We start from the raw sequence: 41,885 nt of genomic DNA, 5'->3' as shown, positions 1-41,885 counted from the left end.
TTCATCACATTGATGGAAACCACGACAATTGGAAGCCTAAGAACCTAATGGCCGTACACCAGAGTTGTCACCAACTCATCCACGGGAGCAAGCTTAAAAGCTAGGATATCTAGGAGCCGTGTGAGGCCAAAGTTTCATGCACGGATTTGAAGGAGAGGTGCCCTAGGGTAATACCTAGGCATCGACTCTAACCTATTAATGATGCAGGTTGGTATCAGTTTCGGAAATGGATGGAGAATTTTGGTACTAAACTAGGCAAGGTCACTGTTGCAGTAAACCCAGCCTATACTAGCCAAAACTGCTCTGATTGCGGCGAGGTCGTCAAAAAATCATTATCAACTCGAACTCACACTTGTAAATGTGGGTGTCAACTAGATCGCGATCACAACGCTGCAATCAATATCCTTAACAGAGCCTTGGGTACGGTGGGGCACACCGGAACCTGGATCATTGATCCGAACGCTGGGGGAGATTTGTCCTCTGCTCTTCCTGATTCCGGTCAGGCTGAGTAAGACGAGTCGTTGATCCAAGAATCCCCGCGCCTTTAGGCCGGGGAGTGTCAATAGCCAATATTCATGGTGGTTCAGAAAATGCGATCAAAGCTAATGGAGATAGACACAGTCTTATAGAAAAAATTGATAATTCTGACTTTGTAGTCCTTGATGATATGATTGACAGCGAACCTAGAATTTAAATTCTGGCAACATCGATTTCTGTTGTGCTTAAAGAGGCGATCTGAGTCAAGTTCAGACCGCACTCTATCAAGTTTGGTTCAATAGAAACTAAACGAAATTAAATACAGAATCGTTCAAATCCAGACCTATGGGGGAGTTTTCTATCAAACCAATCAAATCATTTGAACCGGAACTTTCTTGGATAGCGTAAATTCCTAGTCCCTGAATCACATCTCCAGAATCAAGGATGACGGTTTCTTCTTGCAATTCATAGCGAGCAGGATTTCCGTTGAGTTGAATACTATCCTCAAACAGATTCAAATCTGTGATGATAGCAAAATCACTCTCGCCTAGATGGTCATAGTAAGCTTGATTAGCATCACCAAGCACAAATAGATCTCCTCCAGAACCACCAGTTAGGGAGTCAATCTCATCAAAACCGGGTGTTATTGCCAAGGGATTAACACCAACGAGAGTATCATTGCCATCACCCCCAAGCAGAGTATCATTACCTATGCCACCCTCAAGAGAGTCATCGTCATTGCCACCATCGAGGAAGTCATTACCAGCATCGCCAAACAGTTCGTCAGTGCCGCCACCTCCCCAAAGGGTGTCATTTCCGGGGATAATAATTATAGGCTGCTCTCCTGGAGCATTGCGATCGCCAAATAGCCGATCGTATCCACCTCCACCACGCAGTTGATCATCATCACCCAAACCAAAGATTCTGTCGCTGTTGTTTGTGCCAGGTAGCACATTAGGATTGCTATTACCAAAAATATCTGCCATTCATGTTTGCTGTTTCATTAGCTGATAGCTGACAGCTGTTCGCGCAGCGTGCGCGTAGCGCAGATGCTTACCTAAAAGCTAGAACTTGGTAGAAATATTCCCGGTACAAATTGCAGCGAGAACATAGTTACCCTGTCGCTCTACCAACCCCATACTGTGTAGTTTGTAAATCTCTATGGGATTTAGTTCCACTGGCTCGGATGACGTGACAACTTTCTTGAGGGCCTGAAGCAACTCTGGTGATTGTTGCAGTGTTTCTAAATGTCGCCGCAAATGGTTGCTATAAATACCTGCTTCTGTTGGTGCATCTTGCCACAACTGCTGGAATGTTACCTTGCCAGAGCCAATTTCATACATCGCTAACCTTACCAGATAGGGATGACCAGATACCATTGTCATTAATTTCTCTATCTGGGCATTCTCCCAATTTAGTCCATGGAGCTGAGCCAAATTTTTTACCTGCTGTTGGTCAAACTCTCGCAACTCTACTGGAATCCCAGCGTTAAAGGAAGATTGATTTAAGTCCAAGGGAATATAAACTTCTGTAGAATGTGCTATCACTAGCCGCAGTTGCTTCCAGATATCTGAAATCTTGGCTTTCTCATGCCAGCTGCGCAGCATCCCTAAAAAGTCTTCTATTACTTCGGGGTAGGGAAAAACTCGATCGACTTCATCCAATGCTAAGACCAGGGGACAATCTATTTCTGCCAGTAAATACTCTTCAAAATAGACTGTGCAGTTATCGTTACTACCCAAAATCTCTGTATCCCAATAATCATTTAATTGATTGTCTAACTTTAACTGCCGACCAACTTTCAAACAGAGCCAGCGTAGGAATTTATCTAAATCCGTTAAAATGGCTCGGTCTACACTATTCAAATCTAAATACACCGTTTGAAAATCCTGGGATTGAGCATGAGCTAGAATCCTCATCATTAAGGAGGTTTTTCCCATTAGCTTTGGTGCTTTAATCTGAATCAGGGAACCAGGCATAATAACGGTATCGTAACCGAGAGATTCGATGCTGTCTCGCTCCACATAAAGAGGTGAATCCAGCGCCACCCAACCCGACGGAAATGGTAGCGTTGTTAGCGGCTCAGATGCTTGCTGCTCTCCATTGGTGCCCACTGATTTACCTTGACACTTTTTCCATGCTCTTTTCAGTGCTTGTTTGAAACTCTTTTTGGTAACCCTTTCTCCTAAGGCTTCTGAGAGCTTATTCCATAATTTGTTGCCGATATCTTTGTTAAGATACTCAGCACTGTAGCCATACCTATTGGCGATTTGCTCATAGGTTTTCCCTTCCCAGGAACCCTGAAGTACTTTCGTTTCAATGTCACTGAGATGTTTGCCTGTATTTTTGAAGACAACTTGATCAGCATACTCTTTTGCTTGTATCCAAGCTAACTCTGATTCTGAGTCTACTCCAGAGACTACACTCAGAACTGGACGGGAGGGGTAAAACTCATCAAATTCTTGAGCAATCATGTCAGTAAAAATGTTTTGGGAATATTAGGGCAAGGCAAGAGGCAAACGTTGAGGTAGGGTGGGCAGTGGCTAGCAAAGCGATTGTCAGCTTTTCAATTGGTCTTATCCACTGCCCACCCTACGGCTCACTACGGCTCACTCTATGCTATGAGGTACAAATAGATCCCCCTAAATCCCCCTTATCAAGGGGGACTTTGAGGTTTAGAAGCGTACCTCATAAATCCTATAAACGCTATAGTACTTATCACCCTGTTGTTGGCTATTTATGCAAGACTTCAATATTTGAATTTATTTTAAATAATTTTTATTTTTGTTAACTAAACAACTATCAAAAGTTATCAAAAAGTCAGAAGCGTTGAACGTTTAAAACATTCAACGCTTCTATGCTAAACTGACTAGGGATTAAGTAACTAACGCAAATTCTTTCTCATTTGTAACGTTTGCTAATTGATTAATCAGGTTTGTTTAAGGAAAAGCTGAAAATCCCTCAATAAAACTTATATCTCAGCTGATAAATCAAAATTAGCTTTTCCCTGACTTGGGGCATAATTTTGAGAGTTACTCACCATGGTACGAGACAACCGCAGTGCTTCTAAACGACTAACTTCTAGGTTTTGGGGTGGAATCTGCTGCCAGATATCCAAGCTTTGTAAGCGCTTTCTGGTTTTGCCTGTTGCCCCTACAATAAATACTTCACGACCTTTATCTAAGGCTTCTTGAATAGCATTTTCCAATGCTAGGGTAGCGGTAACACCTAAAATAGGTACATCACTGAAATCGAGAATCAGCACATCAAAACCTTCAATGGCATTGTGTTGACGGGAAATTGCCTTGGCAACCCCAAAAATCATCGGTCCACTGAGATGAAAGAGTACAATACGACCGTCACCTTGGTCCAATAGTACTTTTTCTTCCTGGGAAAGCTGAATTTCTTCATCGTCATAGGTAATCGCTTTAACACTGTCTGCTCTATGAGCACTAAGACGCTCAATGGTGAGGATATTGGCAATAAATACTCCTACTCCCACGGCCACAATCAAGTCAACAAAAACAGTGAGTAAAATCACCCCGTACATAATCAGGGATGCTTTCCAAGAAATTTTATGGGCACGCTTGAGGAAACCCCAGTCAATAATATCAATACCTACCTTGAGGGCGATACCAGCCAAAACAGCAAGGGGAATCGTTTTGGTGAGGGGAGCCGCCCAAAGCACAACTACTAGTAACGCTAAAGCACGGGCAATACCAGAAAGGGCACTCCTACCCCCGGCTTGGATATTAACCACAGTTCCCATGGTTGCGCCAGCGCCAGGAATACCGCCAAATAAACCGGATACTAAATTACCTAAACCCTGACCCATCAACTCTTTATTAGAATCATGTTCGGTGCGGGTTAAACTATCAGCCACCAGGGACGTTAGTAATGCATCAATGCAGCCCAGTGTAGCTAGCACCAAAGCATCAACCACCATTAACTGTAACTGTTCAGTGGTAAACACCGGCAGACGCAAACTAGGCAAACCAACAGAAATTTCTCCAATACGGCGAATATCTACCCCAGAGAAAAATACCAAAGACAAAACTGTTCCCAGAATTAAGGCTACCAACTGGGGTGGTAAGATGCGTTTCCATTTGCGGGGCATCAAAACAAGAATTGCTACCGTCAAAACCGCTAAAACAGTTTCAATCGGGTTGATGTTTGCTATCAGTGTGGGCAAACTAGTAACTGTGCCAACTACACCACCCTTAGGGCTACCTTGACCCAAGAAAGGAGCAGTTTGCAAAATAATTAGTATGATGCCAATACCCGACATAAAACCGGAAATGACGGTGTAGGGCATCAACGTAATGTATTTGCCTAGGCGCAGAAAGCCAAACAGAATTTGAAAAATTCCGGCTAACATGACCACGGTAAATGCCATAGCCAAGCCGTTGTCTGGATTAGCAGCGGTGAGGTTAGCAATTACCGCTGTCATCACCACGGTCATGGGGCCAGTGGGTTCAGAAATTAGCGTGGGAGTACCCCCAAATACCGCAGCAAAAAAGCCGATTAATACAGCACCCCACAAACCAGCTTCTGCCCCAGCACCGGAGGCGACACCGAAGGTAAGAGCCATGGGGAGGGCGATAACGGCGGCGGTTAGGCCACCAAAAATATCCCCCCTAATGTTACGAAAGTGAATTTGGTTAGTTAGTTGCATTGTTAAATTACATTTAGGTAATTGTTACATTACATGTAGGTAACTACTTTTTACTGTACTGCAAATACATCCATTAGATTTATTTAATGATCTTACTAAAATCATTTACTTAAGTCTATGGTCAAGGCACAACCCCCAGAAACATAAGCCTTTAACTTAATATTAATAATTTATTAATAAATACATTAACTTTAAAAAAACTCATGGCAATTATCGATTTGCTTTATAGGCAGGGGAGATAGGGAGATGGGGAGATAGGGAGATAGGGAGATAGGGAGATGGGGAGATGGGGAGATGCGGAGATAGGGAGATGGGGAGATGGGGATAGAGATGTAGGGTGGGCAGTGCGAACCAACAGGATTGTGAGGTTTTGAATTGGTATTAGGCACTGCCCACCAGAGGAGTAATCTTATCAAAAATATAGATGTAGGGTGGGCAGTGCGAACCAACAGGATTGTGAGGTTTTGAATTGGTATTAGGCACTGCCCACCAGATCAGTATATGTAGATGTAGGGTGGGCAGTGCGTACCAACAGGATTGTGAGGTTTTGAATTGGTATTAGGCACTGCCCACCAGATCAGTATATGTAGATGTAGGGTGGGCAGTGCGTACCAACAGGATTGTGAGGTTTTGAATTGTTATTAGGCACTGCCCACCAGAGGAGTAATCTTATCAAAAATATAGATGTAGGGTGGGCAGTGCGAACCAACACAATTGTGAGGTTTTGAATTGGTATTAGGCACTGCCCACCAGATCAGTATATGTAGATGTAGGGTGGGCAGTGGATACCAACAGGATTTTCAGGTTTTGAATTGTTATTAGGCACTGCCCACCAGACCTATATATGTAGATGTAGGGTGGGCAGTGCGAACCAACAGGATTGTGAGGTTTTGAATTGGTATTAGGCACTGCCCACCAGACCAGTAATTTTATTAAAAATCTAGACAAAAAACTCCTATTTTATAGTTAATTTGATGTCGGTATGCCGGGGAGCATGTCACTTTTGAAATTAGGTACATAGATCCCCCCTAACCCCCCTTAAAAAAGGGGGGAATTAGATTCAAAACTCCCAATTCCCGATTCCCGATTCCCGATTCCCGATTCCCGATTCCCGATTCCCGATTTCCTAATAAAAAAAAATTTCTAAAACCCCTTGACAATATATTTATTTATTGATAAATTAATAATGTAAACAAACTCAAGAGATAATTTCAGATGAGTAACAATTTTCCTCCTTCCGACAACCAAGGTGCCTTACCCAAGAAAGCCAAGCTCCTTTTGATCGGTTCTCCTGAAAAGGTTCGCAAAACAATTAATGCCATTTATTCCCTTAAGTATGCGGAGCCGGAGGAGTGGAGCACTCCGGAGCCTATGGGAAAGCCTGGTGAGGTTATGACATTTTTGATTCGATACTTTTACGTAGATTAAGATAGGAGTTTGCCAGGGTTGCCCCCTGGCAAATCAGGAATGGTGAAGGATGTTTGGTGAAGGAGGATGAAGCAACATGAAGCAAAATGAGTTGGGATGTTATTGCTTTTCAGCAGTTGCTGACTAACTCGGTAATCATGGCATAATTGAGATCTGAAATTATCGATTTTAAGCTGTACTTGTGGAACGTTAAAGTACAGAATTCGGTCAAGGATTGGGGTTAACCCAAACTTGACCGATTTTTTTTTAGGGAGTCGGGAGTCGGGAGTCGGGAGTCGGGAATCGGGAGTCGGGAGTCGGGAAAAAATCCTTTGTACCTAATTAATATGAGAAACGCTGTAATTATCCTATGTATCAGTTATTTCCCGGATTGGTCAAACCGCTGTCTGATATTGGCCCGAATATCTTCCCAATCGTCAGCTGTCATTGGTGTTGGCTCTGGGCTACTTAGTCCTTTGAGAATTTCCATTTCTAGGGCGTATCTAGTTTTCTGCTTTTGGTCAGCTCGAATTAGCTCTCGAATGTACTCGCTAGTGCTGCTATAACCCCCTAAGGCTACCTGAGCTTGAATAAACTCTTTCATCTGAGAGGGCAGGGCAATGTTCATTGTCTCCATTGGGATACTTAGTTGCTTACTACTTGTTTATAGCTATATTGTCAATAATTGCCAATTGCTTGTCAATGTAGAGACTGGCCCCGCACTCAACCCAATTGCAAGGCTGATGTTAACGGTTGTTACTACTTAGCCTGCGCCCTACAATAAAAAGCGGGAACAAAAAAATGTGAGCCAGCTGCAATTACCCCTAGATCAGCTATCAGCTAATGCGCTACGTCACAGCGTCGTTCGCACAGCGTGGCCAAACGCGCCCCGCGTGGCCTAAAGGCCAAGGCCAAAGCCTGTGCCACGTTACTTGAGGTGCTATCAGCTGATGCCCTTGGCTGACGGCTGACCGCTGACGGCTGACCGCTGACGGCTGACCGCTGAATGCTTACAGTCAAGCTTTTCGAGCTTAGTAGTACAAATCTATAAAATAAAATATATAAGTTGGAAGAACAATTAAGTTTAATTGTAAGAATTCAGGTGAGGGGGGTTGACAAAACTGAAAAAATCGGTAACCTAACAGCATGAGCAGAAAACTCGCACTGAACAAGCTAGAGCCAAAAGCCCTCAAACAACTGGCAAGGGAGCAGTTGGTATGGCTGATATTGGAGCAGCAAAAGTACATCAAGCAACAGACGACACTTCAAAAAAGTCATTCCCTAGTTCCCTATTCCCTATTTCCATTAATCCACAACTTGTGTACCTCACCTATTTAAGAAATGCTATATACCGATTTCAGCTTTTGACTTATAAGGAGAAACGGGATGTTAAGGGTCTTGGTGGGTAAGTCCTGTGGGAGATCAACCTGGTATTGAAAGTTTCCTGCATAACTTTTGGTGGTTAGCCGGATAAGTCTATAGATACTGAAAAATCAGCTATCAGCTATCAGCTATCAGCGATCAGCTTATGCCCTTGGCTGACGGCTGACGGCTGACGGCTGACGGCTGACGGCTGACTGCTTACAGTCAAGCTTTTCGAGCTTAGTAGTACAAATCTATAAAATCAACTATATAAGCTGCAAGAACAATTAAGTTTATTAAGTTTAATTTTTACATCTTTGACCCACAAAGTAAATGAATACTCCTCCCTTAGATGAGGCTCTCAAGACTTACGAAATAGCCCTTGATAACCTGGAAGATTCAGCATCACCGATGTCTGAAGAGCAAATTATTGCAGTTTTAAATGCTAGGGATTTTGTTCACGCTACTGGTCAGGCAAAAGTTTACCCTTCTTATCACCAACAAAAAACCCTTGTTGCCTTGGATGTGCGCCTCAAACAAAATGCTTGGCAGATCAGCAAGGTTATTGATTTTTCTAGCTGGCGAACTAGTTTGGAACCCCCAGACACAGCTTGGTGGTGGCATTTAGAAACAGAAACGGAGCTTGCCCGCTGGCAATGGTGGGATTGGTTATGGCGAGGATTGAGCATTGCTGGCTGGACGGCGAATCTTGGCTTGTTAATCGACCTTCTGCCTCGTTTTCTGATAGCAGGCACTGGATTTGCGGGAGCAGTAGCAATTGCTTTTCCCAGTCTTTTGACCTTATTACAAGCGATAAGCGAACTAACGGAAACCGGAAAAGAAGGATTTGATAAATTATTAATCCGACTGGGTATTCCCAAGCATTTTCATGGGGAAGCCCAGCTCGGGGCGACGGAGTTATTACTGCTAATCTTACTAGGTTTTCACTTTTATCTGCCCAATTTTTCTAATTTTTCTAATAGAAGAGGTTTTGAAAACTATAACAAGGGTCAACTCGCCAGTGCTGAAGCCCACTATCAGCAAGCCTTAGCCCTTAATCCTGATAATGTCAAAGCTCACTACAACTTAGCTGTAGTATACGAAAATTTACAACAGTTTGACAAAGCCAGAACTCAATACCAATTCGCCGTAAAAGGCGGTTTTGTTAAAGCTTATAACAACTTAGGTCGCTTGCATATTCTTAACAACAAACCCTCCTTAGCTATCCCCTTACTCTTCAAAGGTTTAGCCGGGGCTGGGCAAGCAAGCATCAAAGTTCGATACGACCTGATGAAAAACTTGGGTTGGGCTTTACTCAAGCAAGGGCGAGAGGAGCAAGCAGAACCAATTCTCCGGAGCGCGGTCTCTTTAGGCAGTAGTCCAGAAGGTATTGAAAAAATCAGCAATCGCGGTTCAGCCCACTGCTTATTAGCTCAGGTTTATCAAGGACAAAACCAGAAAACCAAAGCCCTTACCCAGTGGCAAAAATGTTGTCAATTGGGGTCAAGTGCTAATCCTGATGAGGATCTGTGGCTGGGCTTAGCTCATCAAAAATTAAAGGAGGAAAATCAATCATGTGGTCAAAACAATGGAAAACCTTAATTGCCTTTGCATTGGGGCTAGGTGTGGCAGTCCCTTTCGTCAAACCTGCCCTGCCTCAAATACGAAGCTTTAATCTAATTATCGCCTTGGCTCCTCCAGGTCAAGTCAAATTCCAGAAGCCCAATTGGTCAAATTTTCAACCAGCTTCTATTGGTAATGTACTCAGGGGGGAAGATAGGCTGTTGGTAGGCTCAAATGCTACCGTTGAAGTGCTGTGTTCCAACTGGACAACCTGGAAACCTGAACCGGGAAAAACATCCATCGTTAATGAAGGCTGTCCTACCACCGGAGATAGTAGAATAATTCATTCAGAGGATTATACCGCTCCTACTAGGGCAGCAAATAATCAAAACGCTCCTACTAGGGCAGCAAATAATCAAAACATTCCTTACCTATTAAGTCCGAGGAACACATCCTTACTCGACAACCGACCCACCCTACGCTGGCATCAGGTTGAAGGTGCAGAACGTTACTCTGTTAGGATTCGTGGACAAGCATCAGATCTAGACTGGAAAACCTACACTAGGGAGACAGAAATTCTTTATTCAGGGGAACAACCTCTAGCACCTGGTTATTATTCGTTAATTGTTGAAACTGACAAAGGTAAACGTTCTATAGAGGAAGGGGAATTGGGTTTTTGGATACTTGATGAAAAGAAAGCTACCACCCTATTAAAAGAAGTAGAGGAACTCCAGCAAAAACAGTTAAGTGAAGAAGCAAATTCCTTAGCCCTAGCCCATTTTTACATCAGCGAAAATATGAAATATGATGCTATTGATATACTCGAACAAAGCATCAAAGATGGTAATACTTTGGTAGCCACCTATCAACTGCTAGGGGATACCTACACAGAAGTGGGATTAAATCGACTGGCAAAGGAGCGTTACCTCAAAGGTTTAGAACTCGCTCAAGCAGCATCAGATTTAAACAGTCAAGCGGAAATACAAAAGCGCTTAGTAATTATTAGCCTAACTCTTGACAGTAAAGATGAAGCTTTACAGTGGTTGGAAAAAGCCCAAGTCAGTTATCGGGCTTTAGGGGATGAATCAAAGGTGCGTCAATTAGAACAGCAGAAAAGTCAAATTTTAGAGGCGGCTCTGGATTTGAATTAGGGGGTATCGGTATGGTTTAAACTTATCAATCAAATAGCTTACAGGTCAAAATCATCGGGATTTATCCCTTTTGCTTTTAATTGCTCTAGCAATGCTTTCATACGAATTCGTTCAAGCTCTAAAGCTTGCTCCGCTTGTTCTGCCCGTTGGCGTTCTTGTTCTTTTTCGAGCCTTTCGAGCTCTGCCTCTTGTTGAGCCATATCTCTTTGCTCACTAATTTCTAAATAGCTAGCAAAAGGCTCACCATTGGGATAATACAGCACCAATTCCGATGCTACTAACTCAAAGGTAATTCCTAAACGGGGACTCACCCAACCAAGCATCTGAGGGATGGGTTCTAGTTTTTCTGATGAACGCAACCAACCTTTTAGTTTTGCTCTATTTGGATCATAGAGATAGTACTCTTCTACTCCATGGGTCTGGTAAAACTTGAGTTTATCCTCTTCTAATTCTTTGATGGTGTTGGTTTCGGAGGCTATTTCAAAGGTGACTTGGGGATTAAGATTATCTTCAACCCAGGTTTTATAAGAACGTCGATGCCCTTTGGGTCTACCGATCACTACCATCACATCGGGGGCTTGGTTGATTTTGGGTTGTCCTTGTATTGGATACCACAACAAATCCCCGGCAACGAATACATTGGGGTCATCTTTGAAGTGGACTTCCAGGCCATACTTAATGGTGGTAATTAGTTCAAATTGAAGGGTATTGTCGGCCATTGGTTTGCCGTCACTTTCGGGATATAAGATGTCATCGGTGGTGGGCTGAATCTGCTGAATCATAGGAAAAATTTTCACCAAATACTGGAAGCCTATTCTATCTTATCACACCCTATAAAAAAATACCATTTTAACAGATTTTTTTTATGAATCAAACGTGTTATGATTTAATTGGTGATTGATCTTAGATTCAAAAACTAAGGGATGTGTAATGTTTAATTATAGCAATCTCCCCAAGATTTTCCCTTCAATCTCTTGGAAACTATCTTTGGTACCGGTCTCTTCTGTTTTCTTGCTCCTTGGTGCTTGTCAGACTAGTCAAACAATCAACCAAACAGTTAATCGAGGTTTAGAAATTCGCTTTCTGGCAGGGAGTGACTTAAAAGATTTTTGCGATCGCGTAGCGTGACCTTCGGTCAATCGCGCTGCCACCAAACTCAATAACTCCCAGCCTAAACTAGAGGATGGTACTCCCTTTTATCTAACCTGCGATACTAAAGGAAGTGGGGATGTGGTGGAGGAAGTTCTTAATCTTACTAAACAATTGCAATCTGGTGCGATCGCTCCTGAAGATTCCCAATTTCCTACTTTAATTTCTGTCGATGGAGAAATTTACCAGAGTCAGCTGATATTCCAGATTAATAAAATTTTTCCAGGACAGAACTATATCCCAGATTTAACTGAATCACCTCTGCTTGCTTACAGTCCGATGGTTTTTATGACCCAAGCTGATTTAGCCGGAAGTTTAGCAGCAGTGGACGATCTCTATGTTTCCTTGGTAGAGGCGAAAAATCACCAGGATCTAGACCCCAAGGCGGCTGCTTTACCAATAACCTACGTTCACACCGCCCCAACCCGTTCCAATTCTGGCTTGCAAACCCTAGTGGCTCAATTTGCTTCGGTTTCCGGTAAGCGTCCTGAAGAACTCACCATAGCTGATGTAAAAAAATACCAAGATCGGGTTCAGAAAATCCAAAACAAAATCACCCGTTACGGCAAATCTACGGGGTCTTTAGCGAAATCGATGGTGAACAACGGTCCCTTTTGGGCTTCTGTGGGCTCTGTCTACGAATCCTTAGTGATTTCTGCCAACAGTCAAGGTAATAATACGGTTAACTATCAAGCGGTTTATCCTTCTGCTACCTTTAGTTCCAACATTCGCGCCATCCTCCCCAATGCCCCATGGGTGAGTGACAAAGAAAAAGCAGCAGGGGAAAAAGTTATTGAATTCCTACGGCAACCAGAAACCCAAAAAATTGCGGTAGACTTGGGCTTACGTCCAGGGATTCCAGGGGTGCCCCTTGGCAGTAAGTTTTCCTCTGAATTTGGGGTACAAGCCAATCCTCAATACGATTCCTACCGTCCTCCTAAACCGGAAGTGGTAGAAGCGATGTTGCAAAGTTGGCAAAGCTACGCCAAAAAACCTTCCCAAGTTGCTTTAGTCGTAGATGTTTCCGGTTCTATGAGAGGTGAGAAACTCTCGGCTGTGCAGAATACGTTACTGAACTACGTGCAGAATATCGGTTCAAGGGAAAAGATAGCGATTATTCCTTTCAGTAATGAGATTAAGCAGCCCTTTATGGTGGAAGGCACACCCCAAGGAAAAGCTGAGGGGATAAAATTTATTGGTAGTCTGAAAGCTGGGGGAGGAACTCGATTATATGATAGTGCTCTTTTTGCTCGGAACTGGTTAAAACAAAATTTTAAAACAAACGCGATTAATGCGGTGTTGATTTTGACCGATGGTGATGATTCTGGCTCGGAAATTACTCTCGATAACCTCTCCAAACAATTACAAAGCAGTAACTTTGAAGCGGATGAAAGTATTGCTTTTTTCACCGTCGGTTACGGCAAACAAGGAGAATTTAGTCCTAAAGTATTGCAAACAATTGCTGAACTAAATGGGGGCTATTATCGTCAGGGCAATCCCGAAACGATTTCTAAGTTGATCGGAGATTTACAAGTTGAGTTTTAAGTCAATTATAGCAGTTATCAATTGGATGAAGTACAAATTACTTGGTTTTAGGGAGCAGGGAGCATGGAGCAGGGAGCAGGAAAAAAAATTACATGTACCTCATTAGAAGAGTTAACGCTATACAGTTTAAGTAAATTATCAGTCGCTGATTACCCATGAGGCAACCCATGTTAACGTTTGCAAATCCTCTTCATTATCCCCTAGCGGTCTTAGCAGGAGGTGTAGTCCTAGCGATCGCAGTACGAGTTGCTCGACTTCCTAGCCCCATTGCTATACCCCTAGCAGGAGTGGTCACGGTGGCTGGTGCCACTGTTCTTAAGCAAAAAGACAGTCAACGACCCCCGACCCTACAAAACCCTGCTTTGGAAAGGGAATTACAACAGGTACGACAACAGGCTCAACTGATTGCTCAGAAAGCAGAAAGCCTGCGCTCAGAATCGGAAAAACTTGCCCTTGCTACCACCGAAATGGAGCTACTTTCTACTATTCAATTTGCATGCGATCGCGTAGCGTGACCTTCGGTCAATCGCGCTTTGGAATTACCCAGCAAAATTGACCAATTCTCCCAACGTCTCCATGGTACCGACTCCCTGCTTTCGGTAACCGAGTTACAGCAGCAGTTGCAAGAGGTAGAGGCGAAAAAAACTAAGAGTTCTGGAGTCGCCAGACAACAATTACAGCAATTAGCCACCAGCTTGCAGCACAACATTACCCTGGCCAGACAAGGGGAAGATGCCAGACAAGCCCAGGTGATTGCTCTAGCTACTTTGATTACTGATACTGCGGGAGTTTTACAACAGTTGCAGAATCGCCTGCGCACAAGCAATTTAGAAGATATCCAAACCTTGGAAGAATTGCGCTCCCTCAGTACCGAATTGGCAGGTTTTCAAGACAATATGGCTCTTTTCCTATCTTAACTTGATAGTAAGCATTCAGCTATCAGCTATCAGCTGTCAGCTATCAGCTATAGCGGTTTTCAATACCCAATTGCAAACTGCTGTAAATAACTTAAGTTTAATACCAACTGATCTATTCCCTGTTCCCTGTTCCCTGTTCCCTGTTCCCTATTCCCTCTTCTCTCTTCCCTGTTCCCTGTTCCCTGTTCCCTGTTCCCTAAAAAATCAGAAAACTCAATAAAGTCGCAAACCGCTAGAGTAAATGGATAATAAAACCACTAAAACAATTACATCCCTGGGGATTATCGCTGTTTCCCTAGGCATTGCCTACGCTCCTTTCCCAGGGTTACAACAAACCCTTTATGTCGTCACTGGAACAGAATTGCAAGAACCCCTCGCTGTTCTCGAAAAACGTTTTGAAGAAACCCATTCTAATATTAACATCGAATTTAAATTCCAAGGCTCCCAGGAATTAGTCAATCGCTATCTCGATGAAAAGAATGATTTTAAACCCACAATTTTAATTCCCGCTAATGGGGTTTTGTTGAATGAGTTAAGCGTCCGCTGGCAAGCCCAAAACCCTAGTGAACCCTTTTATGATAACCCCCAACCCATTGCCAAAACCCTATTAGTAGGTATTGCTTGGCCAGAACGGGGACAAGTTCTGTTTCCCGATGGTCGTTTTCAATGGTTAAGACTGGAAAATGCCATGAAAAAGCGCAATTGGCAGGAGATTGGAGGCAATCCTAACTGGGGTAGTTTTGACTTTGTCACTACCGATCCTAATCGTTCCAATAGCGGACAACTGACCTTAAGTCTTTGGACACAGAGTAATTCTGGGGGCGCAACCTTATCCCCAACTAATTTTAATAGCCCGGAAACCCAGTCTCTGTTCGGTTTAGTCAAGCGGTCTGTCTATCAACCGCCACGCTCAACGGACACTCTATTGCAAGAGTTTATTACCCGTGGCCCCAATGAGGCAGATGTTGCTACTGTATATGAAAGCATTGCCCTCTACCGTTGGGAACAAGCAGCCCAGACTCAAAGCAAGCCCTATCAGATTTATTATTTTAATCCCACCATTGAAACGGTTTCGACAGCAGCCATTGTCCGTAGAGATGTGAACTCGCAACAGGTAAAAGCAGCACGGAAATTCCTCCAATTCCTAACTGCTCCAGAACAACAAAAAACCTTTGTGCAATACGGTTTTCGTCCTGTAGTTGGAGGTATTAATTTGCAATCGGTGTCCGGCAGTCCTTGGACAAAACGTATTCCCGGTGCAAAAACTGACCCTAATTTAAAAACCTTGGCACCACCAAATTCTGAGGTGATTGGGGAAATTCAACGGATGTGGAATCGGGTGGAATAGGGAGTAGGGAGTAGGGAGAAGAGTGTGGGGAGAAGAGGGAAACTCCCTGATTAAGGCGCTGGATTGCTATTCTCTGTTCCCGACAACTGCCGCGAAGTCTATGGCCTTTTCTATATCTTCTCGGCTACATAAAGTACTTAGACGTAAGAAACCTTCGCCACTCGGACCAAATAAGCTACCAGGTACGCCAACAATTCCTGCTTTAAACAACAGTTGGTTAAAGACGTCCCAAGAACTCATTCCCTCCGCTCCTTTGACCCATATATAGGGATTATTAGTGCCACCAAAACAGGTCAGTCCAAAAGCTTCTAAACCTTCCTTGAGAATTCTCGCATTTTCCAGGTAATAGTTAACAATTTCTTGGCATTCTTGTTGGCACTGCTCGGACAAAGCCGCAATGCCCCCTTGTTGTGCTATATTAGAAGCACCCCAAAACCGGATAGATTGACCAATTCTAAACATTTCATTCAACTCTCCTGGCACAGTGCTTTCAAGGGTTAGGGCAACCGGAAGCACAGACCAACCTAATCTTAATCCAGAGAATCCAGCCGTTTTGGAAAAACTACCAACTTCGATGGCACATTCAGTTGCACCTTCTATTTCATAAATACTTTTAGGAATGTTAGGGTCGGTAATAAAAGCACTATAAACAGCATCAAAAATAATCACAGACTTGTGACTTCTGGCATAGTCAACAAAAGCTTTGAGTTGTTCTTTAGTGGCAACTCCTCCTGTAGGATTATTAGGGAAACATAGGTAAATTATATCTACCTTGGATGTAGGAATATCTGGAACAAAATTATTATTATCATTGCACTCTAGGTAGATAATATTACTTCTACCTGCCAACAGATTTGCTTCTAAATATGGGGGATAAATCGGATCTTGTAGGGCAATAGCATTATCTATACCAAAGAGATCCTGAAGACCAAAAGTAACTGACTGTGCCCCATCACTAACAAAAATCTCCTCTGGTTTTAGGTCAATTCCACGAGGCTTGTAGTAGTTGTTGCAGATCGCCTCTCTCAGCTTAATATTTCCGTCAAATTCCCCATATCCTGTATAGGTTGACCGATCTCCTAGCTTAGTGGCAGCATCCACTAAAGCGTCAACCACTGTTGGTGGTAAGGGCTGAGTTGTGTCACCCCAGGCCATAATGTATAGTTCTTTTTGGGGATTGGATGCTTGATGAGCTTCCATCTTCTTCATTAGCTTGTTTTTGATCATATCGGCGAAGGTATCAGAAACAAATAATTTCCTCAAATTCGGATTTGTTGTAGTCATATTTAGAGTTTTAGTTATGTTTTCAATACTTATAATTTATGAAGCTGAAAATCTGGAACTATTGATTACGGAACTCAAGGCAAGTATACCAGAGCTTGATGTCCATATCTGGCCAGAAGTTGAGAACCCAGAGAAAATAGAAGCCATATTAACATGGAAGCCTCCTCTAGGAATAATGGAAAAATTTCCCAAGCTTAAGGGAATTATTTCCTTCGGGGCTGGAGTCGAAGAGATTTTACGAGACCCCAATCTTCCCCACAATGTGCCAATTGTTCGTATTGTTGAAGCTTGTGTGACATCAAGAATGAGTGAATACATCTTGTTAGCTGTTCTTCGTTTTCACAGACAAGCATTTACATATCAAACATTTCAAAAAACGCGACATTGGGAACCTTTACCTCTACCAGAAACCAGCTCCTGTACTATAGGAATCTTAGGTCTTGGTGTTCTTGGAACAGATGCTGCTGGGAAACTCAAGACTCTTGGTTTCCCGATTCGGGGTTGGAGTCGGACACCAAATAAAATCGATGGTATAGAGTGTTTTCATGGACCAGACCAGTTAAAACTTTGCTTGAGTAAATGTCGAGTGCTGGTGTGTTTACTTCCCTTAACTCCAGAAACAGAAGGAATTCTTAATCGTCAAACATTTTATGCCTTGCCTAAAGGAAGTTATTTGATTAATGTTGCACGGGGGCAACATTTAGTAGAAAAAGATTTATTAGAAGCATTAGATTCAGGTCAACTTTCAGGTGCTTGTCTGGATGTTTTCTCTAGGGAACCTTTGCCTGAAAATCATCCATTTTGGTCACACCCTCAAATTACAATAACACCCCATGTAGCAACTCAAACTGATTCTGAGTACTGGACAAAACCAATTGTAGATGCTATTCGTTGCCTTCGTGATGGTCTTCCTTTGAAGAATGTGGTGAATTGTGAACAAGGTTACTGAGGTTCCCATTATTACTGACGATATGAGGGATCGAGCCGGTCAAGCAAACGGCGATTGGCTGCCCATATCCTGGCGACCTCCTGGTTGTGGAAGGTTGGCTCCTCAAACTGGCGGGCTGTATGTTCACAAATCTCAGCTGGTGGCAGGATCGGCTTGGTGCTAGTACCTAGCACGTTGACTTGGATCTCGCACGCCTTATTCAGGTTGTACATATAGTAAAGTGCTTCTGCAACGGTTCGACCCACAGTTAAAAGCCCGTGGTTCCGCAGGATTAAACAGTTCTTCTGTCCTAGGGATGCAACCAGGCGATCGCGCTCATCAAGGTCGAGTGATATCCCCTCATAGTCATGGTAAGCAACACGATTATAGAACTCCATGGAAGCTTGGTTAAGGGGTAACAGACCCTCTTCCATCGCAGCAACCGCCATGCCACTTACAGTATGGGTGTGGGCGATCGCATGAGCATCAGGACAACCTAAATGAATGGCGCTATGGATGGTGAATCCTGCCTGATTTACTTCAGCGTCTGTAGCATCGATTTTGTTACCATTGACATCAACTCGCACTAGATCTGATGCACGGATTTCATCGAACAGCATACCATAGGGATTGATTAGGAATATAGCTGGTTCGGACTGAATGCGTACTGAAATATGGCTATGGATCGTCTCCGTCATCCCGTAGTAGTGAACCAAGCGGTAAGCAGCAGCAAGGTCTTCGCGCAAGTTTTGTTCATCCTGGGAGTAGGACTTGGCTATCGGATTCCTGATGTTAGAGCTTGTTATCTGTACACTCATACTTCCATGTCTTTTGCTTTGTGATCACATCGGTATTCAAAGGAAACAGGACTGCTGTACTACTGGGCTGGGTACAGCAGATGTTTGAAGGAATGAAAATTCAGGCATTCCTTACTTTGGTAAAAAATAGAAACCGATTAACACTGGCTACCATTAAACGAGATCAGCCAGATCTCCTCAGGAAAGTAATAGACGGAGTTTCTGAGCAATGAGTTTAGATATCGTTCCATCTCCGGATGAGAGAGCAAATCTTCCAAGGTAATATTTTTTGATTCAGATAACTGCTCTGCTTCCTTATCCTTGTTAAAGCAGTTAACTGTTGCCTCATTCTTGATGTAATGCTCTAAGGCTGCGTAGTCATCAGCTTTTATGGGCTCTTCATAGAATATCCTATGGACTTGATGCTGAATCCCACATTCACCCAAACTCTCGATCACATCTTCCGCAGAGGTAAATCCTTCGCCTTTTCCATCTTTAAAAATTTGCAGGTATTGCTCGTAGAAATCCACGTAGAAAGATTTACGAGTAGCCAAACCAATAAATCCAACTCCCGTATCATTCAGCAAACTAGCACACTTTTTCAACACAGGTTTCAAGTCTTGGCGTGGAATCATATAAAAGCCGTGCATCGACCACAACAGGTCGTAAGCATTACTTTCCAGCTTTGCTCCTTGAATTGTATTAACATATTGGTTACCTCGCTGGAAAAGAAGAGGAATTTTTTTACTCGCTTGAGAAATTGAACTCCCACAAGGGTCTAAGCAATCGTAGACAACATTATCAATTCCTTGATCAAGTTGGATATAGTGACTAAAAGCTTCCAACCAGCGCCCTGTGCCACAGGCAACATCCAGTAATCTGAGATCAGACGAAGATTTTCCTCGATGATATTGTGATAAGAAAGTAGCCGACCAGTCGAAACGCTGCGCCAACTGCCAATAATCAATTACTGGATCTTGGTCTTCTGGACTTCTTTGTTCAACAGTAACACTGGGAGCTGGCAAGACAAAAACCCCAATCGGTTCATTTATAAATGCTTTCCCACTGTCCTCAATCTCAGCCAACCGCCAAAATGCCTGGAGAATCTTGAAAAATTTGGCTTCCTGAAACTGGCGCAAATCGCATTCCATACAAAAGGACATAATTTTGACGCCAGTTTCAAAGCCTTGGAGGCATTCAGTTACATCCAGGCGAGCATGGACATGGTGATACTGATGCTGATGAGATTGAGTATCCAGTAAATTTCTAATGTCCTGTGCTGTGAACATCTCATTTTGGTTACCTTTTGCTTCCAGCATATGCTCGCGCTGGATTTGAGGGATACCTGTAGCTGTTTGGTGGACAATTACCACCTGTCCGCCTTCCTTGGTTTGAGTTAGGGCGCTCTGAATTGCTTGGTAAGGCTCGTCAAAGTAGTATAAAACGTGGGTCAACAGAACCAAATCGTACTTCTGTTGGCTTTCAAACTTACCGGGTTCAAAATAGTCATCACGCACCGACACCTCTACATTTTCGCCTAAAGATGCCTGGTCGAGCCGTTCTAGAAAGCGTCCGCGATGGATCGGATTCGGTTCAAGTGCTACATAGTTTAACTGCTTCCACCGTGGATTAAGCCTGGGAATCAGGCTCTGTATGATTTCAAGATCAATATCACCTTCGCCACTGCCAATACTGAGTACCGATAAGGTATCGTCTTGGTGTGAGGGTGAATAACTTCCCTCCAGTAATACTGTTACATTATTGCGGAACCACTCAATGGCAGCAACTGTCATGGTCGAAGCTGCCTTGCGTAACTCATAACTCTCGGCGTAAAACTTATCATCCAGTGGCGGAGCGACAAATTTTTGATGGTGTGGCGAGTGACGCTCACTTGCCGAGGATGTAGGGTTTTCGAGAGATTTATACTGGATTTTCATTGAAAAAAATTATGTGAGGATTAAGACCAAATCAGTCAAAATCACAGAACAACTCTAAGCTATTCTACAATCAGATTTTATTATTTCAAGATTTGGCAACAAAAGTCAAGGGTGTCTGAAATGACGTCAACTTTCAGCCGTCAGCTGTCAGTAAATCATTTATCAATGATTTACTTTATTACAAAAATTAACTGTATTTTATTGATATAATGCTTAATTTGATGGTAAATTTAAACTTTGTTAAATTTAGTTAAATTTTGCAACCAAGAAGGGAGTCAGCAGTGAGGGGAAGGGAAGCTGAGCGCTATTAATAGTTACGAGGCTCCTCCCGGAATGCAGTCAAAGCAGCTGCAGAGGCTTCACTCAGTGTCAGCATAAAGTGGATAATAAAGACAGTCCCCTAGTTGCCTACTAGGGGACATCAGCAAAATATATCTATAATAGAAATTTAACCCATGAGCGAGACACCCATAACAATTACTTACTCCTTAGAGGAAGTCTTAAAAGACATAAACGGGAAGCTAGACAGCCTTCAAAAAGATGTCAACACGATAAACGAAACACTAATAAAAATAGAGAGCAAGCAAAACGCGATTGCAACGGATTTCAAAGAATTAAACGGTTCAAGCAAGGCACAAATTTGGACATTGATCGGCATTTTGGTCACAGCAGTTGGCGGTTTTGTGGTATGTGTTGGTCGTTTTGTTATTTCAGGCAACCCCTAATCTATCCTCAAAGGATGGATTGGAGCCAGCAGAGGTTAGGGATTTTAGAGTTAGCGATCGCGATCGCTAAATTCTTCCAATTTGATCAACACCAAGCCAAACTTAGTACCGAGATTCTGGCGGGAGTAACCACCTTTGTCACCATGGCATACATTCTGGTGGTCAATCCCGATATTTTGTCTAATGCCATTTTCCTCCAACAACCCAAGGATTTGTTTGGGGAATTAGTGATTGCCACCGGGATTTCAGCTGCTTTGGCAACCTTAGTGATGGGACTCTATGCCAAATATCCATTTTCCCTAGCACCAGGCATGGGTCTCAATGCCTACTTTGCCTTTTCAGTAGTGTTGGGTTTAGGCATAGATTGGCGGGTTGCTCTGGCTGCGGTTTTCATTGAAGGATTAATTTTTATAGTGCTGACGGTTACTGGAGTTCGCCGTAAAATTGTCACTGGGATTCCCGAATGCATTAAACAAGCCACCACCACAGGCATTGGTTTATTTATTGCTTATATTGGTCTCAATAGCTCAGGTATCATTACTCAGTCTCAGGCAACTACCACTACCTTGGGAGATTTGACTGAGCCAGCCACATTAGTAACCATTGTCGGGATTCTAATTACCTCAGCCTTGATCGCTCGACGCATTACCGGAGCCCTGCTGTGGGGTATTCTCGCCACCGCATTACTGGCATGGATTTTGGGGATAGCCCCTTGGCCACAAGGAATTGTTGCCTTACCCCAATGGCCAGGAGATTTACTTGGTCAGGCATTTGTAGGTCTGTCACAGGTAGTTCAGACCAATATCTGGGAACTACTGAGTATCCTATTTGTGCTACTGTTTGTGGATCTGTTTGATACCGTTGGTACCCTAACTGGACTAGGAGTCAAAGCAGGTTATATCAATCAAAAGGGGGAATTTGCCCATGGGTCGCGAGCCTTTATGGCAGATGCAATCGGTACTACTGCTGGGGCAATCTTAGGCACCTCTACAGTAACCACCTATATTGAGTCTGCATCAGGACTATTGGAAGGGGGACGCACTGGCTTGACTGCCGTTGTTACTGCCATTTTATTTGCCCTATCCATAGTTTTCATTCCCTTTCTATCTGCCATTCCCAGCTTTGCCACAGCACCAGCCTTAGTCATGGTTGGAGTGTTGATGATCGGAAGTGTTATAAAAATCCATTGGGACGATCCAGCCGAGTCAATTCCCTCATTTCTCACCATCTTGATCATGCCTTTAAGTTATTCCATTGCTGATGGCTTAGCTGTCGGTTTAATTACCTTTCCTCTGTTAAAAGCTTTTCAGGGTAAAGCTCACGAAACGACTATTGCCATGTGGATTTTAGCAACAGTATTTATCTTAAAGTTTTCCTTAGTAGGAGCGTAAGCATTCAGCTATCAGCTATCAGCTTAAGCGCTACGCGCACGCTACGCGAACAGCTATCAGCTATCAGCTTAAGCGCTACGCGCACGCTACGCGAACAGCTATCAGCTATCAGCTTAAGCGCTACGCGCACGCTACGCGAACAGCTATCAGCCGTTGGCACCTCAAGTATCGTGGCACAGGCTTTGGCCTTTGGCCACGCTGTGCGAACGACGCTGTGATGTAGCCCATAAGCTAAATGCTTACGATTCCCTACTCCCTACTCCCGATTCTCTACTCCCGATTCCCTACTCCCGATTCCCTACTCCCGATTCCCTACTCCCGATTCCCTACTCCCTACTCCCTACTCCCTGTTCCCTTTACTATTTAGGGATTAATCAAACAAATCAGGACGGCGTTCTTTGGTCCTCTGAATTTGCTGCTGTTTACGCCAGCGGTCAATTTCCCCATGATGTCCTGATAACAGAACTTCTGGAACCTTCCATCCCCGAAACTCAGCAGGTCTTGTGTACTGAGGATAGTCCAGTAACCCGGCTTCAAAGCTTTCTAATTTAAGGGATTCGGCTTTTCCTACTGTCCCTGGTAGCAACCGGGTGACACCGTTAATCATGGCTAGGGCTGGGATTTCTCCACAGGTTAAGACAAAATCCCCCAGTGAGACCTCTCGGGTGACTAAATGTAATACCCGCTCATCCACACCTTCGTAGTGTCCACAAATTATCACCAGCTGATCATAACCTGTGGCCAATTCTTTGAACAATTGCTGTTTCATCGGTTGCCCCTGGGGAGTCATTAAGATGACATCACGGTGGGGTAAAATGGGTAAAGACTCTACAGCCGCAAAAATCGGCTCTGGTTTCATCAACATTCCCACCCCACCACCGTAGGGTTCATCATCAACTCGTCGATGCTTGTCAGTAGCAAAGTCTCGGGGGTTGATCAGATGCACTTCGGCTATTTGTTTGAGGAGTGCCTTACCAAGTAGCCCTGAACTCAGGGGAGAGGTGAAGAAATCCGGAAACAGAGTGATAATGTCAAATCGCACAAGGAGTTAAGGGAGGGTAGGGGTCTGGAGCTAAAAATCCTGTGGGAAGAGGCTAAGATACATAATCAGTGATTATGCATAAATGGTAAGGCTATAATGCGTGAATATCATTAAAAAATCACGGATTCAACGGAAAAATTGCTATAATGTGGCATTTTAACTAAAAAGCACTACTCAAAAGTATTCAACTCACCTCATGCCCATTACTAATATAATGCAGCAGTTAGAATCTCAATTGCAAAGAATGAGGATGCCTAAGTCCACTCAACCAGCTATTTTGGTAATCGGCGGCGCTGAAGATAAAGTTCACGGACGAGAGATCCTGCAAACTTTTTTTCGGCGTGCTGGAGGAACTAATGCTCGCCTTGCCATTATCCCTTCAGCCTCCAGAGAACCAACCGTGATTGGCAGTCGCTATCAACGCATCTTTGAAGACATGGGAGCCGAGGAAATTCGGTTGCTAGATATACGCGATCGCTATCAAGCAGAAAACCAAGACTTACTAGAGTACTTGGAAATCTGTACCGGGGTATTCATGACTGGAGGTGACCAACTACGCTTGTGCGGGCTACTAGCCGATACCCCCTTAATGGAAAAAGTTCGGCAGCGGGTTCATCAGAGCGAGATTACCATAGCTGGGACAAGTGCTGGGGCTGCAGTTATGGGTCATCACATGATTGCTGGTGGTGGTAGTGGTGAGTTTCCTAATCGTTCTTTGGTGGATATAACCATGGGCTTAGGAATCATTCCAGAGGTGATTGTCGATCAACATTTCTACCATCGGAATCGTATGGCACGCCTGATCAGTGCTATTTCGGAACATCCGGAGCGATTGGCCATCGGAATCGATGAAGATACCTGTGCTTTGTTTGAAAAAAATGGTTGGTTAGAAGTGATGGGTAAAGGCACTGTCACAATTATTGATCCCAAGGAAATGTCTTACACCAACCAGCCTAAGATTGGTCATAACGACCCGATCAGTATCCACAATCTGCGAGTGCATGTTCTGTGTCATGGCGATCGCTACCACTTTCAGAAGCGTTCCTTATTCGCAGTAGAAAGCTAAACCTTACCTCCTGGACAACAACCGCCATCCTAGACAAAAACCGCAATAACCACGCTTTTGAGTATGGCTTTACCTCCCCTGTGCCAAGGGATGCAGCGCCTGAATCAGGGGGTTTCCTCATGACTGTAGTTGGGGGAATTCATCTGATTACCTGCTGGCTGCAATGGATAATTATGGATAATTTTGAAAAAACTGTTCACACAGAACAGTTTTTTTGATCTCCAAGGTTGATAATAATAAGATTATCCCAAATCTAATCAGCAGCCTACCGGATCGCCTGATTCCCGGATTGGAGCTAGAGTTTTCAAGCGTGCCAATCGGCTCATAATGTGCCAAAGTAGTGCCAAAGTAGGCGATAAAGGCGGAATTTATTTGATAAATTGGGTCTTTAGGCTTCCTTGCACATTCAGCGAGCATCACCACCGAAGTTTCAGTTGATATGAGAATTCTGAGAATCCAGACTTTACGTGGTCCTAATTATTGGAGTATTGGACATCACAAACTGATTGTCATGCGTCTCGATTTAGAGGAATTGGCAAATACCCCCTCCAACGAGATTCCTGGCTTCTATAAGGGACTAAAGACTGTCCTACCCAGTCTGGAAGAGCATTTCTGTTCCCCTGGTGTCCGGGGGGGATTCCTTGCTCGGGTTGCCAGAGGCACCATGATGGGGCACATCATTGAACACGTTGCCCTAGAACTACAAGATCTGGCTGGCATGAGGGTTGGATTTGGTCGCACTAGGGAAACAGCGACACCAGGAGTCTACCAGGTCATATTTGAGTACATTGATGAGCAGGTGGGTCGTTATGCCGCTAGGGCAGCTGTGCGGCTGTGTCGTAGCATCATTGATAAGCAAACCTATCCCCAAAGTGAATTAGAACAAGACCTGAAAGATTTACAAGAACTGGCTAATAATTCAGCTTTAGGACCAAGCACTCAATCCCTGGTTAAGGAAGCCGAAGCCAGAGAAATTCCCTGGATGCAGCTGAGCGCGAGAGCGATGATTCAACTGGGCTACGGTGTCCACCAAAAGCGGATTCAAGCCACATTGAGTGATTATTCAGGGATTTTAGGGGTTGAGTTGGCTTGTGATAAAGAAGGTACCAAACAAATCCTGAGGGATGCTGGTGTACCGGTTCCCCGGGGGACAACGATTCGATTCCTAGATGAGTTGGAAGGGGCAATTGAGTATGTAGGTGGCTACCCGATTGTGATTAAACCCCTGAATGGGAATCATGGACGAGGCATTACCCTCGATATTAATAGCTGGGAAGAGGCGCAGACTGCCTATAAGACCGCCAAAGAAGTCTCCCGCTCTGTGATTGTGGAGCGCTATTATAAAGGTTTTGACCACCGGATTCTTGTGGTCAATGGCAAGGTAGTAGCGGTAGCAGAGCGTATCCCTGCCCATGTGGTGGGGAATGGTAGGTCTACGATTGAGGAACTGATTGAGCAAACTAACCTTGATCCCCATCGCGGTGAGGGACACGACAATGTCTTGACTAAAATTGTGTTAGACGCTACCAGTGACAGTGTATTGAAGAAGCAAGGGTACAGATTGGACAGTATACCCAGAAAGGGGGAAGTTTGTTACTTGCGGGAAACTGCCAATCTCAGCACTGGGGGTATTGCTGTAGACCACACCGATAACATCCATCCAGAAACTATCTGGCTGGCACAGCGGGTTGCCAAAATTATTGGTCTGGATATTGCTGGAATTGATATTGTCACCTCCGATATCACTAAGCCTTTACGGGAAGCTGATGGGGTGGTGGTTGAGGTGAATGCTGCCCCTGGCTTTAGGATGCATGTTTGTCCTAGTCAAGGTCAGCCCCGGAATGTGGCAGCACCAGTCCTAGATATGCTCTTCCCAAATGGGCAACCTAACCGTATTCCCATCATCGCGATTACAGGTACCAACGGAAAAACCACCACAACCCGCTTAATTGCCCATATCTATCGCCAAACTGGACAGGTTGTGGGCTATACCACCACAGATGGCATCTACATTGATGAATATATGGTGGAAAAAGGTGATACCACTGGACCCCAAAGTGCTCAGGTAATTCTCAGAGACCCTACAGTTGAGGTGGCAGTGCTGGAAACTGCTCGGGGTGGGATCCTGCGTTCTGGCTTGGCCTTTGACAAATGTGATATTGGGGTGGTTTTAAATGTCTCCGCTGACCACTTGGGAATTGGAGACATCGACACCATTGAACAGATGGCCAAGGTGAAGAGTATTGTGGCGGAAGTGGTGAGTCCGAAGGGCTATGCTATCCTCAATGCTGATGACCCCCTAGTCAGAGCAATGGCAGAAAAGGTAAAGGGTCAAGTGGGTTATTTCTCGATGAACTCAGAGAATGAGTTGATCAAAAACCACACTAGTGGTGGAGGTCTGGCTGCGGTTTATGAAAATGGTTATTTGTCTATCATCAAAGGGGATTGGACCCTGCGGATTGAGCAGGCAGTTAATGTGCCAGTGACAATTGGGGGACGGGCACCTTTTATGATTGCTAATGCTCTAGCTGCGAGTCTCGCTGCCTTTGCTCAAGGAGTCTCGATTGAGGCCATTCGAAAGGCATTGACCACATTTCGGGCTTCTGTAGACCAGACACCCGGACGAATGAATTTGTTCAATCTTGGCAGTTATCATGCTCTAGTGGATTATGCCCACAATGCAGCTAGTTACGAGGCATTGGGTAGTTTTGTGCGCAACTGGCCGGGAGAGCGCTTTGGGGTTGTGGGTGGTCCTGGGGATCGCCGGGATGAAGACTTTATTGAATTAGGACGACTCTCAGCAAAAATCTTTGACAGGATTATTATCAAAGAAGATGATGACTTAAGAGGACGTCCCAGTGGTGATGCAGCTGAGTTAATTCGTAAGGGCATACGAGAGGAAAATCGCGAGTCCAACTATGAGATTATCCTCAACGAAACAGAGGCAATTGATAGGGGTTTGGATAAAGTGGCTGATGGTGGTTTAGTGGTGATTCTGCCAGAAAGTGTCAGTCGTGCGATCAAACTCATTGAGGCTCGTCATCCCTTGCCGGATAATGGCCTTAAGGCAACCAGTGCTGACACCGAAGATGAGTTGAAGCCATCGGTGGTCAATTAAGCGGTTGTTGGTATTTGTTGAAGGTTGTTCGCGTAGCGTGGCCGAAAGGCCAAGGTTGAAGGTTGAAGGTTGTTCGCGTAGCGTGGCCGAAAGGCCAAGGTTGAAGGTTGAAGGTTGAGGGTTGAAGGTTGTATGTCAGAATGTAGAATGCAGAATGCAGAATGTAGAATGTAGAATGTAGAATGCAGAATGTAGAATGTAGAATGCAGAATTCCAAATACTAAATTCTTAATTCTAAATTCTTAATTCTTAATTCTTAATTCTTAATTCTACATTCTTAATTCTACATTCTTAATTCAAAGAGGAAAAATAGGTTAGTGGTCAGCATCTCATTAACAGAGTGCGATGTTCCTTTGGAACCGCTTCGCGAACGCTAACCTCAAATCTAGACAGACCTTGATGTGGGTGGTATGACTTCTTTAACGGCAAATTGCTACTAATGGTTAATTTGTGATCTATAGCATTTTTACTTGAGATGTAAACATAGTATAGCGTTTCTGAATTGGGTGAGGTACTTCCTCCTGGGTTGATGGGAGTAGGGAGTAGCCATGCATCCCTTTGTTGAATCCCTTGCTATTTAAGGGCTTAAGCTGATTTAAACTACTCATTTACTAGAATCAGTCTAGGAGAGCAAAACTATCTAATTTTATCTCATCAAAAAATTTTTTATCAAAGCTTTATATAGTTAAAGGTTTAGTGAGTTTTCCGTGAAAGTTATAAATTTTCTCTGAGTTAGATATAAAATTTTGATTGGAGACAAGTAAGCCATCAATACCAAGAGTTGATTTAACTCCTAATTACTTAAATCCAGGTTCAAACTATCTGTCTTCGATAGGTCAGTTCATGGTGCTCGCGTGAGTCTTGGGGTCTAGATGGTCTAACTAATTGACTTGATCTGCTTGATTTTTAGATGAACTGACCGGTTAATTAATAAACGGATTATCAATAAAATCACGATTTAGTAGCGTTGACTAATCAGGTTTTTTATCGCTACTAACAGAGGCATTTTTGTGATTTTTTTTTAATCTGTAACTGTCAAAATCACGATTGTTGATAAAAATGACCCTTGACTTATCCAGAAACCTGGTTTCTTAACGTAATAACTGGATTTAAGCCTTTGATTTATAGCGATAAACCGGGTTTTAAGGGTCTTGGTGCGTAAATCCTGAATTACTCTAACGTTGTTCAAAAGACTTCAAGTGCTTTTTGTCCAAAGTTCAAGTTCAAAGCTTGCTCTGTTTTTGCGTGCAAACATAGTCAATTGTCAGGAGATGATCATCATGCTTAATAGTTTGATAAACAACAAAGTCACCAATCCCCTTACCTGCGGCGCTCTCGCCCTCAGTGTCATGGCTGGCGCTGGGATTGCCGCTGCACCAGCTGACGCCGCATCTATCACCTACCAAGGGACCTTAAAAGACGGAATCCCTGAGTTTGATGCTGTTTCTAGTAGTGGTTTTTTTAGTGACCAGTCCACAGGTCGTTTTTTTAACTTTTTCGGCAATCAAGGAGATGTAGTTACAATCGAAGCACTCCGCATAGAGCAAGATTTAGATCCAGCTCTCTGGGTTTTTGAAGGTCTTTTCGAGGATACTTCCGACTTTGCTAGCGGATTTAATGTAAATATTGATCGGGGTGACCCAGGCTTTCTAGAGTTTGCTGATGATGAAATTCCTAATCCGGGACCATTTGCAGATCCTCGTGCTGTAGTAACCTTAACTTTGCCTGGAACTGGCGAATACACAGCCATCGTTACTAATTTTGCAAGTGGTTCTAATGATGGAGGTGATGGTGCTTTTGATTTCGAGATTACATGTTTTGGATGTACAACACCTGTGCCTGAACCTGCTTCTGTCTTAGGTCTGCTTATTACTGGTTCTCTTGGTTTTGGGTCAGCTCTCAAACGTAAATTGAAGTAACGCATATCAACAGCAAAACGTTAAAATTTTAATCGGTTTTTATAGGTGATCGCTCCTCAATTATCCAGAGGAGTTTTTTTCATTGACCTCTAGTCCTCAAGGCAAAACAATCGTAAGCATTCAGTTATCAGCTAATGGGTTAGTCCCAGCCTCGTTCGCACAGCGTGGCCAAACGCGCCCCGCGTGGCCTTTTGGCCAAGGCCAAAGCCTGTGCCACGGTACTTGAGGTGCTTATGCGCTATGGGCACGGTTGATGAGGAAACCGTTAAGAATAAAAGAGGTAAGCATTCCTTTAATTTGAGGAAAGTTTCAGTGTCGTTCGCACAGCGTGGCCAAACGCGCCCCGCGTGGCCTTTTGGCCAAGGCCAAAGCCTATGCCACAAAGCTGACCGCTGACTGCTGAGCGCTGACTAAGGCAGCCAATCTTGATCTAATAATTGTTCGAGAGCATAGGGACAGTCTTCAGGAAATTGAATCATCATAGCGGTTTTTTTTCTGACATATTTTAAGGCTTTTTTATAAACTTTGGCTTGATTTTCTTGTAAATGATTGCGGAGATTTTTAGTTAAATACTCGTCCAGTTGGCTTCTAAAGCTCATAATTTCCGCTTGCCAATGGTTCGCGTTATAGTCATATTGCTCTTGCCAATAGTTCAGGAGTAATAAATGTCTGATAATTTGCTCTAAAAAACTTTCAACTGTTAATTTATCTCGACGACTCAATCCTTCTAATTCCTCAATTAAATGCTCTAAGTCGAGATTTTCTAATCGTTTTTCTTTTAGTATTTTTAGAGTTTCTACTAACCATTTTTCATTATCAACATCATACAGATAATATAGATCAGTTGTTTTAGTCATAGCTGTTTTCAAGCTAGTAAGGATTTTTTTGGTTTTAGGGAACAGGGAACAGGGAGCAGGGAGCAGGGAGCAGGGAGCAGGGAGCAGTAAAGTCAAAAGAGGGAAGAAGTAAAAAATTATGTGTACCTCATTAGGGTAAAAACCGCTATACTTATTTTGTTACCTTCCATTAGCGTCTTTAGATTGTCCAATTAGAGGATATCTGAAAAGTTTTTTGATACTGAATTTTGCCCCCCTAGCCCCCCAACTTTGGGGGAAGAGTCAATTTGCTTCTAAAAGTCCCCCGACCGAGGGATTGCTCGCTCGGGGGACCAACGGGGGCTTGGATGTAGCAAATGAGACTTCTCAGACAACCTCTTAGATTATCGATGTAGCTATCCCAAGACATTTTCTTTAGTTTCCTTGAAAATTTTACTTCTTAGGAAATTATACAATATTTTAACTTCCCATCCTGGGAGGGGTTAGGGGTGGGTTACTATTATGAATACACTGCTCCCTGCTCCCTGCTCCCGATTCCCGATTCCCGATTCCCGTTCCCCTCCTGGGAGGGGTTAGGGGTGGGTTCCGATTCCCGATTCCATTTAAATTTCATACATTTCTAACGGCAATCCATCTGGGTCTTGAAAAAACGTAAATCGCTTCCCAGTATGCTCATCAATTCTAATCCTTTCTACATCCACACCCTTGGATTTGAGATAATTCACCGACGCTTGAATATCATCTACTTGAAATGCTAAATGTCTCAATCCGCAAGCTTCAGGACGACTAACTCGTTCAGGAGGATTAGGAAAGGAAAATAACTCAATCCTATCCCCATCACCCACTTGTAAATCCAATTTATAAGACTTTCTCGCAGCTCGGAAGGTTTCTTCAATAATCGAAAACCCTAAAATATCCACATAAAACTGTTTCGATTTTTCATAATCTGAGCAAATAATCGCTACATGGTGAAATCCTTTAGTCTTCATAAAACTAATCTTAAATTAAGTAATAGATAAATAATTTTAAATCAACAAAGCTCATCCCCCATAGTATGGAACCAGATTCAACCAACTTTTGAGGATTTTGCTAGACTGGCAGATATAAAACCCATCATCAAAAGGATATATATCCAAAGGATAAGGAAATTATCTATGCCCCCAACCCTACTTCTATCCAAAGAACTACCTACTCTGGAATACCAATCCACATCCTCAAGCTTTGATGAAAGCTGGAGAGCTCCCCTTTCCACCCTCCTGGGATTAGGACGAGCAGCTGGTGCTGATTTCATTGAGTTTTTCCTAGAACGGGTCAACTACATCAGCTGTCTTGCTGAAGATGATGCCATTACTAGCATTTCTCCCCGCCTTTCCTCTGGTGCTGGTATCCGAGTGTTTCGGGGTAAGTCAGATTGCTATGTTAGCACTAATGACCTATCCTTTTCGGGGCTAAAAGCGGCTTTGGAGAAAGCCCTGTCTATTCAAGGGCTGGAATTACCTACCCCTAATGCCTTTATCCCAGAAACTAACCTGGAACTGTTGCGGGATTACGCTACTGCTAAAGGCAAAGACACTTGGCTATCCGGTTGCAGTTCGATGGCAGAAATGGGAGAAGTACTCCTGGATGCCAATGGGGCACTCCAGCGCAAGGCTAGCCATGTCCAATCCCGACGGGCTATTTATTTCCGGGATTGGCAGGAAGTTTTGGTGGCAGCTAGTGATGGTACCTTTGCCAGAGATATTCGTTTAACTCAGTCTGTGGGATATAACCTACTATGTGCTGATGGTGACCATCGCTCTTCGATTGGCAAGCGTGCTGGTAGTACCGGTAACCCAGAGTTTCTAAGAGCCTGGGATTATAATGCTACTGCTGAGGAAGTTGCTGAATCCGCTGGTAAGATGCTCTATGCGGATTACGTAGAGTCTGGTACTTACCCGATTATCATGGCGAATTCCTTTGGTGGGGTAATTTTCCATGAAGCCTGTGGACACCTGTTGGAAACGACCCAGATTGAGCGGAAAACTACTCCGTTTGCTGACAAAAAAGGCGAGAAGATTGCTAACGAAAGCCTTACTGCCTGGGATGAAGGGTTATCTGACAATGCCTTTGGAACCATTGATATGGATGATGAGGGCATGCCAGCCCAAAGAACTCTGTTGATTGAAAATGGCATACTGAAGAATTTTATCGCCGACCGGGCAGGGTCTCAGCTCACTGGACACCCCAGAACAGGTAGTGGCCGCCGTCAGAATTATGCCTATGCTGCTGCTTCACGGATGCGCAATACCTACATTGCTCCTGGTGATTACGAGGTAGAGGATTTATTTGCGTCTATCGATAAAGGTATTTACTGCAAGCGGATGGGCGGTGGTAGTGTTGGTGCTACTGGGGAATTTAACTTTGGTGTCGATGAAGCCTATTTGATTGAAAATGGCAAAGTCACTAAACCCCTGAAAGGGGCAATTCTGATTGGGGAAGCTAAGGAAATTATGAATAAGATTTCCATGTGTTCCAAAGACTTAGGATTAGCCGCTGGTTTCTGTGGTTCCATTAGCGGCAGTGTTTATGTCACCGTCGGTCAGCCTCATATCAAGGTAGATTCGATTACGGTTGGTGGACGGTAAGTTACCCCAGCAGCCAGGCTTTGGGACTAGTGTTAGACTATCATCTCCGGTTGAAGACTTATCCTAAGCGATCAGCTAATGCGCTACGCGCACGCTGCGCAAACAGTCATCAGCCGTCAGTTAATCAACGGTCGGTAGTAAACCAGCTGGGGGGTGCTGGTACGGCTGGTTGAAAATCCCTGCTCGTTTTACTGATCCGACCCCGTGCAGTTAAACCGCCTGCTAGCACCTCAAGTAGCGTGCGCGTAGCGCTTAAGCTGATAGCTGATAGCTGATAGCTGATAGCTTACATCCGAAGTGATTAACCGGATTTGATATCATGGCTCTTTTTTTTTGTTAATCCAAACATTCACAATCTAAACATAAGATGACCAAGATTAATGAGATAGCTGATTCGGCGATTGCGATCGCTAAACGCCTGGGAATTGAAAAATTCGATATTTATGGCTCTGCAGTGGATGAAGCTGGTGTTCAAGTAGACCAGGGTGAGCCAAAACAGGTTGAGGCATCTAATCGGTCTGGTGTAACTGTACGGGTTTGGAATCAAGACCAGAAAGTAGGCATTACTTCAACTACCGATACCAACCCAACTGGGTTGGAACTAGCCTTAAAAACCGCTTATGAGGCGAGTAGTTTTGGGGTGAAGGAAAACGCCCCAGACTTTAGCCCTGAGTCAACAGTATCGATTCCAGAGATTCCCAATAATCAAGTGCCTCAACAGCCAGTATCCAAATTAGTAGAAACCCTACTGGATTCAGAGAAAAAGTTACTGGACGCTCACTCAGCTATTGCCGGAGTTCCTTACAATGGACTATCTCAACGGGATGTTGAGCGCTTTTATCTCAATAGTGATGGGGCATTGCGCCAGCAAGCTAGCTCCTCGGCTTCCATTTATCTTTATACCAAAACTGAGGAAGAAGGGAAAAAGCCCCGTAGTGCTGGTGCCTATAAGATTAGTCAAGGTTTAGAAACTCTAGATATTCAGACTTGTCTGCAAGAAGCTGCTGAGAAAACCATCAGTCACTTGAACTATGAGAAAGTTAAGTCCGGAAAATATCGGGTAGTGTTCTCTCCCGAAGCTTTCCTGAGTCTACTGAATGCTTTTTCTAATTTATTTAATGCTCAAAATATTCTAGACAAGCAAAGCCTCTCGACTCCAGAGTCTCTAGGTACTCCAATTGCTTCTCCTTTGCTTTCTGTCTGTGATGATGAGCTACATCCAAAGAATGTGGCACCGGTCTATTTTGATGGAGAAGGAACACCTACTCGTCGAGTACCGATAATTACAGAAGGGGTGTTAAGCAATTTTCTGCACAGTGCTGGCAGCGCCAAACGCCTGAATGCTAAACCAACAGGTCATGCCAATATGGGGGCAAAAGTTACAGTTAGCCCTAATTTCTATCATGTTTTTCCTGGTCAATCTGCTGAACAAGAGTACAGCTTGGAGCAAGCCGAAAATGTGATTTGGATTGATGAGGTGAATGCGCTTCATGCGGGAGTTAAAGCACTCGAAGGTTCCTTTTCTCTACCCTTTGATGGTTGGATGGTGAATAAAGGAGAATTAACTAGTATTGATTCCGCAACCGTAGCCGGAGATTTTCGGGAACTGCTGAAATCCATTATTTATGTGGAAAAAGAGCCTGAGTTTACCTCTGGTGGAGTGTGTCCAAAAATCTGGGTTGATGGTTTGTCCATTACTGGGGATTGAAGGTTAACAGGTTGTTCGCGTAGCGTGGCCTTTTGGCCAAGGTTGAAGGTTATTTGGTTGTTCGCGTAGCGTGGCCTTTTGGCCAAGGTTGAAGGTTGTTCGCGTAGCGTGGCCTTTTGGCCAAGGTTGAAGGTTAAGAGGTTGTTCGCGTAGCGTGGCCTTTTGGCCAAGGTTGAAGGTTGAAGGTTGAAGGTTAAGAGGTTGACGGTTGAAGGTTAAGAGGTTGTTCGCGTAGCGTGGCCTTTTGGCCAAGGTTGAAGGTTAAGAGGTTGACGGTTGACGGTTGATTGATAAAACTGAAAAGTTAGTAACTTTTTTAAGCATTCAGCTATCAGCTGAATGCTAATTTTTTTGAGATTAACTACCCGGCTAAGCTGTCGCGCATTTAAATTGGTTATCATATCATGTCAGGATAATTACCCTTAATAAAAATCTCCCCATCTCCCCATCTCCCCATCTCCCCATCTCCCCATCTCCCCATCTCCCCATCTCCCCATCTCCCCATCTCCCCACCCTCTCCTTAATTATGGGTATTCAACCAGACTTGATATTCCCTATTCCCTGTTCCCTGTTCCCTACAGCTTACCACTCTACGTATAAAATGTTATCCATCCACGGCAGCTTGACAACTCGTATGCTCCAAGGAATTCTATCTAGTAAAATATCGTAAGTTTCACGTTCAACCTGTAGCAGCCAACTACCATCACGAATTCTCACAATACCGTTTCTCTGCAAAAAAGCTTTTCTAAATCCTTCTATTGATGTATTTTTCAAAATAGACCAATTTTGAATCACAGCAGATAACAAATTTTCACATTCTGCTCGTTCTTGTGCAGTGATTTCTAAATTGGTGTCTATAGGTTCTAATAAATCTATACCGCATAGTATTTTATTAAGAGGTAAACTGTGTTCTGGTATTTCTGTTGAGTTATCAACTAAATACTGGAGTAAAAGGGCTGCTCGTTCAGCAGATATGGTATTAATAAAAATCTTATCTTGTACCAATCCTATTTTGACAAAGAAGCGATTCAGAAATGGCCATAGTAAAATTAATCCTGCATTATAAATGTAGATTTCATCAGAGTCACTAAAAGTATTGACAACATCTGGAAATCTGGTTTGCTCGGACTTGAGTTCTTGTTGGATGTTGAGTTTAAGAGTTTGACAAGTTTTCTGTAGTTGTTTGAAGCGTGTAATCAGGTCTGATGACCTTTGGACTTGGGCAGAATTATTGATTTCATTTAGTAATATTTCTATTTCATTCTTAAGTTGATTAATTTGCTGTTTATGTTGGGGTAATATCTGACTATTTAAATCAAGGTGTTGCAATTCCCTTAATAGGTGTTCCAGTTGTTCCCTTTCTTTAATAAACTGTGTCTCTTGGCTAGGGATTTGGATTCTATCTAAGATTTCTGTCAGTTGACTTTTAAATCCTTTTCCTTGTCTGACTAGATGCTCTATCTTGGCAACAATATTCTTTAAAAACTCAGGATAGTTAATCCGATTACTGGTGGCAATATGTAATAAACTTTATTCGATTAACTTGAACTTATCTACTTTAGTATTACTCTGTGAGGAGATACTGAAAAGTATTCCTTGCCATATTTCTAATCGCAATTTGGCTGCCGGAATATTTCTCGTCTGCTCTAGCTGTTCCAAGACAGGTTTGATGTCTGTATTATAGTCGGCAATAAACGGGACTAAATCCCCAGTAAATAATCCGGCTATTTTGAGGAGTGTTGAATCGGAAAATTGGTAAATAACACGCTGCAATTGCTTGGGATTTTTGAAGCAAAGCTTAACAATAGACTTGATCTGATTTGGGGAATTGGTGATCAGGCGATCGCAATATTGTTCTAGCTCTTGTTTGCTGACATTTTCGGGGAGTATACCTGTTTGGATAAAGTCGCTAAAAATCTCTAGTTGTGAAGCTCTTGCTTCTGCTCTAATCAACTGTGTATCTTGGCTAGAGATTTGGATTCTATCTAAGAGTTCTGGAAGTGTGCTTTTAAATCTTTTTCCTTGTCTGACTAGATGCTCTATCTTGGCAACAATATTCTTTAAAAACTCAGGATAATTAATCCGATTACTGGTGGCAATATGTAATAAGTTAGCTTGGATTAATCTGAACTTATCTACTTGAGTCTTACTATCTGAGGAAATACTGAACAATAATCCTTGCCATCTCTCTGATCGCAATTTGGCTGCCGGAATATTTCTGGTCTGCTCTAGCTGTTCCAATATAGGTTTTATGTCTGTATTATAGTCGGCAATAAACTGGACTGAATCCCCAGTAAACAATCCGGCTATTTTTAGGAGTATTGAATCGGAAAATTGGAAAATAAGGCGCTGCAATTGCTTGGTATTCTTTAAGCAAAGCTTAACAAGAGACTTTACCTGATTTGGGGAATTGGTGATCAGGCGATCGCAATAGTCTTCTAGCTCTTGTTTGCTGAAGTTTTCGGGGAGTATACCGGTTTGGATAAAGTCGCTAAAAATCTCTAGTTGTGAAGCTCTTTCTTCTGCTCTAATCAACTGTGTATCTTGGCTAGGGATTTGGATTCTATCTAAAATTTCGGGAAGTGTACTTTTAAAATCTTTTCCTTGTCTGACTAGATTCTTTATCTTTGCAACAAGATTCCTTAAAAACTCAGGATATTTAATCCGATTACTAGTGGCAATATGTAATAAATTGTCTTGGACTAATTTGAGTTTATCTACTTGAGTCTTACTATCTGAGGAGATACTCAACAATAATCCTTGCCATATCTCCAATCTCAATTTGGCTGCCGGAATATTTTTCGTCTGCTCTAGCTGTGCCAAGACCGGTTTTATGTCTGTATTATAGTCGGCAATAAACGGGACTGAATCCCCAGTAAACAATCCGGCTATTTTTAGGAGTGTTGAATCGGAAAATTGGTAAATAAGGCGCTGCAATTGCTTGGGATTTTTTAGGCTTTGCTCAACAATAGACTTGACCTGATTTGGGGAATTGGTGATCAGGCGATCGCAATAGTCTTCTAGCTCTTGTTTGCTTAAGTTTTCTGCCCACCAGGGTAGCAAACCTGTTTGGATAAAGTAGCTAAAAATCTCTAGTTGTAAAGCTCTTTTACTAGCAATCTCTGATTTGCCAATTTGATCAGATAGTCTTTGATAGCGAGTTGCACTTACAGAGGTAATTTTATTTACTTCTATATTTTCCCCCGTCTCTCCCTCTGTTCTACGAAGCAGTGGTGAAGACTCACCCAACTCAGTCTTAGGTTGTGGCTGTGTTGACAAACTGGAACTTGAGTGGCTAATTTGTTCTGCTAATTGCTGTTGAATTTGTTCTATGATTTTGTCAATCAATTCCTGTTCAAGATTATTGATATCGATATTTCCCAAGTTTATTTCTAGGGTATTAATTCGATAGATTGTGTCTGAATCGCTGAACTGATTAAACAAATTATCAATCAGGGGGAGGACTTTACGGCGATATAGTCTACTTACCTGATTTTGCAGTTCAAAAGCACCTTGCTGTGAACTTAAATTAAGTTCTATAATCTGTTTTTTGATAATATGTCGTTGTTGGTTCACTTCCAAATGCTTTAACAAATAACTTCAAAATCTGTGCCGATAGTCATATATCCTAAAACATTAAATGGTAGATTTTAAATACTACCATTTCCCAAAAATTCTATCAGGTTATTAGTTGAATTTTTATCCATTTTTGTATTTAGCCAGAGCTGGTAGGCATTTTCAAATTTTATCATATTAGGTTTGTCTAACCAGTGGCAATAAGGGGTTATATGGGCGGGTATTTCGGCACTGATAATGTTATAAATTAGCTGTTTAAAGTTTTCTTCTTGAAAGCGATGCAGCCAATCCGGGAATACAAAACTGAGTTGGAAAGAGTAAGGATCTATTGTGTTTGAATCTGTGTTTGAATCTGTGTTTGATTTAAATTCTGAAAAATTCTCGTCTGAGTCGGGGTCGTTACTGCTGCGAGGACGAAGTAAAATATGTTCGACTATATGGAAACCTTCGGTTTCATCCGATTCATTGCAGAGAGCCAAAGTTTTTCGATGGTAAGGAATTCCTAGTAAACTACAAATTCTTTGTTTTAGTCCCGATACGTTTTCTGTATCCCAAACCTGACTGGAATCAGTGTAATTAAAGGCTTTACCCCTCCCAGCGCTAATTTGGGGATAATTTTGTAAGAAACTAATTTTATCATCAATCAGTTTTTCATCCAGAATTGATTCATATAAAAGTAAAGAATAATCTGTGAACTTTTCACAAAACTGTGCCATTAAATGATCTAGGAAACGGTTTTTTATTATCTTATCAATATCATTCCATTGATCTTCTGGTGAATTTTGCTCAAAGTTGAGGATTTCTGGCGCACCTGGAATGCTATAAAGTTCCTGGTAAAAGTAGGTTGTATTGTTCTTAGTTTGAAAAGAGAATAAATCTTTAGCATGATCTAATTGAGCAAAATAGTTAGCTAAAAGTTGGTCAAAAAACATTAAATAAGCTTGTAGCTGCTTGGCTTGAGCCTTGCGTTTGGGAGATGCGGAAGCCGGTAAACCTATTTCTCCAATACCGTAAGTAGCAGGAAAATCATTTTGGATTGATTCATAGTCAGATAATTCTCGGTATTGTCCCACTGGGATGGGGATATCTTTTGTTTGTGTGCTTGATGATGTTTTTGTGTTTTTTTGTTGTAAGGATTTCAGATAAATTTTAGCTTTATTCAGGTTCAGATTGCACGGAATTTGTCCTTTGTAAAAGGTAATGTTACTTGTCAAGCCATCTATATCTTTGAGTTGGGGTGTTAGATTAGGCTCTAATGCTAACGCCGTTTCTTCTAATTCAGATGAATTGTCGCTTTAAATAGTAATTATTATAACAGTTTTTATCCCTGGAATATCTAAAATAATCCGAATTATGTCAGAGGTGTGCAGTTGGTCTTTCTTGATAAAACTATCAAGTTTTTCATCGTCAATGAAGCCATGTTCCAGGGGGACACCATCAAAGATTGCTTCAGGAGTTTTGCCTTGATCCAGTAGTTCTTTTAAGGTTAAAAATTTTAGGTTAGGAGAAATAAATTTATCTAAGCCAAAATATATCTGTGCCATTAATTCATTAACCTCGAAGCCTTCTTCAATCTCGATATCGGCTTTGATGGTGATTTCTTCAATGGGTAAGATTTCAACTGTGTCAAAATCTTCACACAAATTCCGATGCTGATTAAGTTTAGATTTTACTTTTTCTATGAGACTCGCTTCATCAGAGACATTTTTGTCTTTTTCGATTAGTACCCGATAAAGTCCATTTAAGTTGACTTGCTGAGTGCGTTTAGAAGCTTCAAAAGTTAAGGTATGACGAAGCGAATCGTAATAAATTGGGGGCGGTGAATTCTTAATGGGTTTAACCCATGCATTTTTAACACCATCAATGTCGATTAGCAGTTTGCGATAATCATTAATTGTGAGGGGATTAACGGTGAGGATTTCTCTGGCGGTGAAAAACTGTTTCCTGTTTTCTCCAGGAGCAGGTGCAAGCAAGTCTTTGATCTCGAAGTCAAGGCGATAGCTTAAATCCGTGATGGCATAGCAGAGTTGTTCTAAGGTTGTAATGCCAGGATCGTGGGTATTGTAGTCTGTCCACAGTTTCCCCCCTAGGCGTTCTATGTGCTTGATTCCTTCTTGTCGCAATAAGGCGAAATTCATCCCAGGATGTTCTGGGGGAGCGTTGGAGATGGTAAGGTTTTCAGTCATGATAGTAGCTTCTTACAGAAGTTGGGGACAGGGAACAGGGAATTCGTGCCCATTTGAAGACCGCTATATCAGGTACAATGGAGCGTGTACCTATGATGCTCGTTGAGCAGCTTCCCGCAGGGTAGCTACAGCGCAATAATGGGAAGGCATAAGCCATTTTTTGGCTTTCTGGGTTTTTGTTGATGCTATTGCACAGCCTGAGCTGCAATCGACTATGCTTTCCTATCAGATAGAGCGTGAGCCTTCTTGGGACATTAAAGGTAAATCCGGTCGCCTAAGGGGTTTGGAAATAATTTTTCTGTTGCTTGCCGTTTGTCGTTTCCGTAAGTCATCACAGATGGCTTTCAAATCGTAATTGAAAGTTCTAGCGTGTTCCTCTCGAATTCTGTAGATCTCTTCTAGAATTTAATCTCTCCACATTTTTATTCTACCATTAATTCATAAGGTGTACAAATAGTGGATAAATCCTATTATACTGGTTTCAATGTAGACGGTTTCGCTCACAGAAATCTATAAAATATCTTCATCCCTGATCCTACAGCATTTAATCCTTGTTCTGAGGGTGTGTTGCTAAAGCCTCGGTTTCTAATCCTTGCAAATTGTCTGATTTAGAGGTAGCACTATTCTGTTTAGTTAGCTCTTCTTATAATACCTGAATTGCTCCTTGGATGCGGAGTAATGTTTCACGAACATTTGCTTGTTTGGCTTCTAAATCGGCTAGGACTTTTTGTCCTGATGCAAATTCGGCTTTTAGTTGGTTTAGGCGTTTTTCTAGTTGTTCTTTCATGTTCCTTGTTGACGAGGATGGGTTACAATACAGCAGTTTTAAATTGGGTGAGGTGCAAATTATTGGGTTTTAGGGAGTAGGGAGTAGGGAGTAGGGAGTAGGGAAGAAAGAAGAGGGAAGTCGGAAGTGGTAAAAAATCCTCTGTACTTCGTTACTATTAAAACCGCTATAGTATATTATAGCTGAGGGGGCGACGAAATAAGCTAAAATGCAGATTCTATAAGCAACCTAGCCCTTATACCTCGTTGATAATACTTTCGTTTATTAGGATTGAGTCTCATTAATTCGGTTACTAATTCTAGACAACAATCCTTAAACTTTACCCAGGTTTGACCATATAAACCAATGTAAAAACTGCTATGTCTCC

General features: G+C 42.8%; 45 protein-coding genes and 3 pseudogenes. 24 read left to right on the top strand and 24 right to left on the bottom strand.

Annotation, left to right across the window (positions count from 1 at the left end):
• Positions 1-194: 194 nt before the first annotated feature.
• Both F6K46_RS23245 and F6K46_RS23240 read left to right on the top strand, forming a co-directional pair.
• A pseudogene (locus F6K46_RS23245) lies at positions 195-512 on the top strand (transposase); the annotation flags it as partial.
• A 44-nt stretch (positions 513-556) separates the two neighbouring features.
• Positions 557-694 (top strand): hypothetical protein, encoded by a 138-nt coding sequence (locus tag F6K46_RS23240; protein ID WP_293117391.1) that lies wholly within the window; start codon positions 557-559, stop codon positions 692-694.
• A gap of 88 nt (positions 695-782) precedes the next feature.
• On the opposite strand, the gene F6K46_RS23235 is transcribed toward F6K46_RS23240, so the two are convergent.
• From F6K46_RS23235 to F6K46_RS23220, 4 genes are all read right to left on the bottom strand, one after another.
• A complete protein-coding gene (locus F6K46_RS23235; protein ID WP_075905160.1) occupies positions 783-1,463 on the bottom strand; it encodes a calcium-binding protein in 681 nt (226 codons plus the stop codon).
• Positions 1,464-1,541: 78 nt separating this feature from the next.
• A complete protein-coding gene (locus F6K46_RS23230) occupies positions 1,542-2,951 on the bottom strand; it encodes an AAA-like domain-containing protein (RefSeq protein WP_293061477.1) in 1,410 nt (469 codons plus the stop codon).
• 497 nt (positions 2,952-3,448) lie between these two features.
• Complete coding sequence (locus tag F6K46_RS23225; RefSeq protein WP_293061475.1) at positions 3,449-5,152, bottom strand: SulP family inorganic anion transporter; 1,704 nt, start codon at positions 5,150-5,152, stop codon at positions 3,449-3,451.
• A 1,028-nt stretch (positions 5,153-6,180) separates the two neighbouring features.
• A complete protein-coding gene (locus F6K46_RS23220; protein WP_293061473.1) occupies positions 6,181-6,312 on the bottom strand; it encodes a hypothetical protein in 132 nt (43 codons plus the stop codon).
• Between the two features lie 55 nt (positions 6,313-6,367).
• Here F6K46_RS23220 and F6K46_RS23215 point away from each other — a divergent pair, with 55 nt between their 5' ends.
• The gene (locus F6K46_RS23215; protein WP_293061471.1) at positions 6,368-6,580 is read left to right on the top strand and encodes a hypothetical protein; all 213 of its coding nucleotides are present in this window, start codon (positions 6,368-6,370) and stop codon (positions 6,578-6,580) included.
• Between the two features lie 358 nt (positions 6,581-6,938).
• Here the strand turns inward: F6K46_RS23215 and F6K46_RS23210 are convergent, their stop codons facing one another.
• Together F6K46_RS23210 and F6K46_RS23205 are read right to left on the bottom strand one after the other, a co-directional pair.
• Complete coding sequence (locus tag F6K46_RS23210) at positions 6,939-7,187, bottom strand: type II toxin-antitoxin system ParD family antitoxin (protein ID WP_229415518.1); 249 nt, start codon at positions 7,185-7,187, stop codon at positions 6,939-6,941.
• A 212-nt stretch (positions 7,188-7,399) separates the two neighbouring features.
• Positions 7,400-7,579: a hypothetical protein gene (locus F6K46_RS23205; RefSeq protein ID WP_293061468.1), complete on the bottom strand. Its 180-nt coding sequence runs from the start codon at positions 7,577-7,579 to the stop codon at positions 7,400-7,402.
• Between the two features lie 126 nt (positions 7,580-7,705).
• Here F6K46_RS23205 and F6K46_RS23200 point away from each other — a divergent pair, with 126 nt between their 5' ends.
• The 3 genes from F6K46_RS23200 (at position 7,706) to F6K46_RS23190 (ending at position 10,635) form a co-directional block, all read left to right on the top strand.
• Entirely contained in the window at positions 7,706-7,897 is a 192-nt protein-coding gene (locus tag F6K46_RS23200; RefSeq protein WP_143727904.1) for a hypothetical protein, read from the top strand.
• Between the two features lie 357 nt (positions 7,898-8,254).
• Complete coding sequence (locus F6K46_RS23195; RefSeq protein ID WP_293061466.1) at positions 8,255-9,523, top strand: tetratricopeptide repeat protein; 1,269 nt, start codon at positions 8,255-8,257, stop codon at positions 9,521-9,523.
• Positions 9,496-10,635: a hypothetical protein gene (locus F6K46_RS23190; RefSeq protein WP_293061464.1), complete on the top strand. Its 1,140-nt coding sequence runs from the start codon at positions 9,496-9,498 to the stop codon at positions 10,633-10,635. Before F6K46_RS23195 ends, F6K46_RS23190 begins: the two co-directional genes overlap by 28 nt.
• Before the next feature lie 38 nt (positions 10,636-10,673).
• Here the strand turns inward: F6K46_RS23190 and F6K46_RS23185 are convergent, their stop codons facing one another.
• Positions 10,674-11,417, bottom strand: coding sequence for a Uma2 family endonuclease (locus F6K46_RS23185; protein WP_293061482.1), 744 nt, complete (start codon positions 11,415-11,417; stop codon positions 10,674-10,676).
• Positions 11,418-11,565: 148 nt separating this feature from the next.
• Here F6K46_RS23185 and F6K46_RS23180 point away from each other — a divergent pair, with 148 nt between their 5' ends.
• The 7 genes and pseudogenes from F6K46_RS23180 (at position 11,566) to F6K46_RS23150 (ending at position 15,594) form a co-directional block, all read left to right on the top strand.
• Complete coding sequence (locus F6K46_RS23180) at positions 11,566-11,763, top strand: hypothetical protein (RefSeq protein ID WP_293061462.1); 198 nt, start codon at positions 11,566-11,568, stop codon at positions 11,761-11,763.
• A 72-nt stretch (positions 11,764-11,835) separates the two neighbouring features.
• Positions 11,836-12,660: pseudogene (locus F6K46_RS23175) on the top strand (extracellular solute-binding protein); the annotation flags it as partial.
• A gap of 84 nt (positions 12,661-12,744) precedes the next feature.
• Positions 12,745-13,329 (top strand): vWA domain-containing protein, encoded by a 585-nt coding sequence (locus tag F6K46_RS23170; RefSeq protein WP_293061480.1) that lies wholly within the window; start codon positions 12,745-12,747, stop codon positions 13,327-13,329.
• A gap of 167 nt (positions 13,330-13,496) precedes the next feature.
• Positions 13,497-13,844 (top strand): hypothetical protein, encoded by a 348-nt coding sequence (locus F6K46_RS23165; protein ID WP_293061460.1) that lies wholly within the window; start codon positions 13,497-13,499, stop codon positions 13,842-13,844.
• A gap of 18 nt (positions 13,845-13,862) precedes the next feature.
• Entirely contained in the window at positions 13,863-14,246 is a 384-nt protein-coding gene (locus F6K46_RS23160) for a hypothetical protein (RefSeq protein WP_293061458.1), read from the top strand.
• 1 nt (position 14,247) lies between these two features.
• Positions 14,248-14,466, top strand: a complete 219-nt coding sequence (locus tag F6K46_RS23155) for a hypothetical protein (RefSeq protein WP_143727903.1) — start codon at positions 14,248-14,250, stop codon at positions 14,464-14,466.
• Positions 14,467-14,487: 21 nt separating this feature from the next.
• Positions 14,488-15,594 carry a substrate-binding domain-containing protein gene (locus F6K46_RS23150; protein WP_293061447.1) on the top strand — a complete coding sequence of 369 codons (1,107 nt, stop codon included), beginning with the start codon at positions 14,488-14,490 and terminating at the stop codon, positions 15,592-15,594.
• A gap of 66 nt (positions 15,595-15,660) precedes the next feature.
• On the opposite strand, the gene F6K46_RS23145 is transcribed toward F6K46_RS23150, so the two are convergent.
• The gene (locus tag F6K46_RS23145; protein WP_293061445.1) at positions 15,661-16,878 is read right to left on the bottom strand and encodes an LL-diaminopimelate aminotransferase; all 1,218 of its coding nucleotides are present in this window, start codon (positions 16,876-16,878) and stop codon (positions 15,661-15,663) included.
• Between the two features lie 16 nt (positions 16,879-16,894).
• On the opposite strand from F6K46_RS23145, the gene F6K46_RS23140 reads away from it, so the two are divergent.
• The gene (locus tag F6K46_RS23140; RefSeq protein WP_293061443.1) at positions 16,895-17,827 is read left to right on the top strand and encodes a glyoxylate/hydroxypyruvate reductase A; all 933 of its coding nucleotides are present in this window, start codon (positions 16,895-16,897) and stop codon (positions 17,825-17,827) included.
• A gap of 11 nt (positions 17,828-17,838) precedes the next feature.
• On the opposite strand, the gene F6K46_RS23135 is transcribed toward F6K46_RS23140, so the two are convergent.
• Entirely contained in the window at positions 17,839-18,624 is a 786-nt protein-coding gene (locus tag F6K46_RS23135; RefSeq protein ID WP_293061441.1) for a class II aldolase/adducin family protein, read from the bottom strand.
• 137 nt (positions 18,625-18,761) lie between these two features.
• On the bottom strand, positions 18,762-20,540 hold the full coding sequence (locus F6K46_RS23130) for a class I SAM-dependent methyltransferase (protein ID WP_293061439.1): 1,779 nt from the start codon (positions 20,538-20,540) through the stop codon (positions 18,762-18,764).
• Positions 20,541-20,995: 455 nt separating this feature from the next.
• On the opposite strand from F6K46_RS23130, the gene F6K46_RS23125 reads away from it, so the two are divergent.
• From F6K46_RS23125 to F6K46_RS23110, 4 genes are read left to right on the top strand one after another with little or no spacing between them, the layout of a single operon-like run.
• Positions 20,996-21,265, top strand: coding sequence for a hemolysin XhlA family protein (locus F6K46_RS23125; protein ID WP_293022836.1), 270 nt, complete (start codon positions 20,996-20,998; stop codon positions 21,263-21,265).
• Positions 21,266-21,279: 14 nt separating this feature from the next.
• A complete protein-coding gene (locus tag F6K46_RS23120; protein WP_293061435.1) occupies positions 21,280-22,656 on the top strand; it encodes an NCS2 family permease in 1,377 nt (458 codons plus the stop codon).
• Positions 22,605-22,874 (top strand): hypothetical protein, encoded by a 270-nt coding sequence (locus tag F6K46_RS23115; protein WP_293061433.1) that lies wholly within the window; start codon positions 22,605-22,607, stop codon positions 22,872-22,874. Before F6K46_RS23120 ends, F6K46_RS23115 begins: the two co-directional genes overlap by 52 nt.
• Before the next feature lie 17 nt (positions 22,875-22,891).
• Positions 22,892-23,023, top strand: a complete 132-nt coding sequence (locus F6K46_RS23110; protein ID WP_293061431.1) for a hypothetical protein — start codon at positions 22,892-22,894, stop codon at positions 23,021-23,023.
• A 3-nt stretch (positions 23,024-23,026) separates the two neighbouring features.
• On the opposite strand, the gene trmD is transcribed toward F6K46_RS23110, so the two are convergent.
• Positions 23,027-23,698: a tRNA (guanosine(37)-N1)-methyltransferase TrmD gene (gene trmD, locus F6K46_RS23105; protein ID WP_293061429.1), complete on the bottom strand. Its 672-nt coding sequence runs from the start codon at positions 23,696-23,698 to the stop codon at positions 23,027-23,029.
• Between the two features lie 214 nt (positions 23,699-23,912).
• Here trmD and F6K46_RS23100 point away from each other — a divergent pair, with 214 nt between their 5' ends.
• Both F6K46_RS23100 and cphA read left to right on the top strand, forming a co-directional pair.
• Positions 23,913-24,764, top strand: a complete 852-nt coding sequence (locus tag F6K46_RS23100) for a cyanophycinase (protein WP_075906671.1) — start codon at positions 23,913-23,915, stop codon at positions 24,762-24,764.
• Positions 24,765-25,203: 439 nt separating this feature from the next.
• Complete coding sequence (gene cphA, locus F6K46_RS23095; protein WP_293061425.1) at positions 25,204-27,882, top strand: cyanophycin synthetase; 2,679 nt, start codon at positions 25,204-25,206, stop codon at positions 27,880-27,882.
• Here cphA and F6K46_RS23090 read toward each other — a convergent pair.
• Positions 27,875-28,099 (bottom strand): hypothetical protein, encoded by a 225-nt coding sequence (locus F6K46_RS23090; RefSeq protein ID WP_293061423.1) that lies wholly within the window; start codon positions 28,097-28,099, stop codon positions 27,875-27,877. The two genes, cphA and F6K46_RS23090, sit on opposite strands and share 8 nt — an antisense overlap.
• A 238-nt stretch (positions 28,100-28,337) precedes the next feature.
• Positions 28,338-28,490 (bottom strand): hypothetical protein, encoded by a 153-nt coding sequence (locus F6K46_RS23085; protein ID WP_293061421.1) that lies wholly within the window; start codon positions 28,488-28,490, stop codon positions 28,338-28,340.
• 573 nt (positions 28,491-29,063) lie between these two features.
• On the opposite strand from F6K46_RS23085, the gene F6K46_RS23080 reads away from it, so the two are divergent.
• A complete protein-coding gene (locus F6K46_RS23080) occupies positions 29,064-29,801 on the top strand; it encodes a PEP-CTERM sorting domain-containing protein (protein ID WP_293061420.1) in 738 nt (245 codons plus the stop codon).
• 131 nt (positions 29,802-29,932) lie between these two features.
• Here the strand turns inward: F6K46_RS23080 and F6K46_RS23075 are convergent, their stop codons facing one another.
• On the bottom strand, positions 29,933-30,184 hold the full coding sequence (locus F6K46_RS23075) for a hypothetical protein (RefSeq protein ID WP_293117387.1): 252 nt from the start codon (positions 30,182-30,184) through the stop codon (positions 29,933-29,935).
• Positions 30,185-30,211: 27 nt separating this feature from the next.
• On the bottom strand, positions 30,212-30,754 hold the full coding sequence (locus F6K46_RS23070; protein WP_293061419.1) for a DUF29 domain-containing protein: 543 nt from the start codon (positions 30,752-30,754) through the stop codon (positions 30,212-30,214).
• Between the two features lie 371 nt (positions 30,755-31,125).
• Between F6K46_RS23070 and F6K46_RS23065 the strand changes: the two genes are divergently transcribed.
• On the top strand, positions 31,126-31,260 hold the full coding sequence (locus F6K46_RS23065) for a hypothetical protein (RefSeq protein ID WP_293061418.1): 135 nt from the start codon (positions 31,126-31,128) through the stop codon (positions 31,258-31,260).
• Here the strand turns inward: F6K46_RS23065 and F6K46_RS23060 are convergent.
• Positions 31,240-31,626 carry a VOC family protein gene (locus F6K46_RS23060; RefSeq protein WP_293061416.1) on the bottom strand — a complete coding sequence of 129 codons (387 nt, stop codon included), beginning with the start codon at positions 31,624-31,626 and terminating at the stop codon, positions 31,240-31,242. The genes F6K46_RS23065 and F6K46_RS23060 overlap by 21 nt on opposite strands.
• Positions 31,627-31,791: 165 nt before the next feature.
• Here F6K46_RS23060 and F6K46_RS23055 point away from each other — a divergent pair, with 165 nt between their 5' ends.
• Together F6K46_RS23055 and F6K46_RS23050 are read left to right on the top strand one after the other, a co-directional pair.
• Complete coding sequence (locus F6K46_RS23055) at positions 31,792-33,261, top strand: TldD/PmbA family protein (RefSeq protein ID WP_293061414.1); 1,470 nt, start codon at positions 31,792-31,794, stop codon at positions 33,259-33,261.
• Positions 33,262-33,628: 367 nt separating this feature from the next.
• Positions 33,629-34,969, top strand: a complete 1,341-nt coding sequence (locus tag F6K46_RS23050; RefSeq protein ID WP_293061412.1) for a TldD/PmbA family protein — start codon at positions 33,629-33,631, stop codon at positions 34,967-34,969.
• A gap of 3 nt (positions 34,970-34,972) precedes the next feature.
• Here the strand turns inward: F6K46_RS23050 and F6K46_RS23045 are convergent, their stop codons facing one another.
• The 8 genes and pseudogenes from F6K46_RS23045 to F6K46_RS23005 form a co-directional block, all read right to left on the bottom strand.
• Complete coding sequence (locus F6K46_RS23045) at positions 34,973-35,221, bottom strand: hypothetical protein (protein ID WP_293061410.1); 249 nt, start codon at positions 35,219-35,221, stop codon at positions 34,973-34,975.
• The gene (locus F6K46_RS23040; protein WP_293061405.1) at positions 35,185-35,370 is read right to left on the bottom strand and encodes a hypothetical protein; all 186 of its coding nucleotides are present in this window, start codon (positions 35,368-35,370) and stop codon (positions 35,185-35,187) included. Before F6K46_RS23040 ends, F6K46_RS23045 begins: the two co-directional genes overlap by 37 nt.
• Before the next feature lie 181 nt (positions 35,371-35,551).
• Positions 35,552-36,388 (bottom strand): contractile injection system tape measure protein, encoded by an 837-nt coding sequence (locus F6K46_RS23035; protein WP_366510754.1) that lies wholly within the window; start codon positions 36,386-36,388, stop codon positions 35,552-35,554.
• Between the two features lie 111 nt (positions 36,389-36,499).
• On the bottom strand, positions 36,500-38,545 hold the full coding sequence (locus F6K46_RS23030) for a contractile injection system tape measure protein (protein WP_293061403.1): 2,046 nt from the start codon (positions 38,543-38,545) through the stop codon (positions 36,500-36,502).
• Positions 38,546-38,619: 74 nt separating this feature from the next.
• Complete coding sequence (locus F6K46_RS23025; protein ID WP_293061401.1) at positions 38,620-39,759, bottom strand: hypothetical protein; 1,140 nt, start codon at positions 39,757-39,759, stop codon at positions 38,620-38,622.
• Positions 39,760-39,840: 81 nt separating this feature from the next.
• A complete protein-coding gene (locus F6K46_RS23020) occupies positions 39,841-40,731 on the bottom strand; it encodes a hypothetical protein (RefSeq protein ID WP_293061400.1) in 891 nt (296 codons plus the stop codon).
• A gap of 643 nt (positions 40,732-41,374) precedes the next feature.
• On the bottom strand, positions 41,375-41,518 hold the full coding sequence (locus F6K46_RS23010; protein ID WP_198954369.1) for a hypothetical protein: 144 nt from the start codon (positions 41,516-41,518) through the stop codon (positions 41,375-41,377).
• A gap of 203 nt (positions 41,519-41,721) precedes the next feature.
• Positions 41,722-41,885: pseudogene (locus tag F6K46_RS23005) on the bottom strand (IS4 family transposase); the annotation flags it as partial.

The sequence above is a fragment of the Moorena sp. SIO3E8 genome (assembly GCF_010692445.1).
Taxonomy (GTDB): Bacteria; Cyanobacteriota; Cyanobacteriia; order Cyanobacteriales; family Coleofasciculaceae; genus Moorena; species Moorena bouillonii.
The sequence above is the reverse complement of the archived record's forward strand: the minus strand, read 5'-3'. Positions and strand labels throughout refer to the sequence as shown.

What these genes read in the sequence shown, in the direction of transcription:
- F6K46_RS23235 (WP_075905160.1), bottom strand. Translation starts at nt 1,463, where the DNA reads ATGGCAGATATTTTTGGTAATAGCAATCCTAATGTGCTACCTGGCACA.
- F6K46_RS23230 (WP_293061477.1), bottom strand. Translation starts at nt 2,951, where the DNA reads ATGATTGCTCAAGAATTTGATGAGTTTTACCCCTCCCGTCCAGTTCTG.
- F6K46_RS23225 (WP_293061475.1), bottom strand. Translation starts at nt 5,152, where the DNA reads ATGCAACTAACTAACCAAATTCACTTTCGTAACATTAGGGGGGATATT.
- F6K46_RS23215 (WP_293061471.1), top strand. Translation starts at nt 6,368, where the DNA reads ATGAGTAACAATTTTCCTCCTTCCGACAACCAAGGTGCCTTACCCAAG.
- F6K46_RS23210 (WP_229415518.1), bottom strand. Translation starts at nt 7,187, where the DNA reads ATGAACATTGCCCTGCCCTCTCAGATGAAAGAGTTTATTCAAGCTCAG.
- F6K46_RS23200 (WP_143727904.1), top strand. Translation starts at nt 7,706, where the DNA reads ATGAGCAGAAAACTCGCACTGAACAAGCTAGAGCCAAAAGCCCTCAAA.
- F6K46_RS23195 (WP_293061466.1), top strand. Translation starts at nt 8,255, where the DNA reads ATGAATACTCCTCCCTTAGATGAGGCTCTCAAGACTTACGAAATAGCC.
- F6K46_RS23190 (WP_293061464.1), top strand. Translation starts at nt 9,496, where the DNA reads ATGTGGTCAAAACAATGGAAAACCTTAATTGCCTTTGCATTGGGGCTA.
- F6K46_RS23185 (WP_293061482.1), bottom strand. Translation starts at nt 11,417, where the DNA reads ATGATTCAGCAGATTCAGCCCACCACCGATGACATCTTATATCCCGAA.
- F6K46_RS23180 (WP_293061462.1), top strand. Translation starts at nt 11,566, where the DNA reads ATGTTTAATTATAGCAATCTCCCCAAGATTTTCCCTTCAATCTCTTGG.
- F6K46_RS23170 (WP_293061480.1), top strand. Translation starts at nt 12,745, where the DNA reads ATGTTGCAAAGTTGGCAAAGCTACGCCAAAAAACCTTCCCAAGTTGCT.
- F6K46_RS23165 (WP_293061460.1), top strand. Translation starts at nt 13,497, where the DNA reads ATGTTAACGTTTGCAAATCCTCTTCATTATCCCCTAGCGGTCTTAGCA.
- F6K46_RS23150 (WP_293061447.1), top strand. Translation starts at nt 14,488, where the DNA reads ATGGATAATAAAACCACTAAAACAATTACATCCCTGGGGATTATCGCT.
- F6K46_RS23145 (WP_293061445.1), bottom strand. Translation starts at nt 16,878, where the DNA reads ATGACTACAACAAATCCGAATTTGAGGAAATTATTTGTTTCTGATACC.
- F6K46_RS23140 (WP_293061443.1), top strand. Translation starts at nt 16,895, where the DNA reads ATGTTTTCAATACTTATAATTTATGAAGCTGAAAATCTGGAACTATTG.
- F6K46_RS23135 (WP_293061441.1), bottom strand. Translation starts at nt 18,624, where the DNA reads ATGAGTGTACAGATAACAAGCTCTAACATCAGGAATCCGATAGCCAAG.
- F6K46_RS23130 (WP_293061439.1), bottom strand. Translation starts at nt 20,540, where the DNA reads ATGAAAATCCAGTATAAATCTCTCGAAAACCCTACATCCTCGGCAAGT.
- F6K46_RS23125 (WP_293022836.1), top strand. Translation starts at nt 20,996, where the DNA reads ATGAGCGAGACACCCATAACAATTACTTACTCCTTAGAGGAAGTCTTA.
- F6K46_RS23120 (WP_293061435.1), top strand. Translation starts at nt 21,280, where the DNA reads ATGGATTGGAGCCAGCAGAGGTTAGGGATTTTAGAGTTAGCGATCGCG.
- F6K46_RS23110 (WP_293061431.1), top strand. Translation starts at nt 22,892, where the DNA reads ATGCTTACGATTCCCTACTCCCTACTCCCGATTCTCTACTCCCGATTC.
- F6K46_RS23100 (WP_075906671.1), top strand. Translation starts at nt 23,913, where the DNA reads ATGCAGCAGTTAGAATCTCAATTGCAAAGAATGAGGATGCCTAAGTCC.
- cphA (WP_293061425.1), top strand. Translation starts at nt 25,204, where the DNA reads ATGAGAATTCTGAGAATCCAGACTTTACGTGGTCCTAATTATTGGAGT.
- F6K46_RS23085 (WP_293061421.1), bottom strand. Translation starts at nt 28,490, where the DNA reads ATGAGTAGTTTAAATCAGCTTAAGCCCTTAAATAGCAAGGGATTCAAC.
- F6K46_RS23060 (WP_293061416.1), bottom strand. Translation starts at nt 31,626, where the DNA reads ATGAAGACTAAAGGATTTCACCATGTAGCGATTATTTGCTCAGATTAT.
- F6K46_RS23055 (WP_293061414.1), top strand. Translation starts at nt 31,792, where the DNA reads ATGCCCCCAACCCTACTTCTATCCAAAGAACTACCTACTCTGGAATAC.
- F6K46_RS23050 (WP_293061412.1), top strand. Translation starts at nt 33,629, where the DNA reads ATGACCAAGATTAATGAGATAGCTGATTCGGCGATTGCGATCGCTAAA.
- F6K46_RS23040 (WP_293061405.1), bottom strand. Translation starts at nt 35,370, where the DNA reads ATGATAACCAATTTAAATGCGCGACAGCTTAGCCGGGTAGTTAATCTC.
- F6K46_RS23020 (WP_293061400.1), bottom strand. Translation starts at nt 40,731, where the DNA reads ATGACTGAAAACCTTACCATCTCCAACGCTCCCCCAGAACATCCTGGG.
- F6K46_RS23010 (WP_198954369.1), bottom strand. Translation starts at nt 41,518, where the DNA reads ATGAAAGAACAACTAGAAAAACGCCTAAACCAACTAAAAGCCGAATTT.